This window comes from Mycobacterium sp. NTMscope_Eco_3, assembly GCF_976985685.1.
On record NZ_CDRJYZ010000001.1, the window covers coordinates 684453 to 741924 of the forward strand.

The following is a 57472-nucleotide window of genomic DNA, read 5'->3' on the forward strand; positions in this document are numbered from 1 at the left end:
GCTCAAGGGGCCGCTGCACGACGGCGTGATCATCCCCGGCGCCACGTTGGTGGTGATCACCGAGACCGATCTGACCGGCAGCCGCGTCGCCGCCGTCGAGGGCAAGCGGCTGGCGGCCAAGCGGCGCAACACTGTTGACCCGTTGGCGCTCACCGCCGGTGATCTGGTGGTGCACGATCAGCACGGCATCGGGCGGTTCGTGGAGATGGTCGAGCGCACCGTCGGCGGCGCCCGGCGCGAGTACCTGGTGCTCGAATACGCCTCGAGCAAGCGGGGCGGCGGATCCGACAAGCTGTATGTGCCGATGGATTCGCTGGATCAGCTGTCGCGCTACGTCGGCGGGCAGGCGCCCGCGCTGAGCAAGCTGGGCGGCAGCGACTGGACCAACACCAAGACCAAGGCCCGCCGCGCGGTGCGCGAGATCGCCGGCGAGCTGGTGTCCCTGTACGCCAAGCGGCAGGCCAGCCCCGGGCACGCGTTCGGGCCGGACACGCCCTGGCAGGCCGAGATGGAAGACGCGTTCGGGTACACCGAGACGGTCGACCAGCTGACCGCGATCACCGAGGTCAAAGGGGACATGGAAAAGCCGATCCCGATGGACCGGGTGATCTGCGGCGACGTGGGCTACGGCAAGACCGAGATCGCGGTGCGGGCGGCGTTCAAGGCGGTCCAGGACGGCAAGCAGGTCGCCGTGCTGGTGCCCACCACGCTGCTGGCCGACCAGCATCTGCAGACCTTCACCGACCGGATGACCGGGTTCCCGCTGACCGTCAAGGGCCTGTCCCGGTTCACCGACCCCGCGGAGTCCAAGGCCGTGATCGAGGGCCTGGCCGACGGATCGGTGGACGTGGTGATCGGCACGCACCGGCTGTTGCAGACCGGGGTGCGCTGGAAGGACCTCGGCCTGGTCGTGGTCGACGAGGAGCAGCGGTTCGGCGTCGAGCACAAGGAGCACATCAAGTCGCTGCGCACCCACGTCGACGTGCTGACCATGAGCGCCACCCCGATCCCGCGCACGCTGGAGATGAGCCTGGCCGGGATCCGCGAGATGTCGACGATCCTCACCCCGCCCGAGGAGCGCTATCCGGTGCTGACCTACGTCGGCCCGCACGACGACAAGCAGGTCGCGGCCGCCCTGCGGCGCGAGCTGCTACGCGACGGGCAGGTCTTCTACGTGCACAACCGGGTCAGCTCGATCGACCGGACGGCGGCGAAGATCCGGGAGCTGGTGCCCGAGGCGCGAGTGGTCGTCGCGCACGGGCAGATGCCCGAAGAACGGCTGGAACGCACGGTGCAGGGGTTCTGGAACCGCGAATACGACATCCTGGTGTGCACGACGATCGTGGAGACCGGGCTGGACATCTCCAACGCCAACACGCTGATCGTCGAGCGCGCCGACACCTTCGGCCTGTCGCAGCTGCACCAGCTGCGCGGCCGGGTCGGCCGCAGCCGGGAGCGCGGCTACGCCTACTTCCTGTACCCGCCGCATGCGCCGCTCACCGAGACCGCCTATGACCGGCTGGCCACCATCGCGCAGAACAACGAACTCGGCGCGGGCATGGCGGTCGCGATGAAGGACCTCGAGATCCGCGGCGCCGGCAACGTGCTGGGTGTCGAGCAGTCCGGGCACGTCGCCGGCGTCGGCTTCGACCTGTACGTCCGCTTGGTGGGCGAGGCCGTGGAGGCGTATCGCGCGGCCGCCGACGGCCACACCGTCACGACCGCCGAGGAACCCAAGGACGTGCGGATCGACCTGCCGGTCGACGCGCACCTGCCGCCGGACTACATCGCCAGCGACCGGCTGCGGCTGGAGGCGTACCGCCGGCTGGCCGCCGCGGCCTCCGACGGTGAGATCGACGCGGCCGTGGAGGAACTCGTCGACCGCTACGGGGCGCTGCCCGAGCCGGCCCTGCGGCTGGTGGCGGTGGCGCGGCTGCGGCTGCTGTGTCGCGCCGCGGGCATCACCGAGGTGTCGGCGCCGTCGGCGGCCACCGTGCGGCTTTCGCCGATGACGCTGCCGGATTCGGCCCAGGTGCGGCTCAAGCGGATGTATCCGGCGGCGAACTACCGCGCCACGACGTCCACGGTGCAGGTTCCCATCCCGCGCGACGGCGGGGTCGGCGCGCCGCGGTTGCGCGATGTCGAGCTGGTGCAGATGGTGGCGAATTTGGTGACCGCTCTGCAGGGTAAACCGCAGGCAGATATTGGTATAACGAGTCCAGCTGCAGCGATGGCAAGTGAGGGGCCACGGTGATCGTCGTCTTGTTCGACCCCCGCCGCCCGTCGCTGGTGCCCATCGAAGCCATCGAGCACCTCGCCGGCGAGGTGCAGTACACCGAAGAGATGCCCGTCGCGGTGCCCTGGTCGCTGTCGGCGGCGCGGCCGGTGCACTCCGGTGAGGACGCGCCGGTGCTGCTGTCGTCCGACCCCGACCACCCGGCCGTGACCGCCCGCCTGGCGGCCGGGGCCCGGCTGATCTCCGCGCCCGACACGCCGCGCGGCGAACGCCTGGTCGACGCCGTCGCCATGATGGACAAATTGCGCACCGCCGGGCCGTGGGAGAGTGAGCAAACCCACGATTCGCTGCGCCGGTTTCTGTTGGAGGAGACCTACGAGCTGCTGGACGCGGTGGGCAGCGGCAACGCCGACCAACTGCGCGATGAGCTCGGCGACGTGCTGCTGCAAGTCCTCTTCCACGCCCGCATCGCCGAGGATGCGCCGCAGTCCGCCTTCACCATCGATGACGTCGCCGCCGCCCTGATGCGGAAACTGGGCAACCGGGTCCCGGGAGTGCTTGCCGGGCAATCCATTTCGCTCGAAGAGCAGCTGGCCCAGTGGGAAGAGCGCAAGGCGGCCGAAAAGCCGCGCAAGTCGGTGATGGACGACGTGCACACGGGGCAGCCCGCATTGGCGCTCGCCCAGAAGGTGATCCAGCGCGCCGACAAAGCCGGTCTGCCCGCCGACCTGATCCCCGACGCGATCACCTCGATCCGCGTGTCGGCCGACGTGGACGCCGAAAGCGCCCTGCGCACAGCGGTTCTGGAGTTCGTCGACACGGTTCGCGGCGCGGAGCGGGCGATCGCGACGGCGCGCCGCGGGGGCGGCGTCCCCGACGAGTTCGACGTGGCCCCGCTCGGTGAAGTCTCCGAACAGGAGTGGCGTGAGCACTGGCCGACGGGTGAATCGGCGGCCGACCCGGCCGCCGAGGAAGTCACGGCCGACGGCGGGGCCGGCGACGGCTGAGCGACGCCTTGCAGCGGCCGCGCCGCGGATTATTACCCCCCGCCGTCATGGGCGCGAGCGATCGCGGCAATGTTTGCCGGATTTGCCCTCGGCCGGTCGGTAATATCGCGGATGAGGTTGCGAATCCCCGTGGTCGGCCGTGGTCTGACCGCGCTAGCCAAGGCGGCCGGCAGCTAATCGATGATTAGCTGCAACCGGCGAAACGTCGGTGCGCCGGGGCCCGACGCGACCGAGCAGTCCCCCGACGCATGGGACGATGGTGTGGCGGAAGTTGGTGCAGGCGAGTTTAGGGGAGCTCAGGAAAGCATGGTGTCGCCGAGGCGTTGGATGCGCGCGGCCGCCGTGATCGGCGCGACCGCGATCGTTCTGGCCTCGAGCTGCACGTGGCAGCTCAGCCTGTTCATTCCCGACGGCGTGCCGCCCCCGGCGGGAGACCCGGTGCCGCCGGTGGACACGCATGCCAGCGGTCGGCCCGCGGAACAGTTGCGCGACTGGGCGGCGCAACGGTCGGCGGCGTTGGAGATCCCGGTGATCGCGCTCGAGGCCTACGCGTACGCGGCCCGGGTCGCCGAGGTCGAGAACCCGAAGTGCCACATCGCCTGGACCACGCTCGCGGGCATTGGTCAGGTCGAGAGCCGCCACGGCACTTACCGCGGTGCGACGCTGGCCCCCAACGGGGACGTCAGCCCCCCGATCCGCGGTGTCCGACTGGACGGCAGCGGCGGGACGCTGCGCATCGTCGACACCGACGAAGACCTCACCGACGGCGACGGCGTGACGCGCGCGATGGGGCCGATGCAGTTCATCCCCGAGACGTGGCGGCTCTACGGTGTCGACGCTCACAATGACGGCCGCGTCAGCCCGGACAACATCGACGACGCCGCGCTCGCCGCCGCGGGCTACCTGTGTTGGCGCGGAAAGGATCTCGCAACACCGCGGGGCTGGATCACCGCGCTGCGGGCCTACAACAACTCGATGGTCTACGCGCGCGCGGTCCGGGATTGGGCGACCGCTTACGCGAAAGGTCACCCGTTATAGCAGGATGTATCGCTGACCCAGGCTTACGCGAACAAGGAGAACCCAGTGCCGATTATCGAGCAGGTCGGGGCCCGCGAGATCCTCGATTCCCGCGGTAACCCGACAGTCGAGGTCGAGATTGCCCTGATCGACGGGACGTTTGCCCGCGCGGCGGTGCCGTCGGGCGCGTCGACGGGCGAGCACGAGGCCGTCGAGTTGCGCGACGGCGGCGAGCGTTACGGCGGCAAGGGTGTGCAAAAGGCGGTGCAGGCCGTGCTGGACGAGATCGGCCCGGCGGTGATCGGCCTCAACGCCGACGATCAGCGGCTAGTCGACCAGGCGCTGCTGGATCTGGACGGCACGCCCGACAAGTCGAGGCTGGGCGGCAACGCGATCCTGGGCGTGTCGCTGGCCGTGGCCAAGGCGGCGGCCGATTCCGCCGAGTTGCCGCTGTTCCGCTACCTCGGCGGGCCCAACGCGCACATCCTGCCGGTGCCGATGATGAACATCCTCAACGGCGGCGCGCACGCCGACACCGCCGTCGACATCCAGGAGTTCATGGTGGCGCCGATCGGTGCGCCCAGCTTCGCCGAGGCGCTGCGCTGGGGCGCCGAGGTGTATCACTCGCTGAAGTCGGTGCTCAAGAAGGAGGGGCTGAGCACGGGGCTGGGCGATGAGGGCGGCTTCGCCCCCGACGTGGCGGGCACCACCGCGGCCCTGGACCTGATCAGCCGGGCCATCGACTCGGCCGGTTTCAAACTCGGCGCCGACGTAGCGCTGGCCCTCGACGCGGCGGCCACCGAGTTCTTCACCGACGGGACGGGCTACAAATTCGAGGGCAGCACCCGCACCGCGGAACAGATGGCGGAGTTCTACGCCGGGCTGCTCGGCTCTTATCCGCTGGTGTCCCTCGAAGACCCACTGTCCGAAGACGATTGGGATGGCTGGGCGACCCTGACCGCGGCGATCGGTGATCGGGTGCAGATCGTCGGCGACGACATCTTCGTCACGAATCCCGAGCGCCTGGAAGAGGGCATCGACAAGGGCGTGGCAAACGCGTTGCTGGTCAAGGTGAATCAGATCGGCACGCTGACCGAGACGCTGGACGCGGTCGCGCTCGCGCACCACAGTGGCTACCGCACGATGATGAGCCATCGCAGCGGCGAGACCGAGGACACCACGATCGCCGACCTGGCGGTGGCCGCCGGCTGCGGGCAGATCAAGACCGGTGCGCCCGCCCGCAGCGAGCGCGTCGCCAAATACAACCAGCTGCTGCGGATCGAGGAGGCGCTCGGCGACGCCGCCCGTTACGCCGGCGATCTCGCCTTCCCGCGGTATACACCGCCGGAGGCCAAATAGGTTGCCCGGCAAGCCGGATCCGAAGCGGCGTTCCCCGGCATCGCGCCCGGGGAAGGCCGGCGATCCGGTTCGGCGTCGGCGCTCGGCCAAGCCGCCGTCGAAGCCAAGTGCGAGGACGTCGCCCACGGCGAATCACGGCGGCCGCAACTCCACCCAGCAAGAGCATGTCGTCGAACCCATCACCCGGCAGGCCGCCGAATCGGTTGAGCAGCGCTCCGAGCAACGGCTGGGTTTCACCGCGCGGCGCGCGGCGGTGCTGGCCGCGGTGATCTGCGTGCTGACGCTGACCATCGCCGGACCCGTGCGCACCTATTTCGCGCAGCGCACCGAGATGAATCAGCTGGCCGCCAGCGAGGCCGCGCTGCGCCGTCAGATCGCGGATTTGGAGCAGCGAAAGACCAAACTCGGTGACCCGGCCTACATTGCGGCGCAGGCGCGCGAGCGGCTCGGCTTCGTGAAGCCCGGAGACATCCCGTTCCAGGTTCAGCTGCCGCCGTCGGCGGCCGAGCCCACCCAGCCGGGATCCCCGTCGGCGAAACCGGTCAACAACGACCCGTGGTACACGTCGCTGTGGCACACCATCGCCGACGCCCCGCACCTGCCGCCGGCCCCGCCGCCGGTCCCCGAAGCCCCGCCCCCGCCGGCCGAACCGGGTCCGCCCGCACCGAATCCCACGGGTCCCGGTGGTTGACCGTGCCGACCTGGAGGCGGTGGCTCGCCAGCTCGGGCGTGAGCCGCGCGGGGTGCTCGACATCGCCTACCGGTGCCCCAACGGCGAACCCGGCGTGGTGAAGACCGCGCCGAAATTGCCTGACGGCACGCCGTTTCCGACGCTGTACTACCTGACGCATCCGGCGCTGACGGCGGCCGCGAGCCGGCTCGAGACGACGGGATTGATGCGCGAGATGACCGAGCGGCTGGGACGCGACGCGGATCTGGCGGCCGCGTACCGGCGCGCGCACGAGTCGTACCTGGCCGAGCGCGACGCGATCGAATCGTTGGGGACCACGTTCACCGGCGGTGGGATGCCCGACCGGGTCAAGTGCCTGCACGTGCTGATCGCCCATTCGCTGGCCAAGGGGCCGGGCGTGAATCCGTTCGGCGACAAGGCGCTGGCGATCCTGGCCGGCGAGCCCGCGATGGCGGGCATTTTGGTGGAGGGCCAATGGTGAACGGCAGGCTCGCGGGAATCGACTGCGGTACCAACTCGATTCGCTTGTTGATCGCCGATGTTGAAGGGTCCGGGCGGCTGCGTGACGTGCATCGGGAGACGCGGATCGTGCGGCTCGGCCAGGGTGTCGACGCGACCGGCGAGTTCGCGGCGGAGGCGATAGAGCGCACCCGGGCCGCGTTGGCGGACTACGCCGCGCTGCTGGCAGAGCACGGGGCCGAGCGGGTGCGGATGGTGGCCACCTCGGCGGCCCGCGATGTCGCCAACCGCGACGACTTCTTCGCGATGACGGCCGACGTGTTGGGCGCGGTGCTGCCCGGCGCGGTGGCCGAGGTGATCAGCGGCGCCGAAGAGGCCGCGCTGTCGTTCCGCGGCGCGGTCGGCGAATTAGATAGCGCGGCAGGCCCTTTCGTCGTCGTCGACCTGGGCGGGGGCTCCACCGAAATCGTAGTTGGGGGCGGGGCGGTGGTGGCCAGCCACTCGGCCGACATCGGCTGTGTCCGGCTGACCGAGCGTTGCCTGCATTCGGACCCGCCGACGCCCGCGGAGGTGGCCGCCGCCCGGCAGGTGGTGCGCGAGCGGCTCGAGGTCGCGCTGGGCGTGGTGCCCGTGGAGGGGGCACGGACCTGGGTCGGCCTGGCCGGAACGATGACCACGCTGTCCGCGCTGGCGCACAATTTGCCGGCGTATGACTCTGCGGCCATTCATCTTTCGCACGTCGCCGGCGCGGATCTGTTGGCGGTATGCGAACGGCTGATCGGGATGACACGCGCCGAGCGCGCGGCGCTGCCGCCGATGCACGAGGGGCGGGCCGACGTGATCGGCGGGGGCGCGATCGTGGTGGAGGAGTTGGCGCGCGAGCTGCGCGCCCGTGCGGGCATCGAGGAGCTGACGGTGAGCGAGCACGACATCCTGGACGGCATCGTGCTGTCGATCGCCGAGTAGCTCGGCCGCCACCGGCCCTCACGCCTCGAATCGATAGCCCATGCCCGACTCGGTCAGCAGGTGTTTGGGATGCGACGGGTCGTCTTCGAGCTTGCGGCGCAGCTGCGCGAGATACACGCGCAGGTAATGGGTTTCGGTGGCATACGCCGGACCCCACACCTCCTTGAGCAGCTCCTCGCGTCCGACCAGCTTGCCGCGATTGCGGACGAGGACCTCGAGCATCCCCCACTCGGTGGGGGTGAGGTGGACTTCGCCGCCGTTCTTGCTGACCTTCTTGGCGGCCAAATCGACCGTGAACGCATCGGTTTCGATCACCGGCTGCTCGAGCTCGGAGGCCGCGGTGTTGCGGCGCACCGCCGCGCGCAGCCGGGCCAGGAACTCGTCCATCCCAAAGGGTTTGGTGACATAGTCGTCGGCGCCGGCGTCCAGCGCCTCGACTTTGTCCGACGAGTCGGTGCGCGCGGACAGCACGATCACCGGCGCGGTGAGCCATCCGCGCAGACCGGCCAGCACGTCGATGCCGGAGATGTCGGGCAGGCCGAGGTCGAGGATCACCACGTCGGGCTTGTGCTCGGCGGCGGCGCGCAGCGCGCCCGTGCCGCTCGACGCGGTGACCACCTCATAGCCCCGCACGGACAGGTTGATGCGCAGCGCCCGCAGGATCTGCGGCTCGTCGTCGATCACCAACACGCGCGTCATGTGGCATCCATAGCCTGCGGCGCAGCCATTTCCACGATCACGGTCAGTCCGCCTCCTGGGGTGTCGGTGGCCGTTATGCTCCCGCCCATCGCTTCGACGAAGCCCCGCGCCACCGACATCCCCAGCCCGACGCCGGTGGTGTTGTCGTGATCGCCGAGCCGCTGAAACGCTTCGAAGATCTGTTCCTCGGCACCGTGCGGTATTCCGGGACCCTCGTCGATGACGTTGATCAGCACCCGATCGCCCACCTGCCCGGCGTTGACCCGGACCAGGCAGTTGGGCGCATACCGCAGCGCGTTATCGATCAGGTTGGCCAGCACCCGCTCCAGCAGCCCGGCGTCGGCCATCACCACGGCGTCGCCCACATCCACCTTGACCCGGTCGATGGCGGACCGGAAAAAGCCGGTGGCGCCCTTGCCGATGCTGACCAGCGCGCGTTGCACGGTTTCCTCCAGGTACACCCGGCTCAGTTCCGGGTGGATCGCCCCGGCGGCCAGCCGTGAGGAATCGAGCAGGTTGCCGACCAGCGCGGTGAGTTGGTCGATGGACTCCTCGATGGTCGCCAACAACTCCGCGGTGTCGGCGGCGGAGAAGGCGACGTCCTCGGCGCGCAGGCTGGACACGGCGACCTTGGCCGCCGCCAGCGGCGTGCGCAGGTCATGGCTGACCGCCGACAGCAGGGAGCGCCGCAGTTCGTCGGCCCGCACGACCGCCTCGGTCCGGCTGGCCTCCTCGGCCAGCTCGCGCTGCCTGACCAAACCCGCGGCCTGCCTGGCCACCGCGCTGAGCACGCGCCGGTCCCGCGCCGAGAGCTTGCGGCCCGCCAGCAGCATCCAGAATTCGTCGTCGCCGACCTCGATCGCGGTGTCCGCGGAATCGACGGTGACACAAGGATCCCTGCCCACGCAGGCGACGACGTCGCTCGTGGTGTCCCCGGCGCCGGGCTCGCGCAACATGCTGACCGCGCGCTGGGCGTAGGTCTCTCGCACCCGTTCGAGCAGCGTTTCGAGGTCGGCACCGCGCAGCACCGAGCCCGCGAACAGGGTCAGCAGCTCGGCCTCCTGCGACGCGCGGCGGGCTTCCCGCGTGCGCTTGGCCGCGAAATCGACCAGCACCGCGACCGCGACCGCGATCAGCAGCAGCACCAATTCGGTGACGGCGCTGTTGGGTTCGGCGATGGTGAAGCTGTGCCGCGGGGCGATCAGGAAATAGTTCAGCAGCAGTCCGGACAGCATCGCCGAAAGTGCCGCGGGCGCAACACCTCCGAGCAATCCGACCAGCAGCACCCCCACGAAGAACAACGCGCTCTCGCCGCCGGTGTCCAGGTACGGGTCCAGCGTCGTGACGGTGATCGCGCAGATGATCGACGGCACGATGAGCGCCGCCAGCCACGACGTCACGCGCCGCTCGCGCGGGGCGAGCGAGGCCGTGCGAAACCCGCGCTTGGCCTCCTCGTGCGTGACCAGGTGCACGTCGATCTTCCCGGACAGCTCGACGATCCTCGGGCCGATGCCCTCCTCGAACAGGCGCGCCCAGCGGGAGCGGCGCGAGGTGCCGATCACCAGCTGCGTGGCGTTCATCTCGCGGGCGAACTCGAGTAGGGCCGTGGGCACCTCGTCGCCGACCACGGTGTGCAGCGAAGCGTCCAGGCTGGTCGCCAGTTCCCGGATCTTGGCCATCCGCGACTCCGACAGGCCGGCCAGGCCGTCGCCGCGGACGACGTGGACCACCATGAGCTCGGCGGTGGACTTCGACGCGATCCGGGACGCCCGTCGCACCAAGGTCTCGGATTCGGGTCCACCGGTGACCGCCACGACGACCCGCTCGCGGGCTTCCCACGTGTCGGTGATCTTGTTCTCAGCCCGGTAGTTGGCCAGCGCCATATCGACCTGGTCGGCGAGCCACAGCAGCGCCAGTTCCCTTAGCGCGGTGAGATTTCCGCGGCGGAAGTAGTTGGACAGCGCCGCATCGATGCGATCGGGCGCGTAGACGTTGCCATGAGACAACCTGCGCCGCAACGCCTCCGGCGTGATGTCGATGAGTTCGACCTGCGCGGCCTGCCGCACGATCAGGTCCGGGACGGTCTCTTTCTGCTCGATACCGGTGATCTGGGCGACGACGTCGTTGAGGCTTTCCAGGTGCTGCACGTTGACCGTGGAGATCACGGTGATTCCGGCGTCGAGCAATTCCTCGACATCCTGCCAGCGCTTGGGGTTTTTGCTCCCCGGCGCGTTGGTATGCGCGAGTTCGTCGACGAGGACGACCTGCGGGCGGCGCGCCAGCACGGCCGGCACGTCGAGCTCGGGGAAGCGCCCGCCACGGTATTCGACATAGCGCGGCGGAATGATCTCGATGCCCTCAAGCAGCTCAGCGGTTTTCGCACGCCCGTGGGTTTCCACCACGCCCGCCACCAGATCGGTACCCCGCTCCAGCCGCCGATGCGCCTCACCCAGCATCGAATACGTCTTACCCACGCCCGGAGCGGCACCGAGGTAGATGCGTAGCTCCCCCCGCCTGGGGTGGCGGCCGCGGAGGTTGACGTCAGTCACGTCAACCATCATCCCCCTTGGGACTAACTAGTGACCGGATACCGGTGGTCGAGTTGCAGGTTGAGTTGCAGCACGTTGACGCACGGTTCACCGAAGAACCCCAGCGCGCGGCCGCTGCGGTTCTGCGCCACCACCGCACGGATCTGATCCGGGCTGGCACGGCGGGCGTTGGCGACGCGCGCCACCTGGATGTCGGCGTAGGCCGGCGAGATGTTCGGGTCGAGGCCGCTGCCGCCGGCGGTGACCGCGTCGGGCGGCACGGCCGGGGAGGCGGGCGCGGCCCCGCGGACGGGCACGGTCTGTCCGATCGAGTAGTCGTCGCCGTACCGGGCGCATTCGACCCGCACACCCTGGTAGAGGCTGAGGAACGGCGCCGGTGTCGATCCGCACGGCTCGTTGACGCTGACCACCCGAGTCGGGTGGATGACGTTTCCGCGCGCGTCACGCGGGCCGATCACCGACAACACCGCACCCACCCCGCGGCCCGTGCAGAACGGCCGCGACCCATCGACACCCTCCAATGCGCCGACGGCGGCGCTGCGCGAACACACCGTCGTCAGCAGGCTCGGCTTGAAGCCGGCGTCCGCCGCGGACTTGCCCGCCGCCAGTTGCGCCGGGTCGGCGGGCGTGTCGACGATGCTTTCCGGCCCGAGGTTGCTGCCGCCCGACGAGGTCGGGTCGTAGCCGGCGCCGGCCGCCGAGGGCCGGCTCTGGAAATACTGCGGCAGCGGGTTGCCGTCCTTGTCGGTGAACGGCTGGCCGATCAGCCTGCTGCCCACCGGCTTACCGTCCGCGGTGAGAATCGAGCCCTCGGCGTGCTCCCGCAATCCCGGCAGCTGCGCGACCGCCCAGACGAAGAGGGGATAGGCCAGACCGGTGATCGCGGTCAGCACCAGCAGCGCACGCAACGCCGCCCAATGCAGGCGGAGGAAATTCGTCATATCAGGACATCCCTGGGATGAATTGGACGATCAGGTCGATCGCCTTGATTCCGGCGAAGGGGGCGACGATGCCGCCAAGACCGTAGACATACAGGTTGCGGCTCAACAGTTTTGACGCGCTGCTCGGTGTATACCGCACGCCGCGCAGCGATAGCGGGATCAGCAACACGATGATGATCGCGTTGAAGATGACCGCGGACAGGATCGCCGACTGCGGGCTGTGCAGCCGCATGATGTTGAGCAGATCCAGACCGGGGAACAGCGCGACGAACATCGCCGGGATGATCGCGAAGTACTTCGCGATGTCGTTGGCGATCGAAAAGGTCGTCAGCGCGCCGCGGGTGATCAGCAGTTGCTTGCCGATCTCCACGATCTCGATGAGCTTGGTGGGATCGGAGTCGAGATCGACCATGTTGCCGGCCTCTTTGGCCGCCGACGTGCCGGTGTTCATCGCCACCCCCACGTCGGCTTGCGCCAACGCCGGCGCGTCGTTGGTGCCGTCGCCGGTCATCGCGACCAGTTTGCCGCCCGCCTGCTCACGCTTGATCAACGCGAGCTTGTCCTCCGGCGTGGCCTCGGCCAGGAAGTCGTCGACCCCCGCCTCGTCGGCAATCGACTTGGCGGTCAACGGGTTATCGCCGGTGATCATCACCGTCCGGATGCCCATCCGCCGCATCTCGTCGAAACGGTCCCGCATGCCCTGCTTGACGACGTCCTTGAGGTGGATGACACCGAGCACTCTCGCTTGCCCCTCGGCGCTTTCCCCGACGACCAGGGGAGTGCCGCCGCCGGCGGAGACGCCGTCGACGATCTCGCCGAGCTGCGCGGGGACGTTGCCTCCTTGGCCGCGTACCCATTCCGCGACCGAGTTCGCCGCCCCCTTGCGCAGCAGGTGCCCATCGAGGTCGACGCCCGACATCCGCGTGGTGGCCGAGAAGGCCACCCAGCTCGCCTGCGACAGCTCGCCCGGTGTGCGGGCACGCAGGCCGAAGTGCTGCTTGGCGAACACGACAACCGAACGGCCCTCGGGTGTTTCGTCGGCGAGGCTGGACAATTGCGCGGCGTCGGCCAACTGTTCGGCGGAGACGCCGTCGAAGGGGATGAAGGCGGCGGCCTGCCGGTTGCCCAGCGTGATGGTGCCCGTCTTGTCCAGCAGCAGGGTGTTGACGTCACCGGCGGCTTCCACCGCCCGCCCGGACATGGCGAGCACGTTGCGCTGCACCAGCCGGTCCATGCCGGCGATGCCGATGGCCGACAGCAGCGCGCCGATGGTGGTCGGGATCAGGCACACCAACAACGACACCATCACGATGCCGGTGACGCCGCTTGCATCCAGCGCCTGCGTATTCGGGACGCCGGGATTGTTCGCCTTGGCGTAGATCGCCAACGGCTGCAAGGTCGCCACGGCGAAGACGAAGATGATCGTCAAGGCGGCGAGCAGGATATTCAGCGCGATCTCGTTCGGGGTTTTCTGCCGGTTGGCGCCCTCGACGAGCGCGATCATGCGGTCGATGAAGCTCTCACCGGGTTTCTGGGTGATCTTGACGACGATCCGGTCGCTCAGCACGGTGGTGCCGCCGGTGACCGCCGATCGGTCGCCGCCGGACTCGCGGATCACCGGCGCCGACTCGCCCGTGATGGCCGATTCGTCCACTGAGGCAATGCCTTCCACCACATCACCGTCACCGGGGATCACCTGGCCCGCCTCGACCACCACGACGTCGCCCCGTTGCAGTTGGGCTGCGGCGACCGCTTCCTCGACCGCGGCGGCCCCCGGTACCCAGTCCTTGAGTCGCCGGGCCACGGTGTGCGTTTTGGCCCGGCGCAGCGTTTCGGCCTGGGCCTTGCCCCGGCCCTCGGCGACCGCTTCGGCGAGATTGGCGAACAGCACGGTCAACCACAACCAGATCACGGACAGCCAGGCGAACCAGCTCGGCGCGGCGATCGCCAGGACGGTGCTCCAGGCGGCGCCGATTTCGACGATGAACATCACCGGGTTGCGGCATAGGCTGCGCGGGTTGAGTTTTCGCAGCGCGTCCGGCGTGGAGCGCCATAGCATCTTCGGGTCGAGCAGGCCGCCCTGCACCCGTTTTCTGCCGCTGGACGCCGCCGGATGCGTCTGCTCGGTCGGCTGGATCGCGGTCGCGGTCATCAGTGGATTCCTTCGGCGAGGGGCCCGAGCGCGAGCATGGGCAAGAACGTGAGGGCAACGACGATCAACGTGACGCCGGCGACCATGCCCACGAACTGCGGCCGGTGGGTGGGCAGGGTGCCCGCCGAGGCCGGTGTGCTGCCTTGCCGCGCCAGCGATCCGGCCAGTGCCAGCACGAGCACGATGGGCAGGAACCGGCCGAGCGCCATGGCCAGGCCGAGAGCCGTGTTGTACCAGTCGGTGTTGGCGCTGAGCCCGGCGAAGGCCGACCCGTTGTTGTTGGCCGCCGAGGTGAACGCGTAGAGGATTTCCGAGAGTCCGTGCGGTCCGCCGTTGAGCATGCCGGCGCGTTCGCCGGGCAGCGCCATCGCGATCGCGGTGCCGGTCAGCACGATCAAGGGAGTGACCAGGAAATAGCTTGCGGCGAGCTTGATTTCGCGTGGGTTGATCTTCTTGCCGAGGTACTCCGGGGTGCGCCCGACCATCAGCCCCGCGACGAACACGGTGATCACCGCCAGAACGAGAATGCCGTACAGGCCGGAGCCGGTGCCGCCGGGCGCGACCTCACCCAGCTGCATGTTGAACATCGTGATCATGCCGCCGAGGCTGGTCAGCGAGTCGTGGGCGGAGTCGACGGCGCCGGTGGAGGTGAGCGTCGTGGCGGCGGCGAACACCCCCGAGTCGGTGACGCCGAAGCGCTGCTCGACCCCCTCCATCGCAGCGCCTGTCGCCGTCGGCACCGTGCCGCGGTGCTGCGTCTGGAACCACAGCATGAAGGTGGTGCTGATCGTGTACAGCGTCGCCATCACGGCCGCAATCGCGTAGCCCTGCTTGGTGTTACCCACCATGCGCCCGAACGTGCGCGGCAGCGAGAACCCGATCACCAGGATGAGGAAGATCTCCAGCCAGTTGGTCCAGCCAGTCGGATTCTCGAACGGGTGCGCGGAATTCGCGTTGTAGAAGCCGCCGCCGTTGGTGCCGAGTTCTTTGATGACCTCCTGGCTGGCCACCGGCCCGCCGGTGATGGTCTGCCGGGGGCCGCTGACGGTGGTGACCACCTGGTCGTGCAGGTGGAAGTTCTGGATCGCCCCACCGGCGATCAGCAGGATCGCGCTGACGACGGCGACGGGTAACAGGATGCGCAGCGTCCCGCGCACCAGGTCGACCCAGAAGTTGCCCAGCTCGCCGGTGCGGGTGCGGGCGAACCCGCGCACCAGCGCGACGGCCACCGCCATCCCGACGGCGGCGGACACGAAGTTCTGCACCGCCAGGCCGGCCATCTGCACGAGATGGCCCTGTGTCGACTCGCCGGAGTAGGCCTGCCAATTGGTGTTCGTGACAAAGCTGACCGCGGTGTTCCACGCCAGCGAGGGCGTCAGCTGTGTGGCCGGATCATGCAGGTGCAGCGGCAATTTGCCCTGGACGAGCTGGAACGCGAACAGGACCAGGATGCTGATCGACGAGAACGCCAGCACGCTTCGGGCGTAGGAGCCCCACGTCTGTTCCGCGCGGGCATCGACGCCGATCAGTCGATAGATCATTCGCTCGGCGGACGAATCCTTCTCCGAGGCATACACGCGAAACATGTAGTCCCCGAAGGGCACGTGGGCAACCGCCACCGCCGCGACGAGAACAACGAGGAAGATGATCCCGGCCGTCGTCGTGCTCACTCAGAACCTCTCCGGGAACAGCAGGGCGCCCCCGAGATAGAGCGCGATGAGGACGGAAAGCACCAAGCCGACGGTGTTTTGGTAGTTCATAGCCGTTCGACCAGCTTCTGAGCCACGCCGAGCGCGGCGAACACCGCCACGGTCAGCCCGACGTATACCGCCACGCCCATCTCGTCTCCGTTCCGCACCAATCACGCGCATACGCAAGGGACCTCGCCGAGTCAGCCGCAGCGCCATCGAGCGACAGTCTCGGATGAAGTCAGCCTGAAATTAACCGGGCGGCGTTCGGGTAACGAGCGTGGTTGACGGTTTCCTAACGGGGCTACCGTGCACCTTTACGGTTTCTTAACGCCCCGTGGCGGACCGTCGATCAGGGGGAGCCGTACCCGGAAGACCGTCTCGTCCTCCGTGGATTCGACGGTGACCGAACCATGATGGGCCTTGACGATCGAACTGACGATCGGCAGGCCCAGCCCGTGACCCGAACCGTCGGATCTCGACTTGTCCGCCCGGACGAACCGCTCGAACAGCCTGGGCAGCAGCTCTTCGTCGATGCCCGGCCCGTCGTCGGTGACGGTCAATTCCACGAACGGCGGCTCGGGACCGTCACGGTAGCAGGTGATTCCGGTCGTCACCGTCACCCCGGGCGGCGTGTGCACGCGGGCGTTGCCGAGCAGGTTGCTGACCAGCTGATGCAGCCGGGCGTGGTCGCCTCGCACCCAGACCGGCTGGTCGGGCAGGTCTTTGACCCAGTGGTGGGTCAGCGCAGCCACGGTCGCGTCGTTCACCGCGTTGTTGGCCACCGCGGCCAGGTCGACGTCCTCGGACTGCAGATCCTGCCCTTCACCCAAACGCGAAAGCAGCAGCAACTCATCGACGAGCAACGCCATCCGCCGGGCCTCGGATTCGATGCGGGCCAGCGCGTATTCGGTGGTCGGCGGCAGCTCCGAACTGTCCTGGCGGGTGAGTTCGGCGTAGCCCTGAATCGCCGCCAGGGGCGTGCGCAGTTCGTGGCTGGCGTCACTGATGAATTGCCGCATCCGCAGGTCGGATTCGGCCCGATGCGCCAGCGCGCCGTCCACGTTGTCCAGCAAGCGGTTCAGCGTGCGGCCGACGATGCCGACCTCGTTCTGCGGGTCGGTGTCCTGCGGCTGGACCCGGAGGCTGATCCGGTGCTCGTCATCGGCGAGCGGCATCGCGGCGACGTCGGCCGCGATCGCGCCGAGCCGGCGCAGCGGACGAAGCGTATACCCGACGACCCATCCGGTGAGCGCTGCGGTAAGCGCCAAGGCCCCCGCGATCAGCGCGATGGTGGTGATCTGTTTGCGGGCGATGATCCGGTCGGCGAGGTTCTGCGACATCCCGACCACGAGCACGTCGGAGCCGTCCACCGTGCTGTCGAGGCGGTAAGACCCCAGGCTGCCCAGCATTTCGGTCCGTGGCGGCCCTCCGGACCACGACTGCCCTTCCAGCGCGCGGATGACGTCGGCGGGCGCGGGTTTCGGTTCTCCTTCGGAGAACACCGCCGACCCGATCACCACGCCGTTGCGCAGCACGGCGATGAGGTTTCCCGGCGTTTGTCCGGTGAATTCCAGCATCGCCTGTCCGATCGGCGGAGTGCCCGGACGCGTCGAAGTGTGTTCGCCGTTGCGGTATTTCGTGTACTGGTGGCTGAACGCGTCGAGCGACTCGGCGATGTCGGCGTCGCTCATGGCGTTGACGTAGCCGCGCAGACTGAGCACGGACACGATGCCGACGGTCACCAGCACCACGCTGACCACGGCCAGCACGCCCAACAGCAGCTGGCGGCGCAGCGACGAGGGAAACCACCGGGGAAAGATCCCGGATGCCGCGGCCTTGTCCTGGGTCATTCCGCCGGGCGCAGCATGTACCCCACGCCGCGGACCGTATGAATCATCGGCTCGCGACCGGAGTCGATCTTTTTCCTCAGGTACGAGATGTAGAGATCCACGATGCTGGTGCGCCCGGCGAAGTCGTAGTTCCAGACCCGGTCCAGGATCTCGCTGCGGCTCAGCGCGCGCCGCGGGTTGCGCATGAGGAAGCGCAGCAACTCGAACTCGGTGGAGGAAAGCGACACGGGGGTGTCACCGCGGGTGACTTCCCGGCTGGCGGTGTCGACCCGCAGGTCGCCGACGACGAGGGTTTCGGCGGTCGGCGTGGGTGGCGGGCCGGAGCGGCGGAGCAACCCGCGCAGCCGGGCGACCAATTCCTCCAGGCTGAACGGTTTGGTCATGTAGTCGTCGGCACCCGCGGTCAGGCCGGTCACCCGGTCCATGACCGAGTCACGCGCGGTCAGGAACAGCGTCGGGGTGTAGACGTCGGATTGGCGCACCCGTTCGAGGATCCGCAGGCCGTCCACGTCGGGAAGCATGATGTCGAGGACGAGCACGTCGGGGCTGACCCTCTCGAACTTCGCCATGGCCTCGCGCCCGTTGTGGGCGATGTCGACCACCCAGCCCTCGTAGTGCAGGGCCATCCTCACCAGATTGGTCAAGGCCGGCTCGTCGTCGACCAGCAAAACCCTGATGGGTGAGCCGTCGGCACGGTTGATCCGCGGCAGCTGCCCCAGGATGGCTTGGCGGGGGCGCTGCGAGCCCGAGTATCCGGCCGTTGCGGTCATGTTCTTCCAATTCTGACCGGCCACACACCGGATTGTCACGGAGTTCATAGAATTCTCAAATGTAGGCGTGTGAGCTGGCGCACTGTCGAAAGATGCTGTGCATTGAGCCATTACAGGCCTGGGCATTCCAAAATGGCTGCGCCCCAGCGGGTTTCATCGATTTAGCGTCAGACGCAAACGGGGCCGCGCACCGGTCGGTGCGCGGCCCCGTCCGGGGTCGAGGCGTCAGGCCCAGCTGGACCCGACGGCGCTGTCGGTGCTGGCCATGTTGCTGCCCGCAGACTGAACCTTCTGTCCGTGGGAGTTGGCCTGCTCGTAGATCACCTGGAAGTTGCGGCCCAACTGGGTGATGAACTCCTGGCACGCGACCGAACCTGCACCGCCCCAAAAGTCGCCGGCAGCAAGCACATCGCGAACGATGGCCTGGTGCTCGGCCTCCAAGGACGCGGCCTGGGCGCGGATCAGGGCACCGTGGGCGTCCACGTCGCCGAACTGGTAATTGATGCTCATTGCTTGGCTCCTTAAAAGTCTTGGGCAGCAGCGGTTCTGGCTAGCTGCTGAGGATCTGCTGCGAGGCCTGCTCTTGCTGCTCGTAGTTGTTCGCGTCGCGGATCAGCCCGTCGCGCACCCCGTGCAGCATGTTGACGATGTTGCGGAAGGCCTGGTTGACCTGGCCCATGGTGTCGTAGGACGTCGCCTGCGCCTGGCCGCTCCAGCCCGCGCCGGCGATGTTCATCGACGACGCCCACATCTTGCGGGCCTCGTCCTCAACGGTCTGGGCGTGCACCTCGAAACGCCCCGCCATCGCCCGCATCTCGTGCGGGTCGGTCATGAAACGTGTTGCCATGTCGGCTGTCTCCTATCGTGATAGCTTCAGTCGGCCGAAGTCTTAACAGTGGTAATTGATGCGGCGGTGGCCGCGGCTCCAATAGATTACGGCCTGCCGGTTAATTGTTCGCGTCAAACGGTCGACACGTACCCCCTTACCTCCCGTATCGGCGGTCCCTTCTCAGACGACAACCTGCTTGGGCATGACGATCGGTTTGAAGCCGTACCGGGGCCCGGTGCCGTACGCGCCGGCGCCCTTGGCGGCCGCAGCCATTCCCGGCATGCCGGGCATCGCGGTGACGCCTTCCGCTTCGGCCGCGGCCGTCCAGCCCGAGCCTTCGAGCGGGGCGGTGGCCGAAGCCAACGACGCCGGGGAGGCCGCATTCCAGCCGGCCGGCACCGAGAGGCGGCCGACCGCGGACGCCTCGCCCAGCGCGGCCGACGCGCCCGCGCCCGACACCGAGCCCACCGTCGTGCCGGGCGTGATGGCGGCCGCGCCGGCCGCCGGGGCGGCAGAGTCGGCCAGCGAGAACGGAATCGACGGCACGGTCCCGAGGGTGTGCCCCAGTGACACCACGTTCGGGATGGCGTTCATGGTGAACCAGGCCCCGGTGTTGATCCCGCCGTTGATGGCATTGAAGACGAATGGGGTGCCCATCAAATTGTCAACGGACTGCAGCAGGCCTCCACTGCCGGTTGGCGACGTGATGAGCGACGACAGGTCCAAACCGGTCGCCTGCGTCGTGCCATTCACCGCGTCGAAAGCGACCGCGCTGTTGTCCACGGCCGCGGCGGCCGCCGGGTCGGTGGTCGACGTCAGCGGCGTCACGGGGGTGAGGACGCCGGCCGCCGCCGAGGCGGCCTGATAGGTGGCCATCATCGTGGCGTCTTGAACCCACATCTCGGCGTACTGCGCTTCGGTCGCCGCGATCGCGGCCGAATTGACGCCCAGGACGTTCGTTGCGACGAGGGTGGCCAGCAACGTCCGATTGGCCGCGATCACCGGCGGGGGCACCGTCGCGGCGAATGCCGCCTCGTAGGCGGCCGCCGATGCGGTGGCCTGGGCGCTCGCCTGCTCGAGCGTCGTCGCCGTCTCGGTCAGATAGGTCACGATGGGCTGGGCGGCGGCGGCCGCCGCGGCGGACCCGCCACCGGTCCATTGCTCGGTGGTCAGCAACGAGATGATCGACTCCCACTGCGTGGCTGTGGTGCTCACCTCGGCGGCCAGGTTGGCGTACGCCGTCGCGGCGGCCATGAGCGGAGCGGAGCCCGCACCCGCATACATGAGCGACGAGGTGACCTCTGGGGGTATCGCTGAAAAGTCAAGCACCATTTGTGTATTCCGCTCCTTTTACTGTTCGGATTCCACGTCTATCGGGTGAGCGTGACTGCCTAGACGGCGGTCGGTTTCGGCATGACGATCGGTTTGACGCCGTAGCGCGGCGCGCCGAAGCCGGCGCTGTTGCGTCCCATTGCACCCACGCCGGGCATGCCCGGCACCACCGTTCCCGGACCGCCCTGCGGCGCGGCGGCTGTCCAGCCGACCGTCTGCAGCGGCGCGGCGCTTGAACCGGTCACCGGGGTGGAACCGGCCCAACTCGGCGGCACGGAGAGCTTGTTGACCATGGTTGCTTGGCCCATCGCGGCGGCTGGCATCGCGCCCATGCCGGCCACGCCGCTCACACCGGCGCCGGCCGGCGTGGTCGTGGTGGCCAGGTCCGCCGCGGCGGCCGCACCCGCGTCGGCGCCGGAGGTGTCCAGCAGCCCACCACCGGCGAGGCCGAGCAGGTCGGAACCGGCGGAGGCCCAGTTGCCGAAACCGATGTTTCCGATGTTGGCGCCGTTACTCGACAGCCCGAACATGCCACCCAGACCACCGCTGGACTGGCCGTTGAAGCCGAGGAGCCAGGCGAGGATGTCGATCGGGTTGGAACCCGTCGCGGCAGACGTGCCGGGATCCACGGCGTCCAACGCTTGGAGGGCGGCCTGGCTGGCGTTGACGGCCTCGGTGTCGCCGTAACTGTTGGAGCTGATGCCCAGGGTCTGCGAGTACTGCTCGAGAAGCGCTTGCGCCTCGGCGGCGATCGTCTGGTACTGGGTGCCGTACGCCGAGAAGATTGCCGCCTGCTGGGCCGATACCGGGTCGGCGGCGGCGGGAGCGATGACGGTGGTCGCCGACGCGGCGCCCGCGTTTTGCGCTGCCAGGTTGCTGTTGATTCCGGACAGCAACGTCTCCGCGGCTAGCATTTCTTCAGTCTGTGTGGTCAGAAACGACATTTGTTGCTCCTATGCTGAACGAGCCGACCCCCGGTGTGGATCGCTGTGTGTTCACGTAACGGCCGCTGTGCGTTGGCGTAACGCTAGCGAGCCACAACTCCACATTCCCCACCCAATGAGCTGGGGTTACAGTCGTTTACGGCTTCTTAACGACAAGGGCGGCAGTTTTAACAAGACCCTGTCGGACGACATCGGGACGTCATCTGATCGCGGGCGCGGAAAGGCAGAAGTCGCGCGCGGCGCGCGGATACTAATCGATGGGGACGGGCCCCGCATCTTGGACGTCTGGCAAATATCGGCCGCAATGCGATGCCGCGTGTTCGGGGTTCACGCGCTAGATTCGCCGCCGGGCCCCCATAGCCCAATTGGCAGAGGCAGCGGACTTAAAATCCGTCAAGTGTCGGTTCGAGTCCGACTGGGGGCACCGATTGTGTGCAGTTCGGCTGGCCCACGTGATCCGGTGGCCGTGTCGCGCCGAATACCTGGGGGACGCTGATGCACCCGACGATTTGTCCTGACTTGGCTCACGATTCGTGATTCGCGGTGATTGCTGCCGATAGACGTGTTGCTTGCCGGCGAGCGGGATCCGACGGCTCCGGTTTTGTCGGTGGTCGCTGCGATGATGGCGTCATGTCTTCGATCGCATCTGTTGACGCCGAGGTGGTGACTGCGAGCGACCGTCTTGAGGTGTTGTTTGAGGAGTTGGCGGAGTTGGCCGGTCAGCGCAATGCGATTGATGGGCGCATCGTGCAGATCGTCGCCGAGATCGATCGCGACCAATTGTGCGGTGTGACCGGTGCGCGCTCAGTGCCGGCGTTGGTGGCCTGGAAGTTGGGGTGTTCGTCGGCAAACGCGCACACGCTGGCCACCATCGCTGGCCGGTTGAGCGAGTTCCCGCGGTGTGCTCAGGGGATGCGCGAGGGCCGGTTCTCGGCCGATCAGGTGGGGGTGATCGCGGCGCGCGCGGGCAGGGTTCTGATGACCATTACGCCCAACTGGCCGCGGTCGCCACGGTCAATCAGCTGCGCACTGCGGTCAGGCTGGAGCCGCGTCCTGACCCCGAACCCCGGCCCGAATCGGCGTCTGAGCGGTCGTTTATCGCGACCGCCACCGAGCAGGGCGCGTGTTATCGGATCACCCTGGGTCACGTGGATGCCGCGAAGTTCGACGCCGCGTTGGCCTCGCATCGTGACGCGCTCATCGCCGAATGGAAGCGCGACCACGGCGAGGGCACGGGCGTGGGTGATCAGCGTCCGCCGATGCCGGGCACGGCCGAGGCGTTTATGCGTTTGGTGGAGGCGGGTTGGGACGCCGAGGCCACTCGCCGCCCGCAGGGGCAGCACACCACGGTGGTGGTGCACCTTGATGTCGCCCAGCGCGCTGCCGCGCTGCATCTGGGTCCGCTGCTGTCCGATGCCGAACGCCGCTACCTGACCTGTGATGCCACCTGTGAGGTGTGGTTCGAGCGCCACGGTGAGGTCATTGGCGCTGGCCGGTCGACGCGGGTGATCAATCGGCGGTTGCGCCGCGCGCTCGAGCACCGCGACCGCACGTGCGTGGTTCCCGGTTGTGGCGCTACCCGGGGTTTGCACGCCCATCACATCCGGCACTGGGAGGACGGCGGCCCCACCGAGTTGGCCAACTTGGTGCTGGTCTGCCCCTACCACCACCGGTTGCATCACCGTGGCGAGATCACCCTCACCGGACCCGCGGATGCCCTGGTGGTCACCGACGAGGACGGCCGAATCCTGAGCCCGGGATCACTGGCGCGCCCACCTACACAGGCCCCGCCCGCGGTGGCGCCATGCCCCGGGCCTATCGGCGAACGCGCCGACTGGTGGTGGTATGACCCCTTCCAACCCCAACCACCACCGACCAACAACTAGCCCCGGCTACCGGGACTGCATCGACGCTCAAACATGTTGGTGCATCAAATAATTCGTTTCACACCACGCGCCACTGACGTCGGGCTGCACAAACAATTGCGCCCACCGCCAACCCGCGATCCCTAGACCTGCGCGCCGCTCAGTCAATACCCGACTGCCGGTGGCGCTCAAGCAGAGCATGTTTGCGCCCGGATTCAGCGCTGCCGAAAGACGCCACGCGAAGTACGTTGGTCGGGACCGTTGTGCGAGCCGCCACCGCGAAGGAGCCAGCGCGAAGGTGTCCGAGGATCCGCGGGCTGACGGTGTCTCCCGCCAATACGATCGCTGGGAATATCCGCCCCCGGTAACCGATCTCGAGACGTGGACCAAGAACCACTGGGACTGGTTCGATCCCTACTGGGCGCACCGGATGCTCTGGCCCGACCGCGCATACCGGCCGGATCTCGACATCCTCATCGCGGGTTGCGGCACGTTCCAGGCGGCGGTTTTCGCCTTCATGAACCGCGCCGCCCGGGTCGTCGCGATTGACGTCAGCCGCTCGGCGTTGGATCACCAGCAGTACCTGAAGGACAAGCACCAGCTGGTGAACCTGGAACTGCATCTGCTGCCCATCGAAGAGGCCTCGGCGCTGTCCCGCGACTTCGACCTCATCGTCTCCACCGGCGTCTTGCATCACATGGCGGACCCGCTGGCCGGGCTCAAAACCCTCGGTGGATGCCTGCGGCGCGACGGGGCGCTGGGCGTCATGCTCTACGCCAAGTACGGCCGGATCGGCGTCGAGATGCTCGAATCGGCGTTCCGCGACCTCGGATTGTCGCAGGACGACGCGTCGGTTCAGCTGGTCAAGGAGGCGGTTGCGGCGCTGCCGGCCGACCATCCCGTCCGCCCGTACCTGCAGGGCGCGCGTGATCTGCTGACCGACGGGGCGCTGGTCGACACCTTCCTGCACGCCCGGCAGCGCAGCTACACCGTCGAGGAATGCCTGGGCCTGGTCGGCGCCGCCGGGCTGGCGTTCCAGGGCTGGCTGCGCAATTCGCCGTATTACCCGCACGACGCGCTCGTCGGACAGACGGGCCCGTTCCAGTCGCTCTTGAACCGGTTACCCGACACCACGCTCTGGTCGGTGATGGAACGTCTGCAGCCGGCCAATGCCACCCACTTCTTCCTCGCCTGCCGGCCCGAACGGCCGACGCAGGACTATGCGATCGACTTCTCGGCGGCGTCGTCCCTCGATTACGTCCCGCTGCCGCGGACGGCGTGCCTGCTGTCCGGTGACGAGATCCACCTGCCCGGCGCTCAGCTCAAGCTCACCCCCGCTCAGCTGCCCTTTGTCCAGCACGTCGACGGCCGGCGCACCATACGAGAGATCGTCGACTCCGTGGCCCAGGGCAACCGCCAAGACGGGACGCAGGTGCGGGAGTTCGGGCGCCAGCTCTTCGAGTCGCTGTGGCGCCTAGACTTTCTGGCGATGGCGCTGAACACGACGCCCGGTTAGCCGGGCGTCCGCCGACAGCTCCGCAAACCGCCACTCATACACTGACCCAGCATGGGCATGCTGTTCGGTCTCGCGCCGTGGATTGTGTATTGGGTCCTTGTCGGAAACGTTCCTTTTGCCGCTGCCGCGTTGGTCGCGCTGGCGGTCGCCGCCGTCAGCCTGGGCCTGGGCGCGGCGACGGGCAGGCGGTGGCAGTTCTTTGACTTCGCTTCCCTCACAGCGCTTTTGATTCTCGCGGTGCTGACTTTCACGCTCAGCCAGTCGTTCCTCGAACGGTGGATACTGACGCTGAGCAACGCCGGCATCTTTGTGGCAACGCTGGTCGGGATGCTGGCCGGCAAGCCGTTCGTGTCCGAGTTCGTCGCGGCGGAACACGCTGCCGACATCGTCAAGACCGGGCTGTTCGGCCGCGTCGTCCAAACCCTCGGCTGGGTCTGGGTCGCGACGTTCGCCGCCATGACGGTGTCCTCGGCGATCCCCTCGATCGCGCAACGACCCGCGGCGACGACCGCCGCCTCGATCCTGGACACCAAGACCCCGCTGTCGTTCCTCTGCTACTGGATCATCCCCTTCGGGCTGCTGGGCCTGGCCGCGGTCGCCTCGCGCCTGCTGCCCGACCGGATGCTGGCCGGGATCGACGACGTGGCGCGGGAAACCTCGTTCGTCGCCTACGACGAGGCCACCATCGACGAGTTGTACTTCCTCGCCCAGGAACACGCCAACCGTGAGGTGGGCCCCGGCAAGGAGGCCTACGCCGTCAAGGTCGGCGGGATGGGAACCCCATTGACCGGGGACGAGTCCCGCAAGTCGTGGCCGTCGACGTACAAAGTGCGCGACAAGCGGCACTGAACCCGAGCAGGAGTCGTGATGAACGCGCCCAGCCCCGACGAGGACACGTGTGGATTCACCACATACCGGGAGACGACCGACCATGACTGACTATCCGCAGATGGCCGCCGCCCGGGGCAGGATCGAACCCGCGCCCCGGCGGGTCCGTGGTTTTCTCGGCGACGCGCTGGTCTTCGACACCACCGCCGCCCGATACGTGTGGGAGGTTCCTTACTACCCGCAGTACTACATTCCGCTGGCCGATGTCCGTACCGAGTTCCTGCGCGACGAAAACCACGCCCAGACAGTGCAGTTCGGCCCGTCGCGGCTGCACTCCCTGGTGGCTGGCGGCCAGACGCATGAGTCCGCCGCGCGGGTATTCGACGCCGGCGGCGACGGCCCGCTGGCCGGCACCGTGCGGTTCGAATGGAATCCATTGCGCTGGTTCGAGGAAGACGAGCCGATCTACGGTCACCCGCGCAACCCCTATTCGCGTGTCGACGCCCTGCGCTCCCACCGCCACGTCCGGGTGGAGCTTGACGGAATCACCTTGGCGGACACCAAGTCTCCGGTTCTGTTGTTCGAAACGGGCCTGCCCACAAGGTATTACATCGATCCGACTGACGTCGACTTCGAGCACCTGCAACCCAGCACCACACAGACGTTGTGCCCGTACAAGGGAACGACGTCAGGCTATTGGTCGGTGCGTGTGGGTGACCTCGTGCATGAGGACCTGGCGTGGACCTACCACTATCCGCTGCCCGCGGTCGGTCAGATCGCCGGTCTGATCGCCTTCTACAACGAAAAGCTGGACATCGTCGTCGACGGGACCACGTTGGCGCGGCCGCAGACCCAGTTCAGCTAGCGATCCGTCATCTCGCGGCCGACGCGGGGGCGATGTGATATTCCCCTCGTCGGCGGCAAATCCTGAGAATTCCTTACTAAAGCATCGGTAGAGCGGAAACGCGAATCGTTAGCGGCGCAGGCAAAATCCGCCGGAAGGGGGTTTGCATGCGTTTCGCTACGGGTAAGCGATTGCGATACAGCGTGATTGGAAGTCTGAGCAGAACCTGAGTGCGGGAAGTGACGTAGCTAACGTCGAGCATTTTGAACTGCTTTGAGGCGAATTTTGGTCAGTAGACTACCGAAAACCAGTCTCGTCGGCGCCTTTGGGTGCTGAAAGCCGGTGGATCCGGAGGCCAATTCGTCGCGTGCGTGCGACATCGTCACTTTGGCCACCAGGCCGACGAACACAGCAAAGGCGGTACCAGCGTGAGTGATGCATACGACCCAACGACGACGGGGTTCGAGGTCGACGACACCGCGGTGGTGCGAGTCCCGGTGCGCCACGGCCCGATCAGCGACATGGACCTCAGCGGCGACGGGCGCCGGCTGCTCGTCACGAACTATGGCCGCGACGCGGTATCGGTCATCGACGCCCGCACCCTTCGGGTCTCGAGCACCATCGCCGGGCTCAGCGAACCGTCCGCCGTCGCCATGAGCAGCGCGGACGCCAACTACGCCTACGTCAGCACGGCCACCGCCGCCTATGACGCCATCGAAGTCGTCGACGTCGTCACCAACTGGCGGATCGCCACGCATCGGCTCGCGCACAGCGTGAGCGCCCTGACGGTCAGCGCCGACGGAAAATACCTCTACGCCAGCCGAAATGCCGTTCGCGGCGCCGACGTCACCGTCCTGGACACCACCACCGGCGAACTCGAGGTGATCGACCTGGCCACCGCGCCCGGCACCACCACCGCCTGCGTGCGGGCCAGCGCCGACGGGCGGCGCCTCTACGTCGGCGTCAACGGCCCCAACGGCGGCAGCCTCGCCGTCGTCGAAACCCGCACCCGAAACGACGGCGGCCGTGTCGGCGGCCGGTCGCGGGTCGTCGGCACCATCGAGCTCGGCCTGCCCGTCCGCGACGTGGCGCTGAGCAACGACGGCACCACGGCCTATGTGGCGAGCTGCGGCCCGGTGGTGGGCTCGGTGCTCGACGTCATCGACACCCGCACCAACAAACTCGTCAAGACGCACAAGATCAACGAGATCACCGGACCGCTGGCGCGGATGACCCTCAGCCGCGACGGCGAGCGGGCCTACCTGACCAGTGACGACCGCGTCACGGTGCTCGGCACCGGCACCCTGGACGTCCTCGGCGAGGTCACCGTGACCAACAACCCGTCCTGCGTGCTGGAAAGCCCCGACGGGAGCCACCTCTACGTCGCCGACTATTCCGGCGTCGTCACCGCGGCGCGGATCGTCACGGGCCCGGCGCCGCACAGCGGCGATGCGGATCACCCGGACGCGCCGCCCGCCGGCTGGCTGTTCGATGTGCCCCTGTGGGAGCCTGCGCTGGCCTAGCCGGCCTCGTCGCGGGGACGGCGCGAGGTCCAGGGTGTGAATCCTCGCCCTTGAGCGTGCATCCTCGGTGGGGATCGTCGGCGCGCGCCGCCCAGCGTTCACACTCAAATCCCAGGACGCACACTCAACCGAAGAGTCATCCGAAAGCCCTGCCGGCCGAACGGGATCCACGTCGTCGCCCATCCGCCGGGGTGATGTCTGCCACGATGGCCGAATTCGGGCTTAGGGTGGGAAGCGGTCGGCGGCCCCCCGCGTCGACCCGGAATGCGGGCACCGCATTTCGCGGATTGGCACGGACCGTGCCGCGCGGAGAGTGAGGCGGTACATCAATGGACGGCACGATGCAGGACTATCCGTTGACGATCACCGCGATCATGCGCCACGGCTGCCGGGTTCACGGGGATCGCACCGTCACCACCGCCACCGGCGACGGCTACCGCACGACGAACTATCGGGAACTGGGCTGCCGGGCCGCCCAGCTGGCGAACGGATTGCGCCGGCTCGGGGTGACCGGCGACCAGCGGGTGGCGACGTTCATGTGGAACAACGCCGACCACCTGACCGCCTACCTTGCGGTGCCCTCGATGGGCGCCGTCCTGCACACCCTCAACATCCGCCTGTTCCCCGAACAGATCGCCTACGTCGCCAACGAGGCCGAAGACCAGGTGGTGCTGGTCGACGCCTCGCTGATCAAACTGCTCGGGCCGGTGCTGCCCAGCCTCGAGACCGTGCACACCGTGATCGCCGTCGGCGAGGGCGACACCGAACTGCTGCGGGAATCGGGCAAGACCGTGCTGGACTACGCCGACGTCATCGCCGGCGAGTCGACCGAATTCGACTGGCCGCGCATCGACGAAAAGTCCGCGGCGGCGATGTGCTACACCAGCGGCACCACCGGCAACCCGAAAGGCGTGGTGTACAGCCACCGTTCGAGCTACCTGCACACCATGGGCGCGTGCACCACGAACGGCATCGGCGTCGGCGCCGTCGACAGCGTGCTGGCGATCGTGCCGATGTTTCACGCCAACGCCTGGGGACTGCCGTACGCGGCGCTGATGGCCGGCGCCGACCTGGTGCTGCCGGATCGCCACCTCGACCCAGCGTCGGTGGTCGGCATGGTCGAAGACCTGCGGCCCACCGTGACCGGCGCGGTGCCGACGATCTGGAACTCCGTCCTGCACCACCTCGAGGACGACCCCGACCACGACATGTCGTCGCTGCGGCTGGTGGTCTGCGGCGGCTCGGCCGTCCCGGTCTCGCTGATGCGCACCTTCGAGGAAAAGCACAACGTGCAGATCCGGCAGTTGTGGGGGATGACCGAGACCTCGCCGTTGGCGACCATGGCCTGGCCGCCCCCGGGCACGCCGGAGGACCAGCACTGGGCCTTCCGCGGCACCCAGGGCCAACCGGTCTGCGGGGTGGAGATGCGGATCGTCGACGACGACGGCCAGGTGCTGCCCAACGACGGCAGCGCCGTGGGGGAGGTCGAGGTCCGCGGCCCGTGGATCGCCGGCTCCTACTACCTGGGGCGCGACGAATCGAAGTTCGACTCCGGCTGGCTGCGCACCGGCGACGTGGGTCGCATCGACGGCCGCGGTTTCGTCACCCTGACCGACCGGGCCAAGGACGTCATCAAATCCGGCGGGGAATGGATCTCCTCGGTGGAGCTGGAGAACGCCCTGATCGGTCACCCCGAGGTGGTCGAGGCCGCGGTGGTCGGCGTTCCCGACGAGCGCTGGGACGAGCGCCCGCTCGCGGTGATCGTGGCCAAAGAGGGCGCGTCGGTCACCGCGGAGCAGCTGCGAACCTTCCTCGCGGACAAGGTCGTTCGATGGTGGCTGCCCGAGCGGTGGACGTTCGTCGACGAGATCCCGCGCACCAGCGTCGGCAAGTACGACAAGAAGATGATCCGGTCGCGATACGCCGACGACCGCTACCAGGTGATCGAGGCCCGCGACTGACGCAGCGCTCCGACCGGAAAGGCTTGGAACAGTGGCACATTCACTCGTCGTCGATCAATCCGTCGTCACACCGGTCGCGGTTCACGACGCATTCGGCCGGACGCTGCCGATGCCACTGCCCACGCTTTTCAACCGCTGGTACGGCCCCTTCCCGCCGATCCGCGACGTGCGCGAGCAGACCGGCGCCTGGGATGCGGCGGGTCAGACCCGCATCGTGCACCTGGCCGGTGGCGCCACCATGCGCGAGGAACTGACCAGTGTCGACCCGCCGCGGTCGTTCGGCTACCGGCTCTGCGAAGTCACCGGCCCGATGGCGGTGCTCGTCGATCACGTTGTGGGCGAATGGGTTTTCGCCCCGGCGGCCGCCGGAACCGAGATCACGTGGCGCTGGGACATCCACCCGAAATCGCCGCGAACGGCCTGGGCGCTTCCGCTGTTGGGCAGGATGTGGAAGGGCTACGCGCGCCGCGCGCTGGCCAACCTGTCGGCCTTGCTGACGACCTGAGGCCGTGGACCACTACGGTGTGAAGGCATGTGCCGACTCTTTGGCCTGCACGCCGGGACGCACGCGTGCACCGCAACCTTCTGGCTGCTGGACGCGCCGGACAGCCTGTCCGAACAGAGCCGGAGAAACCCCGACGGCACCGGCCTGGGCATCTTCGACGAACACGCGCGACCGCACCTCTTGAAGGAGCCGATAGCGGCCTGGCAGGACGCCGCATTCGCGACCGAGGCGCACCGGATGACCGGCACCACCGTCATCGCCCACGTCCGCTATGCGACCACCGGCTCGCTCGACATCCGCAACACCCACCCGTTTCTGCAGGACGGCCGGATCTTCGCGCACAACGGAGTCCTCGAAGGGCTGGACATCATCGACGAGCGGCTGCGTGAGATCGGCACCGACGACTTGGTGTTGGGCGACACCGACTCCGAGCGGGTGTTCGCGTTGATCACCGGCTCGATCCGCGCCCGCGACGGCGACATCACCGCGGGGCTCGTCGACGCCATGCGATGGCTCGCCGAGCACGTCCCGATCTACGCCGTCAACGTGCTGCTGAGCACGGCCACCGACATGTGGGCGCTGCGTTATCCGCAAACCCACGAGCTCTACGTCTTGGATCGATCCGACGGGGCGGCGTCGCAGGACCCCGAATTCGACTTGCACACCATACGAATTCACGCGCGATCGGAGCACCTGTGCACCCGCTCGTCGGTGGTGTTCGCCACCGAACGCATGGACGGCGACTCCCGCTGGCGCCTTCTCGAGCCGGGGGAGCTGATTCACGTCGACACCAGGCTGCGCGTCACCCGCAGCCTGGTGCTGCCCGACCCACCGAGGCAGCTGCTGCGCCGCGAGGAGCTGAGCACGCCAGTGGCGGACTCGCAGCACGCGCTGCCGAGCACCCGGCGGCTGGTCTGACGCCGTTTGGCAGAGTTGGTGAGCGTGACGAACAAACGCGCCCTGGTGCTGGCGGGCGGAGGGATAGCGGGAATCGCCTGGGAGACAGGTGTTCTGCGGGGCATCGCCGACGAGTCGCCGGCCGCGGCCCGCGTCTTGATCGACTCGGATGTGCTGGTGGGGACGTCGGCGGGCTCGGCCGTCGCCGCGCAGCTCGGCAGCGGCCACACGCTGGACGAGCTGTTCGACCGGCAAGTCGCCGAGTCGTCGGCCGAAATCGATTCCGGCGTCGACGTCGACACCATCACCGAACTGTTCTTGACCGCACTGGGTGCCCCGTACGACGAGCCGCTGGACAAGACCCGCCAACAAATGCAGCGGATCGGGGCCGTGGCGCTGGCGACCAAGACCGTCGCCGCGCCGGTGCGCCGCCAGGCGATCGCCCAGCGCCTGCCGTCGCACGACTGGCCCGACCGGACGTTGCGGCTCACCGCCATCGACGTCGCGACCGGAGAACTGGCCGTCTTCGACCGCGAGTCCGGCGTCGACCTCGTCGATGCCGTGGCGGCCAGCTGCGCGGTGCCCGGGGCGTGGCCGCCGGTGAGGATCGCGGGCCGCCACTACATGGACGGCGGGGTCGCCAGCTCGGTCAACCTCGTGGTGGCCGCCGACTGCGATGCCGCGGTGGTGCTGGTGCCCTCGGGCGTCGACGCGCCATCGCCGTTCGGTGCCGGGCCCGCCGCCGAGATCGCATCGTTTCCCGGCGCGGCGTTCGCGGTGTTCGCCGACGCCGATTCGCTGGCCGCCTTCGGGCCCAATCCCCTGGATCCGGGCTGCCGCATCCCCTCGGCCCTGGCCGGGCGCGCGCAGGGTCGCCGCGAAGCCGCGGCCATCGCCCGGTTCCTGGGTTTATGACGGGTTGGCCTGCCGCGCAATACCTTTAGCGTGCCTTAGCGGTCGAGCGCGGGCGGGACGGCCTCGTCGCCCCCGGCTTCCAGCGAGTCCAGGGCGTCGTCGGCAAGCGCCCGGCCGGCGGCGATCACCTCCACCGCCCGGTGAAACTCCAAAGCCCGGCACGTCGACCGCGGAACCTCGATGAGCAGGTCGGGCGGGTAGACCGCCAGGGTATGGCGCGACAGCGCGGCCTGGGCGATGTCGATCGTCCGGTTCATCACCTCGAAGCTGCCCAACTTCGGCACGTCGGACACCGCGGCGGCCAGTTCGCCGGCGTCAACGTCGGCCGCGGGCTGCTGCTCATCGGGATGGTCCGGCCAGTCCTCCGGCTCGCCGCCGGGCCCACCCAGCCTGCTCAGCACCGCCCGGGCGGTCGGCCGGTCGAGCAGCGAGCGGGCGGCGGCCGTGTCGAGCAGCGCGGAGGTACTGCGCACCATGCGGGTCAACCATTCGACGGTGGCCCCCGGCTCGGCTTCGCGGGTGGTGATCGCCTCGCTGCCGGACAGGCTCACCGCGATGGTCAGGTCGGCGTTGACGGCCGAGAGCGGTGCCATCGGCAGCGGATCCAGGATCCCGCCGTCGGCCAAAAGCCGCCCGTCGACCGCGTGCGGCGCGATCACCCCCGGGATGGCGATGGACGCCCGGATCGCCTCGTCGAGCGGACCGCGCTGAAACCACACCGACTTGCCCGCCAACAGGTCGGTCGCCACCGCGGTGAAGGGGATCCGCAGGTCTTCGATGGCGACCGGGCCCAGGATGTCGCGCACCGCGTCCAGGATCTTCCCGGCCCGCATCACGCCCGCCGCGCTGATGGACGGGTCCAGCAGCCGCAGAATGGTCCGCTGGGTCAGGGACTTCGCCCACTCGGAGAACTCGTCGAGCCGTCCGGCCGCGTGCAGGCCGCCGACCAGCGCGCCCATCGACGAGCCGGAGATGCCGACGATGTCGTAGCCGCGTGCTCGCAGCGCCTCGATCACCCCGACGTGGGCGTAGCCGCGGGCGCCACCGCTGCCGAGCGCCAGTGCTACCCGAGTCGGTGCCGAGCGACGCGGAAGTTCGTCAGGCACCCCACCATTTTGCGCGGCGCGGGCCCTCGGTGGGCCGCGCGGGGACTTTTTTCAGCCGTGATCGTAATTACGGCGCGGGAAGGTTCGTGCGCGGGGCGTTACCCGCATTCGTCGTTGGCGGCCGCCCGCGCGGCGACGATCACGGCGGCCTGCCGGGCCGGGGTCAACGTCGACCAGGGGGCGTTCCAGCTGCCCGGGGTGCCCGATGGCGACGCCTGCAGCATCGCCAAATAGGGCTCGAACAGCGATGCACCCGTCTTGGGCTGGCCGTCCATCCACACTTTTGCGGCGTGACAGGCCTGGTAGTACTCCTCCTCGGTCGAGTGCGCGGGGACATCGACCCTGGTCGTCACGCCGCCGGGGGACACGCCGATGGCGTCCGCCGGCGCCGAACCCGGGCCGCCGGCGACGTCCGATTGCCGCGCCGACGAGGCCGGCGCACCGTGATGGTCGCCGTGCGAGCAGCCCACGACCGCCACCAGGACGGCGACCACGGGGGCCGCGGCCACCACCGCGCCCAGCCGCCGGGGTCGACCACCGCGCCAGCGCACGGTCTCAATCTATGCAACACTGGCGGCCGTGATGGAGCGCTTCGGATTTTGCGAGTGTTGTCGGCCGTAACACGCCGCCGCCTGTCCGATCCTTTTTCGCTCTGGAGTTCTCCCCATGTCTGTGTCCCTCGCCGGGGCTGCGCCCGTCGCCGCCGCGGTCACGCACCCCCGAACCCACTCGTCGCCGTCGGCGGGCCCGACCCGGCTGCGCGTCCCCGACCTTCTGCACGCCACCGACCGCGCCGCCGACGCCGTGCTCAGCGGCCGCTGCGATCACCTGCTGCCCGAGGGCGGCATCCCCGAGTCGCAGCGCTGGTTCACCCGCATCCACGGCGACGAGGAACTCGACGTCTGGCTGATCAGCTGGGTGCCCGGCCATCCGACCGAGTTGCACGACCACGGCGGGTCGCTGGGCGCGTTGACCGTCGTGTCCGGCTCACTCAACGAATACCGTTGGGACGGAAGGGCTTTGCGCCGCCGTCGGCTGGATGCCGGAGATCAGGCCGGGTTCCCGCTGGGCTGGGTGCACGACGTGGTCTGGGCGCCGCGGCCCGTCACCGTGCCGGTCACGGGGCTGCCGGGCGCGAGCGCCGCGCCGGCGCAGCAGCCGACCCTGAGCGTGCACGCTTACTCGCCGCCCCTGTCCGCGATGTCCTACTACGACATCACCGATCGCAACACGTTGCGCCGGCAACGCACCGAACTGACCGACGAGCCGGAAGGATCTTCGTGAGCCGCATCGACGTCGTCCTGAGGTCCGCCCGGCGCCGGTATCGCCGCCTGCCCGCCGCCGAAGTGCCCGACGCGCTGCGGCGCGGCGCGGTGCTCGTCGACATCCGGCCCGAGGCGCAGCGCCTCCGCGAGGGCGAGGTACCCGGCGCGCTGGTGATCGAACGCAACGTCCTGGAGTGGCGCTGCGACCCCACCAGCGAGGCCAAACTGCCCGAGGCCGTCGGCGACGACGTCGAATGGGTGATCGTGTGCTCGGAGGGCTACACGTCGAGCCTGGCCGCGGCCGCGCTGCTGGACATCGGCCTGCACCGCGCCACCGACGTCATCGGCGGCTATCACGCGTTGGCCGGCGCCGGCGTGCTCACCCAACTGGCCGGCGGTGCGACCAACGCCGCGTTGGTGGACACGGGTGCCGGCGGCCGCCGCTGGATCTAGCCGCCGTGAGTCGTTGACTCGTTTGGCGGTAGTGGCGACGGATCCCGGCGTCAGGGAACGCGCGAAACTAGTTAACGGCAACCCCGACGGGTGATTCGACACCGGCCGCGGGAACGCATGCGGTCGCGGTTACAGCGGTGATGGCGAGGACCGTCGCGACAACGATTTTCGCGGCCAAGCGTGACATGAGGACTCCGTTCGTCGGCCCCCTGGCAGAACTGTAGAGGGACCGCTGGCAAATTTCAATAGTGATTGAATTAGCGGGATGGTTCGTGTGGCATGTCGGCGTGACCGCAGAGTTTCTCGGCGGGTTATCGCGACGCCAGGTGTAGCCCCAGCTCGTCGGCGGGCGCGGTGAGGAATCGATGCACTGCTGGCCCCACCAATCCGACCACCTCATCGACCGCGAGCTCTGACAGTGGCGGCACACGCATGACGTACCGCAGCATTCCAGTGCCGACGAGGTTGGTCGCCGCCAGCGTCGCCCGCAGACGCGCCTCATCTCCACCGCCCAGAGCGCCGGACACCGCGCTGAGCAGATAGTCGTGCAGGAACCCGCGAAACGCGTCGTTGGCGTCGCCGTTCGACGTCGCCGACTGCACCATCGACGCCATGCTCGCGGCCGTGTCGGGCTGCTCCCAGATGCCAAGGTAGGCCCGCACTACGCGGCAGCCCAGATCGTCGTCTTTCTGCGCGATCTCACTCGTCAGCAGGTCAGACGGCAGCACCAACTTCATCGACTCGCGAAACAACGCCGCCTTGGAGCCGAAGAGATAGAGCACCATCGAGGGATCTACCCGCGCATCGTCGGCGATCGCGCGCAGCGTCGTCTTGTCGTAACCATGCGCGGCGAACTGCCGCTTCGCCGCGCGAAGGACCGCGTCGCGCGATACCGGTTCGCCTTGGCGTCTACCGCGCCGCTTCTGCATTTCCCCAGGTGGCGACACGTGCGAACGATATCATTTCAACAGTTAGTGAAAAGGCTGGCCGACGCCTGAGCCGACGTCCCTGCCGGTTCCCGGCCCACCCGGCTAGTCGCCGGCGTGCAGCAGCGGCCGCAGCCGGGCCGTCTTCTCCGGCGTCCACCCGGGCGGCGACAGCACCGCCGCCCACCCGTCGGCGACGTCGGCGACGTAGCGGTGGCCGTGGCCGTCGGGGACGTCCACCGCGACGGCCATGTCGGCCGACACCTGTAGGAATGTGACGACCGGGATCCAGCGCGTCTGGGGCAGCACGTCATAGCCGCGCCGCTCGCGCAACCAGTCGGGCTTGCTGAACACCAGGTCCGGGGTCCACCAGGCGATCGGGTCCGAGGCGTGCTGCAGATAGACCACCCGCGGGTGGTCCCACGGTTCCTTGGGGCGCGCCAGGTTGCCCGCGCGGGCCACGAAGCGGACGTAGCGGCCGTCGTCGTAGATCGGCAGCCACTCGGGGGAGCCGGGGTCACGCGTCGAGGTCAGATCGGTCCAGATGGTGTTTTGGAACGTCGGCCCGCTGAACAGGGCGCCGTCGGTGCGGGCGAGCACGTTGTTCAGGCTCATGAAGGACGCCTCGCCGCCGAACGAGCCGAGGCTCTCACCGAACACCACCAGCTTGGGGCGTTGCCCTTCCGGCATCTGCCGGATCAGGCGGTCGACGGCCTCGAACAGCGCCTGGCCGGCGTGCCGGGCGTTCTCCTTGTCCACCAGAAACGACAGCCAGCTCGGCAGGAACGAATACTGCATGGTGACGATCGCGGTGTTGCCGTTGTACATGTACTCGAGCGCGCTGGCCTCCGCCTCGTTGATCCAGCCGGTGCCGGTGGTGGTCGCGACCGCGACGACGGCGCGCCGCAGCCCGCCGGTGCGCTGCAGCTCGCGCGCGGTGAGCTCGGCGGTCGCGGTGATGCCGTCGGCGGAGTTCAGCCCGGCGTAGGCGCGGATCGGTTCGGTCGCCGGGGCGCCGTTGAACTTGGTCAGGTCGTCGAGCTTGGGACCGCCCTCGATGAAGACGCGCCCTTGATGGCCAAGGGATTCCCATGACACCAGCGACTCGGGACCGCCGGAACGCAGCGGGGTCTTCGGCGGCGCGCTGTCCGGGTTCATCTCGTTGTTGGTCGCGGCGAAGGTGTTGTTCATGGTGCGCATCGCGAACTTGAGCACGACGCCGTTGAGCACGGTGATGGTCAGCACGACCAATACGACGACCACGATGGTTGCCGAGAGCCGAAACGGTACGAACCGGTCCACCTGATTGACCAGGAAGCGGACCAACCACCGGGTGAACTGACCTATCTCGACCGCCGTGAACAGCACGACCAGCGATAAGACTCCCGACAGCGGGTAGTCGTACCACTGCAGATGCGCTACGCCCATCAGGTCGCGCACGTCGTCCTGCCACACGTGGAACCAGATCGCCATGAGTACCTGGCCGACCACGCCGATCGGGATCAAGACCTTCCATGCCCAGCGCGGCGGCGGCGGGCTGTCATCCTTTTCCCGCATGAACCGCACCAACCAGACCGAAAAGACGCCCAGCCCATAGCCGATGGCGCCGGAGAGCCCGCTGACCAGCCCCTGGAACAACGGGCCGCGCGGCAGCAGCGAGGGGGTCAGCGAAAGCCAGATGAAGATCAGGCCGACCGTGGTGCCGGTGAACGTGTAATGTCGTACCCACCAAGGCTTTTCGGTCCACGGCAGGGTGGGCGCGGCGCGCCCGGCCCGCGGTGCGGGCGCCGGTACGGGTGCGGCTTCGGGGCCGGCGCTCGCCGACTCCTCGGCGTCGTCCGCCGGCAAGGCGGCGGCGTCGATGTTCGTCGCGGAGCCCGGTTCGCTCATGGAGGCGTCCTAGCGGTGGGTGAAGTTCGGCGCGCGCTTCTCGACGAAGGCCGCCATCCCCTCGGACTGGTCCTCGGTCGCGAAGGTCGAGTGGAACAGCCTGCGCTCGTAGAGAAGTCCCTCGGCCAGCGTGGATTCGAACGCACGGTTGACGGCCTCTTTGGCCATCCTGGCCGCCGACCGCGACATCCGCGAAATGGTGGTCGCGACGGCCTTGGCCTCGGTCAGCAGATCGTCGGCGGGCACCACGCGTGAAACCAGGCCGCTGCGTTCGGCTTCGGCCGCGTCGATGGTGCGCCCGGTCAGGATGAGGTCCATGGCCTTGGCCTTGCCGATGGCGCGGGTCAGGCGCTGCGAGCCGCCCATGCCGGGCAGCACACCGAGTTTGATCTCGGGCTGGCCGAATTTCGCTGTGTCGGCGGCGATCAGCACGTCGCACATCATGGCCAGTTCGCAGCCGCCGCCCAGCGCGTGCCCGGCCACGGCGGCGATCGTCGGGGTGCGGACGTCGGCGAGTTTGCCCCAGGGGGCGAAGAAGTCGGCGCCGAAGGCATCGGCGAACGTCAGGTCGGCCATCTCCTTGATGTCGGCGCCGGCGGCGAACGCCTTGGCCGAGCCGGTGATGATGATGGCCCCGATGCCGGGGTCGTCATCGAAATCCGCTGCCGCACTGGTGACCTCGTTCATCACCTGGGTATTCAGCGCGTTGAGGGCCTTCGGCCGGTTCAGGGTGATGATGCCGACACGCTCATCGCGCTCGACGAGGATGGTCTCGTAGTTCTTGGAGGGTGCGCCCGTCATTCCAAACCGCCTTTCTAGAAACTCAGGTCGTCGTCGACCGGGGCGAAGTACGCCTCGACGTCGGCTGCCGTGACGGCGGCCAGCTGCGCCGGCGACCACGTCGGATTGCGATCCTTGTCGATCAGCTGGGCGCGAATGCCCTCGACCAGGTCGTGTGAGCGCAACGACGCCGAGGACACCCGATAGTCCTGAACGAGAACGTCTTTGAGCGTTTGCAGCTTGGCCGCGCGGCGTACCGCCTCCAGCGTCACCGACAACGCGATGGGGGAGCGGGTGGCGATCAGGTTGGCGGCATCGTTCGCCGGGCCCGCGTCGTGGCCCCGAAGGGCCGCGACGATGTCCTCCACGGTGTCACGCGCGAAGCAGTCGTCGATCCAATCACGTTGTGCCGCAAGTTCGCTCGGTGGCGGTTCGACGGTGTATTTGGCGAGCGCGTTCTCGACGCCGTCGCTGACGATGGCCCGGCGGAACGCCTCGACGTCCCCGTGCGGCAGGTAGTGGTCGGCGAAGCCCATGGCGATGGCGTCGGCTCCGGAAAACGGCGCCCCGGTCAGCGCGGCGTGCAGGCCCAGCCCGCCGGGCGCGCGCGAGAGCAGGTAAACCCCGCCGACGTCCGGGATGAAGCCGATGCCGACCTCCGGCATGGCGATCTTGGAGGTGTCGGTCACCACCCGGGTGTTCGCGTGCGCGCTGACGCCCACGCCGCCACCCATCACGATGCCGTCCATCACCGCGACGTACGGCTTGGGGAACTCCGCGATGCGGGCGTTGAGCAGATATTCGTCGCGCCAGAAGCGTCGCGCCTCGACGCCGTCCTTGCGTGCGCTGTGGTAGATCGACACCACGTCGCCGCCCGCGCACAGTCCGCGTTCACCGGCGCCGGACAGCACCACCGCGCGCACCGCGTCGTCGTCCGCCCAGCCGGTGAGGATGGCGGTTAGATCGTCCACCATCTGCTGGTTCAGCGAGTTGATCGCCTTGGGGCGGTTGAGCGTGATCAAGCCGACGCTCCCGTCAACCTCGGTGAGAACCTCATCGGATCCGTCGGTCACGCAGCCTCCCTCGAGCCGGTCCAGCCTCGAGGAAGAAATCTAGATCGTCGCGACCGGCCCGGTATGCGCGGGTAAGGGTTATCTTTAACGCGACGGCAACGGCGTAGGCCTTCCTAGGCGCTAGACCTCCACAAAATGCCCAGCTCGGCTGGGAACCAGCGTGGGCCGCTGATCGTTGAGAGTGTGTTCGCACAGCTCGAAGCCAATAAGAGAGGATCCGACGGTGCGGGAGACAAGCAACCCGGTATTTCGTTCGCTGCCTAAGCAGAGGGGCGGATACGCGCAATTCGGCACTGGCGCGGCCCCCATGCAGGGCTACCAGGCCGACCCCTATGCGGCTCCCTACCAGGCTCCGTACCAGGAGACCAGGGCTTCGCGTCCGCTGACCATCGACGACGTCGTCACCAAGACCGGCATCACGCTGGCCGTGCTGGCGGCCACGGCCGTGGTCTCCTACTTCTTGGTGGTGTCGAACCTCGCGCTCGCGATGCCGCTGACCATGATCGGCGCGCTGGGCGGGCTGGGCCTGGTGCTGGTCGCGACCTTCGGTCGCAAGCAGGACAGCCCGGCGATCGTGCTCAGCTACGCCGTCCTCGAGGGCCTGTTCCTGGGCGCGATTTCGTTCGTGTTCGCCCACTTCTCGGTGTCGAACGCCAACGCCGGCGTCCTGATCGGGGAGGCCGTGATGGGCACCTTCGGGGTGTTCTTCGGCATGTTGGTGGTCTACAAGACCGGTGCCATTCGGGTCACGCCCAAGTTCACCCGCATGGTGGTCGCCGCGCTGTTCGGCGTGCTGGCCCTGATGCTGGGCAACTTCGTGCTGGCCCTGTTCGGTGTCGGCGGCGGCGCCGGCCTGGGCCTGCGCAGCGGCGGCCCGCTGGCGATCATCTTCTCGCTGGTGTTAATCGGCATCGCGGCGTTCAGCTTCCTGATCGACTTCGACGCGGCCGACCAGATGGTCCGCGCCGGTGCACCGGACAAGGCGGCGTGGGGCATCGCGCTGGGCCTGACCGTCACGCTGGTCTGGCTGTACCTCGAGATCCTGCGTCTGCTCAGCTATCTACAAAACGATTAGCTCTGCCACACAAAAAACCGGCACGCCGATGGGCGTGCCGGTTTTTTGTGCGCGAGAGTGCAACTGTCGACGCCTGCACTCGGTCGGAAAACGAGTCGCTAGTTGCACTCTCGCGAGTGTGAACGGCTCAGCTCAGTCGCTCGATCACCATCGCCATGCCTTGGCCGCCGCCGACGCACATGGTCTCCAGACCGAACGTCTTGTCGTGCGTCTGCAGGTTGTTGAGCAGCGTGGTGGCAATGCGGGCGCCGGTCATGCCGAACGGGTGGCCCAGCGCGATCGCTCCACCGGACACGTTCAGCTTGTCCTCGTCGATGCCCAGCTCGCGGGCCGAACCCAGCACCTGGACGGCGAACGCCTCGTTGATCTCGAACAGGTCGATGTCGCCGACGGACAGCTTGGCCCGCGCCAGCGCCTTCTTGGTCGCCTCGATCGGGCCCAGGCCCATGATCTCCGGCGAAAGGCCGCTGACCCCGGTGGACACGATCCGCGCCAGCGGCGTGAGGCCGAGCTCCTTGGCCTTGGTGTCGCTGGTGATCACCACCGCGGCCGCGCCGTCGTTGAGCGGGCAGGCGTTGCCGGCCGTCACGGTGCCGTTGGGCCGGAACACCGGCTTGAGCTGGCTGATCTTCTCGTACGTGGTGCCGGGGCGGGGGCCGTCATCGGTGCTCACCGTGGTGCCGTCGGGCAGGGTCACCGGGGCGATCTCCCGCTCGAAGAACCCGCTCTTGATCGCTTCCTCGGCGCGGTTCTGGCTGCGCACTCCCCAGTGGTCCTGGTCTTCGCGGCTGATGCCGGTCAGCAGGGCGACGTTTTCGGCGGTCTGCCCCATGGCGATGTAGACGTCGGGCAGGTTGTTGTCGGCGCGGGGGTCGTGCCACTCGTCGGCGCCTTCGGCCGCGGCGGCGGAGCGCTCCTGGGCCTCACCGAACAGCGAGTTCTTGGTGTCCGGCCACGAGTCGGCGCTGCCCTTGGCGAAGCGGGACACGGTTTCCACGCCGGCCGAGATGAACGCGTCGCCCTCACCGGCCTTGATCGCGTGGAACGCCATCCGGGAGGTCTGCAGCGACGACGAGCAGTACCGGTTGACGGTGGTGCCCGGCAGGAAGTCGAAGCCGAGCTCCACGGCGATGACCCGCGCCAGGTTGTAGCCGGATTCGCCGGCGGGCTGCCCGCAGCCCAGGATCAGGTCGTCGATCTGGTGCGGGTTCAGGGCGGGCACCTTGTCCAGCGCGGCCCGCACGATCTGAACGGTCAGGTCGTCGGGGCGCATGTTGACCAGCGACCCCTTCATCGCGCGGCCGATCGGCGAGCGAGCAGTGGAGACAATGACGGCTTCAGGCATGGTGGTTCCCTTCAGATCCCTGCAGATCCCACAGATGGGGCTGGCTCGCTTCACCATCGGGCGGCGGGTCCACCCCGACGGGCGAAGACAAATCTAGTCGCTGCCGACCTCGGGGCACGAAGACGGGGCAGGTCCGGGTGCCGGACGCCGCCACAGCCGCGACATCACGCTGGCCCGCGTGTGGCGCTGCCCGAGGACCGGCGCCGCCGCGGGCACCGGCGGGCCCAGCGGCGGGCGTTCCACCTTCTCGCCCAGCGCGTCGCACAGGGCGAGCAGCAGCGCGTCGGCGGCCAGCGCATAGGCCGGCGCCGACGGGTGGTAGCCGTCGGCGGAGAACATCGCGTCGGGCGTGGCCCGGAACTGCGGCGCCATCAGCTGCGCCAGCGGTACCGGCACGCCGCCGGCCGAGCGGACCGCCGCGGTCTGCGCGCGGGCGAGTTGCAGGCACCGCTCGTGCGCGAGCGAACGCAGCGGTTGCGGAATCGCGCTGATGAACCCCAGATCCGGGCAGGTGCCGACGATCACCACGGCGCCCCGGGCGCGCAGCTTGCGCACGACCAACGCCAGCCGTTGCGCCGACTGGCTCACCCCGTTCAGCGCGGTCACGTCGTTGGCGCCGACCATGATCACCGCCACGTCCGGCGGCGGGCCGGCCACGAACATCGCGTCGACTTGGCCGCACACGCCCTTCGAGGTGGCGCCGACGATGGCCTTGGTGCTCAACCGGATTCGCTTGCCGGTCTGCTCGGCGAGGCCCCGCGCGATCCGCACCCCCGGAACCTCGTCGGCGCTCATGCAGCCGTAACCGGCGGCGGTCGAATCGCCGAAGATCATCAGGTGCAGGTCGGCCGCCATGCCGCGGCGCCACCGTTCCACGGGCCCGCCGCCCCGCGCGTACACGCCGTCGGCGCGGGGTGGGATGTCCCACGCCTTGGGGATGATGGTGCGCGCGTGCGACGCCTGGCCGACCAACAGACTGCGCGCCCCCAGGTAGGCGGTTCCTGTCGAGGCCAGCGCGCCTGCAGTGGCCAGGGCGATCGCCGAACGGCGTGGCACCCGAATGGTCACGCACTCAAGTTTAGGGCCGCTGCCGAGTTTGCGCGGCCGGTGCGAAAAAACGAACTGGTCACGGTGCGAAGCAAAACTGGTATCAAATCAGCAATTTCATACGTTGCACTAAGCAACGGCTGTCAAGCTGAGAACAAGGGGATGGCTGAGCGCCTTGGCAAACGGCTGAACCAGACGCTCAGCAGCCTCGTCACATGCTGTATCGCACTACAACGGCGTAGGAAGTGTTGAGCATGACCGCACCTAGCAAGGTATCGGGGTCGCGTGAGAGCACCGTTCGTGCCCATGATGTCCTCAAGGCCCGTCGCGCCCAGACGCGCAAATTCGCGATCAGCGACGGCGCGCCCGTCGAGGTCCTCGAATCCGGCCCCAGCGTTGCTGCGCGATTGGCCAACCTGACGTCACGGCTGACGATCCGGCCGATCCTGACCGTCGGCAGCCACGTCCCCAACCTGCCGTGGCCGTGGGGTCTCATCGACCTCAGCGCCCGGGTGCTGATCCCGGCGTCGGCCACCGTCCGCGAGACGGTGCAGCTGCCGCACGCCTCGGCGCAGCTGGTGCGCGCGCCCGGGGTGTTGCCCGCCGACGGCAGCCGCCGGGTCGTCGTGTACCTCCACGGCGGCGCGTTTTTGACCTGCGGGGCGAACTCCCACGGCAGGCTCGTCGAAACCCTCTCGAAGTTCGCCGACTCACCCGTGTTGGTGGTCAATTACCGTCTGCTACCCAAGAATTCGGTCGGCATGGCGATCGAGGATTGCCGCGATGCCTACCGATGGCTGCGGCGGCGCGGCTACCAGCCCGACCAGATCGTGCTGGCCGGCGACTCCGCGGGCGGCTACCTGGCCCTCACGCTGGCGCAGCGCCTGCAGGAGGAGGGTGAGGAGCCTGCGGCGCTGGTGGCGATCTCGCCGCTGCTGCAGCTGGCGAAGGAACCCAAGCAGGCCCACCCCAACATCGACACCGACGCGATGTTCTCCGCCGGGGCGTTCGACGCCCTCGCCGAGCTGGTTGCCGCCGCGGCCGGGAAGAACAAAGTCGACGGCAAACCCGAAGAGATCTACGAACCGCTGGAACACATCAAGCCCGGCCTGCCGCGCACGCTGATTCACGTGTCGGGCTCCGAGGTGTTGCTGCACGATGCGCGGTTGGCGGCGAGCAGGCTGGCCGCGGTCGGCGTGCCGGCCGAGGTGCGGGTGTGGCCGGGGCAGATCCACGACTTCCAGCTGGCCGCGCCGATGGTGCCGGAGGCCGTGCGCTCGCTGGGTCAGATCGGCGACTACATCCGCGAGGCCACCGAGTAGCCGGGCGCGTTCGCGCAGCGCAGTTGTGCGCCGTGCGAAACCGCCTGAGACGATGTGACGCATGCGGATCGCGCAGCACATCAGTGACCTCATCGGCGGCACGCCGCTGGTGCGCCTGAACTCCGTCGTACCCGACGGTGCCGGCATCGTGGCGGCCAAGGTCGAATACCTCAACCCCGGCGGCAGCTCGAAGGACCGGATCGCGGTGAAGATGATCGACGCCGCCGAGGCCAGCGGACAGCTGCGGCCCGGCGGCACCATCGTCGAACCCACCTCGGGCAACACCGGCGTCGGGCTGGCCCTGGTCGCCCAGCACCGCGGCTACAAATGTGTGTTCGTCTGCCCGGACAAGGTCAGCGAGGACAAGCGCAACGTGCTGATCGCGTACGGCGCCGAGGTCGTGGTGTGCCCGACGGCCGTGCCCCCCGACCACCCGGACAGCTACTACAGCGTCTCCGACCGGCTGGTCACCGAAATCGATGGCGCGTGGAAGCCGGACCAGTACGCCAACCCGGAGGGCCCGGCCAGCCACTACGCCACCACCGGCCCGGAGATCTGGGCCGACACCGACGGCAAGGTCACCCATTTCGTCGCCGGCATCGGCACCGGCGGCACGATCACCGGCGCGGGCCGCTACCTCAAGGAGATATCGAACGGGGCCGTGCGCATCATCGGCGCCGACCCCGAGGGGTCGGTCTATTCGGGCGGAACCGGCCGGCCCTATCTGGTGGAGGGCGTCGGCGAGGACTTCTGGCCGCAGGCCTACGACCGCACGGTGCCCGACGAGATCATCGCCGTGTCCGACTCCGACTCGTTCGACATGACCCGGCGCCTGGCCCGCGAGGAAGCGATGCTGGTCGGCGGGTCGTGCGGGATGGCGGTCGTCGCCGCGCTGCGCGTCGCCGAGCAAGCCGGACCCGACTCGCTCGTCGTGGTGCTGCTGCCCGACGGCGGGCGGGGCTACATGTCGAAGATCTTCAACGACGCCTGGATGTCGTCGTACGGGTTCCTGCGCAGTCGGCTCGACGGGTCGACGGAGCAGTCCAGGGTCGGCGACGTGTTGCGCCGCAAGTCCGGTGCGCTGCCCGACCTGGTGCACACCCACCCGTCCGAGACGGTGCGCGACGCCATCGGCATCCTGCGCGAGTACGGGGTGTCCCAGATGCCGGTGGTCGGCGCCGAGCCTCCCGTGATGGCGGGGGAGGTCGCCGGCAGCGTCTCCGAACGCGAACTGCTCTCGGCCGTCTTCGAGGGCCGGGCGAAACTGGCCGACGCGGTCGCGCAGCACATGAGCCCCCCGTTGCCGATGATCGGCGCGGGCGAGTTGATCAGCGCGGCGGGCACGGCGTTGCGCGACTGGGACGCGTTGATGGTGGTCGAGGAGGGCAAACCGGTGGGCGTGATCACCCGCTATGACCTGCTGGGCTTCCTTTCCGACGGGCCCCGCGGACTGAGCGGGCGCCGGTAGCGCGCGGTGCTGGGCGGGTGATGCGCGTCTCGCCCGGGCGTGAAACGCTCAGGTACGGTAATTCGGCCCAATCGAGCCAAAGATGTCCAGCTGTTCCGCAGTGGAAGGTTGCCCATGACCGATCAACCGCCGCCCGGCGGCGCTTACCCGCCGCCTCCCTCGTCGCCCGGTCCCTCCGGTGGGCAGCAGCCGCCGTCCGGCGCCCAGCCGTTCCCGCCCCCTCCTTCGGCGCCCGCCGGCGGGTCCTACCCGCCGCCGCCACCGCCGCCCGGTGGGTCCTACCCGCCGCCACCGCCGTCGTCTGGTGGCTACGCGCCGCCGCCGCCGGGACCGGCGATCCGCACCCTGCCGACGCAGGAGTACACGCCGTGGCTCACCCGCGCGCTGGCGTTCGTCATCGACATCCTCCCGTACGTCGTCGTGCACGGCATCGGCACCGCGATCCTGCTCGCCACGCAGCAGACGGCCTGCATCACCGACGTCACCCAGTACGCCGTCAACCAGTACTGCGCCACCCAGAACTCGACCCTCGGCATGGTCGCCCAGTGGTTGGCGTCGATCGTCGGGCTGTTCTACCTGATCTGGAATTACGGCTACCAGCAGGGCACGACCGGGTCCAGCGTCGGCAAATCGGTGATGAAGTTCAAGGTGGTCAGCGAGGTCACCGGCCAACCCCTCGGCTTCGGCATGTCCGTGGTGCGCGCGCTGGCGCACTTCATCGACGCGATCATCTGCTTCATCGGTTTCCTTTTCCCGCTGTGGGATTCGAAGCGCCAGACGTTGGCGGACAAGATCATGACGACCGTGTGCCTGCCGATCGACGGCGCCGAAAGGCCGCCCGTCACCTAGGCTGATCGTCGATGAGCGACGACCGCAACCCACACCCCGAGTTCACCGGACTGGCCACCAAGGCGATTCACTCCGGCTATCGGCCGGATCCGGCGACGGGAGCGGTCAACGCCCCGATCTACGCCAGCAGCACCTTCGCCCAGGATGGCGTCGGCGCACTGCGGGGCGGATTCGAATACGCCCGCACCGGCAACCCGACCCGCGCCGCGCTGGAGGCCGCGCTGGCCGCCGTCGAGGAGGGCGCCCACGGGCGGGCCTTCGCGTCGGGTATGGCCGCCACCGACTGCGCCCTGCGGGCAGTGCTGAGGCCGGGCGACCACGTGGTGATCCCGAATGACGCCTACGGCGGCACGTTCCGGCTGATCGACAAGGTCTTCACCCACTGGAACGTCGAATACACGCCCGTCGCGCTGCACGAGCTGGACGCCGTCGCCGCCGCGATCACGCCGCGAACCCGGATGATCTGGGTGGAAACCCCGACCAACCCGTTGCTGTCCATCGCCGATATCGCCGCCATCGCGGATCTGGGCGCGCGGCATTCGGCGAAAGTGTTGGTGGACAACACGTTTGCTTCCCCCGCGCTGCAGCAGCCGCTGACGCTGGGGGCGGACATCGTGCTGCACTCCACCACCAAATACATTGGCGGACATTCCGACGTGGTGGGCGGCGCGCTGGTCACCAACGACCGGGAGCTGGACGACGCGTTTGGTTTTCTGCAGAACGGGGCCGGCGCGGTGCCCGGCCCGTTCGACGCCTACCTGACGATGCGCGGCCTGAAGACCCTTGTGCTGCGCATGCAGCGGCACAGCGAAAACGCCACGGCCGTAGCGGAATTCCTCGCCGGCCATCCCGCGGTGAGCGCGGTGCTGTATCCCGGTCTGCCCTCGCACCCCGGGCACGAGGTCGCCGCGCGGCAGATGCGCGGGTTCGGCGGCATGGTGTCGGTGCGCATGCGGGGCGGCCGGGCAGCGGCCCGGGATCTGTGCGCCAACACCAAGGTGTTCATCCTGGCCGAATCGCTGGGTGGGGTCGAGTCGCTGATCGAGCACCCCAGCGCGATGACGCATGCGTCGACGGCGGGGTCGCAATTGGAAGTGCCCGACGACCTGGTGCGGCTGTCGGTCGGCATCGAGGACGCCGCCGACCTGCTGGCCGACCTCGAGCAGGCGCTGGCCTAGCACGCCGAGCAGAGCCAGAATCGCACGCGCTGCGCGCGTTTAGTGCGATTCTGCGTCTGCTCGCGAGAAAGCGATCAGGAGTGGTACGGCTCCGCGCTGACGAGGGTGACCTCGACGGTGTTGCCGTTGGGCACCACGTAGCTGCGGGTCTCGCCGACCTTGGCGTCGATCAGGGCGCCGCCCAGCGGTGAGTTCGGCGAGTACACCTCGAGCTTGCCGTCGTTGACGCCTTCTTGGCGGGTTGCGATGAGGAACGTCTCGGTGTCGGACTTGTCGCCGTTGTAGTAGACCTTCACCACCGATCCGGGCAGCGCCACCCCGGACTGCTTGGGCGCCTCGCCGACCTTGGCGTTGTTGAGCAGATCCTGCAGCTGGCGAATCCGGGCCTCCTGCTGGCCCTGCTCTTCGCGGGCGGCGTGGTAGCCGCCGTTTTCGCGCAGGTCGCCCTCCTCGCGGCGGTCGTTGATCTCCGCGGCGATGACCGGACGATTCGCGATCAGCTGGTCGAGCTCGGCCTTGAGTCGGTCATGTGACTCTTGGGTCAGCCAGGTCACCGAAGTGTCCGTCATCTCGTCGTGCTCCTCGTATGTTGTTCCGCGAGTTCGCGTAAGTCCTGTTGACTCCGCCGTCGAAAGCGTGCGGGTCCATCCCCGTGTGCTGCGGCGCCGATCTGCTGACGGCCGCTAATGCAGCAACACGGTCCCAACCGGAACCGTGCATTCACCCATGTTACCACCGCGCAAACAGTTGATGACTCCATATTCGCTGTTCGGGGTCGATGGCAGGGTCAGGACGGGCGCAGGTAGGCGGGCACATCGGTGCCGCAGCCATAGATGTCGGCGACCGCCGGCGGCTCGGAGGATTTGACCGTCGTCGTCACTTGCACCGTGGCCGCGTCGGACGGCGGGACCAGCAGCTCGCGCCGTCCCGTCTCGCTGCCGTCGGCGGCGCGGACCCGCACGATGCAGTCCACCGGCCGCGACGGATCCGATCGGGTCACGCTGATCGTGATCGACGCCGTCTGGTCGTCGACCACCCGGTAACCGGCCAGCGTCCCCTTGACGTCACTGGTGCCGAACCGGTGGTAACCGATCGCGGCCACGGCCAGTCCGGCCGCAACGACCAGCACACCCAGCGCGACGATCACCCATCGCCGGGGGATGCGCGACAGCCGGGAACGCCCGTAGCGGGCCTCCGGACGCGGAGCGGGGGTATCGGTCATGCGTGGTTATACCTGGTTGTCGGCTGCCTGGCACCGGCCGACAGCATGCAACGATGTGGAACTGGAATTATAGGGTCAGACCGGGCGACCACCAGAGGTGACAAGGGAGCACGTGAGCGAATTGCGGTTGATGGCGGTGCACGCCCACCCCGACGACGAATCCAGCAAGGGCGCGGCCACTCTGGCCCGCTACGCGGATGAGGGCCATCGGGTGCTGGTGGTGACGTTGACCGGCGGTGAGCGCGGCGACATCCTCAACCCGGCGATGGATCTGCCCGAGGTGCACGGGCACATCGCCGAAATCCGCCGCGACGAGATGGCCAAGGCCGCTGAGATCCTCGGCGTGGAGCACACCTGGCTCGGCTTCGTCGACTCCGGATTGCCCAAGGGCGACCCGCCGCCGCCGCTGCCCGAGGGGTGTTTCGCGCTGGTGCCGCTGGAGGAGTCGGTCGAGGCGCTGGTGCGCGTCGTACGCGAGTTCCGCCCGCACGTGATGACCACGTACGACGAAAACGGCGGCTACCCGCATCCCGATCACATTCGCTGCCACCAGGTTTCGGTCGGCGCCTTCGAGGCGGCCGGCGACTATCGGCGTTTCCCGGACGCCGGTGAGCCGTGGACGGTGTCGAAGCTCTACTACAACCACGGCTTCCTGCGGGCCCGGATGCAGTTGCTGCACGACGAGGCCCTCAAGCACGGTCACGAACCGCCGTTCAAGAAGTGGCTCGAGCACTGGGACGCCGCGCACGACCCGTTCGAGTCCCGGGTCACCACGCGCGTCGAGTGCTCGGCCTATTTCAGCCAGCGCGACGACGCGCTGCGGGCGCACACCACGCAGATCGACCCCGACCACGACTTCTTCGCGGCTCCCATCGAATGGCAGCAACGTCTTTGGCCCACCGAGGAATTCGAGTTGGCCCGCTCGCGGGTCCCGGTCCGGCTGCCCGAGGACGACCTGTTCGCCGGGATCGAGACGGACGCGTGAACCACGTCGTTCTCCTCGCGAGCGCCGCCGGCTGGCAGGCCGACAACGCGCCGCAGCACGGGCCCGACTTCGGCAAGGCCAGCCCGGTCGGGCTGCTCATCGTCGTATTGCTGGTGATCGCCACGCTGTTCCTCATCCGGTCGATGAACCGGCAGCTGAAGAAGGTGCCGGAGTCGTTCGATCCCAAGCATCCCGAGCCGGACCAGGCCGCGGACGAGGGCACCGACGCCGTCGACCCGGGCTTTGGGCAGACCCCGGATCAGGCGGACGGATCGCCGCGACCCCCGGGATCCGGCGATGAGCCAGGCTGACCCGCCCGCCACGAACACCCTGGGGCTGGCCACCAGTCCGTATCTGCGCCAGCACGCCGACAACCCGGTGCACTGGCAGCAGTGGACACCGCAGGCGCAGGCCGACGCCGCCGCCCGCGACGTGCCGATCCTGCTGTCGGTCGGGTACGCCGCCTGTCACTGGTGCCACGTCATGGCGCACGAGTCGTTCGAAGACCCCGACGTCGCCGCCGCGATGAACGCGGGATTCGTCTGCATCAAAGTCGACCGCGAGGAACGGCCCGACATCGACGCGGTGTACATGAACGCCACGGTCGCCCTCACCGGGCAGGGCGGGTGGCCGATGACGTGTTTCCTCACGCCCGATGGGCGGCCCTTCTTCTGCGGCACCTACTATCCGAAAGATGGCTTCCTGCAACTTCTTTCGGCCGTCTCCGCCACCTGGCGGGAGCGTCGCGGTGAGGTGGAGGAGGCGTCCGACCATATCGCCGGCGAGCTGCGCAAGATGGCTCCTGGTGTTCCGGGGGAGGGCCCTGCCGTGGCGCCCGACCTGTGTGACCACGCCGTCGCCTCCCTGCTCGAGGATGAGGACACCGTGCATGGCGGGTTCGGGGGTGCACCCAAGTTCCCGCCCTCGGCGCTGCTCGAGGCGCTGCTGCGCCACCACGAACGCACCGGATCGCCGGCGGCGCTGGACGCGGTGTCGCTTGCGGGCAACGCGATGGCGCGCGGCGGCATCTACGACCAGCTCGGCGGCGGCTTCGCCCGCTACAGCGTCGACAACGCTTGGGTGGTACCGCATTTCGAGAAGATGCTGTACGACAACGCGCTGCTGCTGCGCGCCTACGCGCACTGGGCCCGGCGTACCGGCGACCCGCTGGCGCGCCGAATCACCGACCAGACCGCTCGGTTCCTGCTCGCCGACCTCGCCGACGGTCCCATGTTCACCTCGTCGCTGGACGCCGACGCCGACGGCCGCGAGGGCTCGACCTATGTGTGGACACCGGAACAGCTGAACGACGCGCTCGGTCACGACGACAGCCGTTGGGCCGCAGAGGTTTTCGCGGTCACCCCGGCCGGCACGTTCGAGCACGGTGCCTCGGTGCTGCAGCTGCCCGCCGATCCGGAGGACCCGCAGCGGGCTGAACGTGTGCGGACGGAGTTGTTGATCGCCCGGCGCGGCCGGGTCCAGCCCGGCCGCGACGACAAGGTGGTCACCTCCTGGAACGGCCTGGCGATCACCGCGTTGGCCGAGGCCAGCGTGGCGTTGGACGAACCCGAATTCGCCCACGCCGCAAGCCGTTGCGCGCGCGCGTTGGTCGACCTGCACGTCGTCGATGGGCGGTTGCGGCGCGCCAGCCTGGGCGGCGTGGTCGGCGACAGCGTCGCCATCCTCGAGGACCACGCGATGCTGTCCACCGGGCTGCTGGCGCTCTACCAGCTGACCGGCGAGGCGGCCTGGTTGACAAGGGCGACCGATCTGCTGGACACCGCGTTGGCGCACTTCGCCGATAGGGAGCGGCCCGGCCGCTGGTTCGACACCGCCGACGACGCCGAGCAGCTGATGCTCCGGCCGGCCGACCCGCTGGACGGGGCGACCCCGTCGGGCGCGTCGTCGATCACCGAGGCGCTGCTGACAGCGGCGCATCTGGTCGACGGGGAGCGCGCCGAGCGGTACCTGCGGGCGGCCGACGACGCGCTGCGCGCGCACTCGGTCCTGCTGGAGCGCGCGCCGCGCTCGGCCGGGCATTGGCTGGCCGTCGCGGAGGCCGCGGTCCGCGGACCCCTGCAGATCGCGGTGGCCTGCGACCCGTCGCGCTCACCGCTGCTCGTCGAGGCGCGGCGGCTGGCGCCCGGCGGGGCGATCGTGGTGGGCGGGGAGGTGGATTCGTCGGCGCTGCTGGCCGGGCGCGACCGGGTGGCCGGCGCCGACGCCGCTTACGTGTGTCGTGGCCGGGTCTGCGACCTGCCGGTGACCCGCGCACCCGAACTGGCCGCCGCCCTGGGTGTTTTCGACGACTGAAGCCGATGGTGGTGACCCGCTGCGCCCGGCTGCGCCGCGCTGGCGCTCACCACTGGGCCGGGTTACCCTGCCTCCCATGCCGAATGCCGCCAAGACCGAAGCGATCAGAAGCACGGTCCACCGCTACATCGAACTGGTCGCCAAGGGCAGCGCCGATGACTTGGTCGAGTTGTACGCCGACGACGCCACGGTCGAAGACCCGGTCGGCGGCGAGGTGCACATCGGGCGCCAGGCGATCCACGGCTTCTACTCCGCGGTCGACAATCTGCAGCGCGAATGCGAACTGAAGACGCTGCGCGTGTGCGGCAACGAGGCGGCCTTCCAGTTCCGGCTGACCGTGACCGCCGGCGAGCACCGGATGGTGATCGAGCCGATCGATGTCATGGTCTTCGACGGCAGCGGGAAGATCGCCGCGATGAAGGCGTACTGGTCGCCCGACGACGACGTCGCCCAAAGCTAGGCGGCGGTCAAGCTCCCAGCAGCCAAGCGTGGTCTTGCGTGTAGAAGACGGCGAACCACATGGCGATGTAGTGCAGGATCGCCGCGACCGCGGTGAAGGCGTGGAAGAACTCGTGATAGCCGAACGTCCGCGGCCACGGGTCGGGCCAGCGTAAGCCGTAGAAAATCCCGCCGACGCTGTAGAACACACCGCCCACGGCCAGCAGCACCATCGCGGCCACCCCGGCCTGGTGCAGGATCGTCGGGGCGTACCAGATCGCCACCCAGCCCAGCAGCAGGTAAAGCGGTACGCCCAGCCAGCGTGGCGCCGTCGGCCAGCACACCTTCAGCGCGATGCCCGCCAGCGCGCCGCCCCACACGATGCACAGCACCACCACTCCGGTCTCCTGCGGCATGACCAACCGCGCGAACGGCGTGTAGCTGCCGGCGATGAAGATGAAGATCATCGAGTGGTCGAGCCGCTTCATCCGGATCCGGGCCAGGTCTGACTTCCAGTGCACCCGGTGATAGGTCGCGCTGACCGCGAACAGCGCCACGGTGCACGCGGCGTAGATCAGCGTCGAATGACCGGCGCGGGGCGAGGAGGCCGCCCACGACACCGACACCAGCGTGGCGCCGGCGATGATCGCCAACCACGCCGAGTAGAAGTGGATCCAGCCGCGCAGCCGGGGTTTGCCCAAAACATTGGCGGCACCTTCTGCGAGTCGCTCGACGGTGTTGCCTGGTGCGATGGGCTCGGGTTCGCGTTCCGGATGCGGGACGGTGCGGGTCTGGCTGCTCATGTCTCCTGTGTTGTGTCTCTGCAACTGGGGACGCCGATGGCCACGGTGCCATGGGCGGGTGTAACAGCCAGAGTAGCCAGGGATGGTTACGGCGCAGTGTCGACTTCTCGGCCGGCTGCTCATATGACCGGCCGAAATTGCAAGCCGGAATCCATTGCGCCTGGCAGTAGGGTGTGTGTTCGTGGAAATCATCCCGCGGCGACTCAAAGAACCGCTGTATCGGATCTACGAGATGCGGCTGCGGCAGGGGTTGACCGCTTCCAAGTCGGAACTGCCCCGCCACATCGCGGTGCTGTGCGACGGAAACCGGCGCTGGGCGCGCGACGCGGGATACGACGACGTGAGCTACGGCTACCGGATGGGTGCCCTCAAGATCGCCGAGATGCTGCGCTGGTGCCAGGAGGCCGGCATCGAGATGACCACCGTGTACCTGCTTTCCACCGAGAACCTGCAGCGGGATCCCGAGGAGCTGGCCGGGCTCATCGAAATCATCACCGACGTCGTCGAGGAGATCTGCGCGCCGGCCAATCGCTGGAGCGTGCGCACCGTCGGCGACCTCGAGCTGCTCGGCGAGCAACCGGCCCGCCGACTGCGCGAGGCGGTGGAATCCACGCCGGTCGTGGCGCCCTTCCACGTCAACGTCGCCGTCGGCTACGGCGGCCGTCGCGAGATCGTCGACGCGGTGCGGTCCCTGCTGAGCAAGGAACTCGCCAACGGCGCGACCGCCGAGGAGCTGATCGACACGGTCACCGTCGATGCGATCTCGGAAAACCTCTACACCTCCGGTCAGCCGGATCCCGACCTGGTGATCCGCACCTCCGGCGAGCAACGGCTCTCCGGTTTCCTGCTGTGGCAAAGCGCGTACTCGGAGATGTGGTTCACCGAGGCGCACTGGCCCGCCTTCCGCCGGGTCGACTTCCTGCGCGCGCTGCGCGACTACAGCCAGCGGCATCGCCGCTACGGCAAATAGGGCCTCGCCGCCGCTGCGCCTTGTGACTCGTGGGGCGGCTGATCCCGCCGGACTGGCGCGTGTCAAATATTTACCCGATAACGGGAATAGCCGGGTGAACCACCTCGTCGTTGTATCCGTGGCAATAGCCAACACCGCCATCGCGAGGAGTAATCACATGATGTCTGTCTCTGGTGTATCGGGCCTCACCACACGGCCCCTCTATGACGCGACCGACTCGCTGTTGCGTTTTGCCGTGCGCGCCGACGCGACCCTGACCGGGTTGTTCGGCTTGGCCGTCGCTTTCCTCGCCGACCCGCTCTCGTCGCTGACCGGCCTGACGTCCTTCGAGGATTACGCCGTGGGGGCCTCCTTCGTGATCTACGGCCTCGTGGTGTTCAGCCTCGGGGCGTTGCCGGACCTGCGCAGCGTCGGTATCGGCGTCATCGTGGCCAACGTCTTCTTCACGCTGGCCTCGATCGTGGCGGCCGAGGCATTGCCGCTGACCGTCACCGGGGCCGCGCTAACGCTGGCCGGCGGCGCGTACACGGCGGCGTTCGCCGCGTTGCAATACCTGGGAGTGCGTCGGCTCGAGACTGCCTAGTCGCGCCTAAAGTTTGCGCAGCCGCAGCCGGTTGATGGAGTGGTCGGCGTCCTTGCGCAGCACCAGCGTGGCGCGCGGCCGGGTGGGCAGAATGTTCTCGACCAGGTTGGGGCGGTTGATGGAGCGCCAGATCTCGCGCGCGGCGGCGACGGCCTTGGTGTCGTTGAGCGCGGCGTAGTGGTGGAAGTGCGACTCGGGATCGGCGAAGGCGGTGCTGCGCATGGCCAGGAACCGCGAGATGTACCACTGCTCAATGTCTTCGATCCGCGCGTCCACGTACACGCCGAAGTCGAACAGGTCCGACACCATCAGGGTCGGACCGGTCTGCAAAACGTTGAGGCCCTCCAGGATCAAGATGTCCGGATGGCGCACCACGTGCTTGGCCCCGGGGATGACGTCGTATTTCAAATGCGAATACACCGGCGCGCACGCGTAGTCGGAGCCCGACTTGACCGACGTCACGAACCGCATCAGCGCCCGACGGTTATAGCTTTCCGGAAAACCTTTGCGGTGCATCAGGTTTCGCCGGTCCAACTCTGCGTTCGAGTACAGGAACCCGTCGGTGGTCACCAGGTCCACCCGGGGGTGATGGTCCCAGCGCGCCAACAGCGCCTGCAGCACACGGGCGGTCGTCGACTTGCCGACCGCCACGCTGCCGGCGACCCCGATGATGAACGGCACGGGCCGGTCCGGATTTTGCTGAGGCTCGCCCAGGAACTCCGCGGTGGCGGCGAACAACCGCTGGCGGGCCGCGACCTGAAGGTGAATCAGCCGGGCGAGGGGCAGATAGACCTCTTCGACCTCGAGCAAGTCGATTTGTTCGCCCAGACCGCGCAGGCCGACCAGTTCCTCCTCGGTGAGGGCCAGCGGCGTCGACATACGAAGCGCACGCCATTGCTTTCGGTCGAACTCCACATAAGGGCTCGGCTCGCTAAGCCGCGGCATAGTGCAAGTGTTGCAGGAGCGCCGAAAAGCCCGACGGCTGGGCTGGCCAAAAGTCGCCGCTGGATAGACTGGCGCCGTGACTGCTGCACCTGACGCCCGCGCCGCGACCTCTGTGATGTCCGCCCCCCTCGCCGAGGTCGACCCCGACATCGCCGCGCTGCTGGGCCAGGAGTTGGGCCGCCAGCGCGACATGCTGGAAATGATCGCGTCGGAGAACTTTGTTCCGCGCTCGGTGTTGCAAGCCCAGGGCAGCGTGCTGACCAACAAGTACGCCGAGGGCCTGCCCGGGCGCCGCTACTACGGCGGCTGCGAGTACGTCGACGTCGTGGAGAACATCGCCCGCGATCGGGCCAAGGCGCTCTTCGGCGCCGACTTCGCCAACGTGCAGCCGCATTCGGGCGCCCAGGCCAACGCCGCCGTGCTGCACGCGCTGATGTCACCGGGGGAGCGGCTGCTGGGGCTGGACCTGGCCAACGGCGGCCACCTGACGCACGGCATGAAGCTGAACTTCTCCGGCAAGCTCTACGAGAACGGGTTCTACGGGGTCGACCCGACGACGCATCTCGTCGACATGGACGCGGTGCGCGCCAAGGCGCTGGAATTTCGCCCCAAGGTGATCATCGCCGGCTGGTCGGCCTACCCGCGGATCCTCGACTTCGCGGCGTTCGCCGCGATCGCCGACGAGGTCGACGCCAAGCTCTGGGTGGACATGGCGCACTTCGCGGGCCTGGTCGCGGCCGGCTTGCACCCCTCGCCGGTGCCGCACGCCGATATCGTGTCGACCACCATCCACAAGACGCTCGGCGGCGGCCGCTCGGGCATGATCCTGGGCAAGCAGCAATACGCCAAGGCGATCAACTCGGCCGTGTTCCCCGGCCAGCAGGGCGGTCCGCTCATGCACGTGATCGCGGGCAAGGCCGTCGCGCTGAAGATCGCGAGCACCCCCGAATTCGTCGAGCGACAGCAGCGGACGCTGTCGGGCGCCCGCATCCTCGCCGAGCGGCTGCTGGCCGCCGATGTCGCGAAGGCCGGTGTGTCGGTGGTCAGCGGCGGCACCGACGTGCACCTGGTGCTGGTGGATCTGCGCAAC

General features: G+C 68.4%; 54 protein-coding genes, 1 tRNA gene and 1 pseudogene (2 of these 56 only partly in view). 31 read left to right on the plus strand and 25 right to left on the minus strand.

What is annotated here, in order from left to right:
• The 7 genes from mfd to AC0KTM_RS03375 all read left to right on the plus strand — a co-directional run.
• On the plus strand, positions 1 to 2254 hold the 3' portion of the coding sequence (gene mfd / locus AC0KTM_RS03345; RefSeq protein WP_472414958.1) for a transcription-repair coupling factor. Its footprint begins 1394 nt before the window's first position; only the last 2254 of its 3648 coding nucleotides appear in the window; its start codon lies beyond the left edge, outside the window; its stop codon occupies positions 2252 to 2254.
• Complete coding sequence (locus AC0KTM_RS03350; protein WP_225329593.1) at positions 2251 to 3243, plus strand: nucleoside triphosphate pyrophosphohydrolase; 993 nt, start codon at positions 2251 to 2253, stop codon at positions 3241 to 3243. The genes mfd and AC0KTM_RS03350 overlap by 4 nt, the downstream gene beginning before the upstream one ends.
• Positions 3244 to 3552: 309 nt before the next feature.
• Positions 3553 to 4281, plus strand: a complete 729-nt coding sequence (locus AC0KTM_RS03355) for a lytic transglycosylase domain-containing protein (RefSeq protein ID WP_225329620.1) — start codon at positions 3553 to 3555, stop codon at positions 4279 to 4281.
• A 45-nt stretch (positions 4282 to 4326) separates the two neighbouring features.
• A complete protein-coding gene (gene eno / locus AC0KTM_RS03360) occupies positions 4327 to 5619 on the plus strand; it encodes a phosphopyruvate hydratase (protein ID WP_151834805.1) in 1293 nt (430 codons plus the stop codon).
• 1 nt (position 5620) lies between these two features.
• Positions 5621 to 6310, plus strand: a complete 690-nt coding sequence (locus tag AC0KTM_RS03365; protein WP_151834806.1) for an FtsB family cell division protein — start codon at positions 5621 to 5623, stop codon at positions 6308 to 6310.
• Positions 6303 to 6791, plus strand: coding sequence for a DUF501 domain-containing protein (locus tag AC0KTM_RS03370; protein WP_472414960.1), 489 nt, complete (start codon positions 6303 to 6305; stop codon positions 6789 to 6791). Before AC0KTM_RS03365 ends, AC0KTM_RS03370 begins: the two co-directional genes overlap by 8 nt.
• The gene (locus AC0KTM_RS03375) at positions 6785 to 7735 is read left to right on the plus strand and encodes a Ppx/GppA phosphatase family protein (RefSeq protein ID WP_238958219.1); all 951 of its coding nucleotides are present in this window, start codon (positions 6785 to 6787) and stop codon (positions 7733 to 7735) included. The genes AC0KTM_RS03370 and AC0KTM_RS03375 overlap by 7 nt, the downstream gene beginning before the upstream one ends.
• Before the next feature lie 18 nt (positions 7736 to 7753).
• Here AC0KTM_RS03375 and AC0KTM_RS03380 read toward each other — a convergent pair whose 3' ends face one another.
• From AC0KTM_RS03380 to AC0KTM_RS03440, 13 genes are all read right to left on the minus strand, one after another.
• The gene (locus AC0KTM_RS03380; RefSeq protein ID WP_225329595.1) at positions 7754 to 8434 is read right to left on the minus strand and encodes a response regulator; all 681 of its coding nucleotides are present in this window, start codon (positions 8432 to 8434) and stop codon (positions 7754 to 7756) included.
• A complete protein-coding gene (locus AC0KTM_RS03385; RefSeq protein WP_472414962.1) occupies positions 8431 to 10995 on the minus strand; it encodes an ATP-binding protein in 2565 nt (854 codons plus the stop codon). The genes AC0KTM_RS03380 and AC0KTM_RS03385 overlap by 4 nt, the downstream gene beginning before the upstream one ends.
• An 11-nt stretch (positions 10996 to 11006) precedes the next feature.
• Positions 11007 to 11924, minus strand: coding sequence for a potassium-transporting ATPase subunit C (locus AC0KTM_RS03390; protein WP_225329597.1), 918 nt, complete (start codon positions 11922 to 11924; stop codon positions 11007 to 11009).
• A gap of 1 nt (position 11925) precedes the next feature.
• Entirely contained in the window at positions 11926 to 14076 is a 2151-nt protein-coding gene (kdpB, locus tag AC0KTM_RS03395) for a potassium-transporting ATPase subunit KdpB (RefSeq protein WP_225329598.1), read from the minus strand.
• Positions 14076 to 15746 (minus strand): potassium-transporting ATPase subunit KdpA, encoded by a 1671-nt coding sequence (gene kdpA / locus AC0KTM_RS03400; protein ID WP_225329599.1) that lies wholly within the window; start codon positions 15744 to 15746, stop codon positions 14076 to 14078. Before kdpA ends, kdpB begins: the two co-directional genes overlap by 1 nt.
• Positions 15747 to 15836 (minus strand): potassium-transporting ATPase subunit F, encoded by a 90-nt coding sequence (locus AC0KTM_RS03405; protein ID WP_083018684.1) that lies wholly within the window; start codon positions 15834 to 15836, stop codon positions 15747 to 15749.
• A complete protein-coding gene (locus AC0KTM_RS03410) occupies positions 15833 to 15916 on the minus strand; it encodes a potassium ABC transporter ATPase (RefSeq protein ID WP_225329621.1) in 84 nt (27 codons plus the stop codon). Before AC0KTM_RS03410 ends, AC0KTM_RS03405 begins: the two co-directional genes overlap by 4 nt.
• 165 nt (positions 15917 to 16081) lie before the next feature.
• A complete protein-coding gene (locus tag AC0KTM_RS03415; protein WP_225329600.1) occupies positions 16082 to 17617 on the minus strand; it encodes a sensor histidine kinase in 1536 nt (511 codons plus the stop codon).
• Positions 17614 to 18387 carry a response regulator transcription factor gene (locus AC0KTM_RS03420; protein WP_151834937.1) on the minus strand — a complete coding sequence of 258 codons (774 nt, stop codon included), beginning with the start codon at positions 18385 to 18387 and terminating at the stop codon, positions 17614 to 17616. Before AC0KTM_RS03420 ends, AC0KTM_RS03415 begins: the two co-directional genes overlap by 4 nt.
• A gap of 225 nt (positions 18388 to 18612) precedes the next feature.
• Positions 18613 to 18897 carry a WXG100 family type VII secretion target gene (locus AC0KTM_RS03425; RefSeq protein ID WP_007771417.1) on the minus strand — a complete coding sequence of 95 codons (285 nt, stop codon included), beginning with the start codon at positions 18895 to 18897 and terminating at the stop codon, positions 18613 to 18615.
• Positions 18898 to 18937: 40 nt separating this feature from the next.
• Entirely contained in the window at positions 18938 to 19234 is a 297-nt protein-coding gene (locus AC0KTM_RS03430) for a WXG100 family type VII secretion target (protein WP_003874404.1), read from the minus strand.
• 162 nt (positions 19235 to 19396) lie between these two features.
• Positions 19397 to 20548, minus strand: a complete 1152-nt coding sequence (locus tag AC0KTM_RS03435) for a PPE family protein (protein ID WP_225329601.1) — start codon at positions 20546 to 20548, stop codon at positions 19397 to 19399.
• 59 nt (positions 20549 to 20607) lie between these two features.
• Positions 20608 to 21492 carry a PPE family protein, SVP subgroup gene (locus tag AC0KTM_RS03440; protein WP_225329602.1) on the minus strand — a complete coding sequence of 295 codons (885 nt, stop codon included), beginning with the start codon at positions 21490 to 21492 and terminating at the stop codon, positions 20608 to 20610.
• A 350-nt stretch (positions 21493 to 21842) separates the two neighbouring features.
• Between AC0KTM_RS03440 and AC0KTM_RS03445 the strand changes: the two genes are divergently transcribed.
• From AC0KTM_RS03445 to AC0KTM_RS03490, 10 genes and pseudogenes are all read left to right on the plus strand, one after another.
• A tRNA-Leu gene (locus AC0KTM_RS03445) sits at positions 21843 to 21916 on the plus strand.
• Positions 21917 to 22122: 206 nt separating this feature from the next.
• Positions 22123 to 23378: pseudogene (locus AC0KTM_RS03450) on the plus strand (HNH endonuclease signature motif containing protein).
• A 277-nt stretch (positions 23379 to 23655) separates the two neighbouring features.
• Positions 23656 to 24873 carry a class I SAM-dependent methyltransferase gene (locus AC0KTM_RS03455; protein ID WP_472414965.1) on the plus strand — a complete coding sequence of 406 codons (1218 nt, stop codon included), beginning with the start codon at positions 23656 to 23658 and terminating at the stop codon, positions 24871 to 24873.
• 51 nt (positions 24874 to 24924) lie between these two features.
• The gene (locus AC0KTM_RS03460; RefSeq protein WP_238958208.1) at positions 24925 to 25722 is read left to right on the plus strand and encodes a hypothetical protein; all 798 of its coding nucleotides are present in this window, start codon (positions 24925 to 24927) and stop codon (positions 25720 to 25722) included.
• Between the two features lie 82 nt (positions 25723 to 25804).
• Positions 25805 to 26566, plus strand: coding sequence for a DUF427 domain-containing protein (locus AC0KTM_RS03465; protein WP_225329606.1), 762 nt, complete (start codon positions 25805 to 25807; stop codon positions 26564 to 26566).
• 407 nt (positions 26567 to 26973) lie between these two features.
• Positions 26974 to 28068 (plus strand): YncE family protein, encoded by a 1095-nt coding sequence (locus tag AC0KTM_RS03470; protein ID WP_225329607.1) that lies wholly within the window; start codon positions 26974 to 26976, stop codon positions 28066 to 28068.
• 329 nt (positions 28069 to 28397) lie between these two features.
• Positions 28398 to 30029 (plus strand): long-chain fatty acid--CoA ligase, encoded by a 1632-nt coding sequence (locus AC0KTM_RS03475; RefSeq protein WP_225329608.1) that lies wholly within the window; start codon positions 28398 to 28400, stop codon positions 30027 to 30029.
• 31 nt (positions 30030 to 30060) lie between these two features.
• Positions 30061 to 30534 carry an SRPBCC family protein gene (locus AC0KTM_RS03480; protein ID WP_225329609.1) on the plus strand — a complete coding sequence of 158 codons (474 nt, stop codon included), beginning with the start codon at positions 30061 to 30063 and terminating at the stop codon, positions 30532 to 30534.
• Positions 30535 to 30561: 27 nt separating this feature from the next.
• Positions 30562 to 31452: a class II glutamine amidotransferase gene (locus AC0KTM_RS03485; protein WP_225329610.1), complete on the plus strand. Its 891-nt coding sequence runs from the start codon at positions 30562 to 30564 to the stop codon at positions 31450 to 31452.
• A 24-nt stretch (positions 31453 to 31476) separates the two neighbouring features.
• A complete protein-coding gene (locus AC0KTM_RS03490; RefSeq protein WP_238958204.1) occupies positions 31477 to 32346 on the plus strand; it encodes a patatin-like phospholipase family protein in 870 nt (289 codons plus the stop codon).
• Positions 32347 to 32381: 35 nt separating this feature from the next.
• Here the strand turns inward: AC0KTM_RS03490 and AC0KTM_RS03495 are convergent, their stop codons facing one another.
• Positions 32382 to 33452 carry a patatin-like phospholipase family protein gene (locus AC0KTM_RS03495; RefSeq protein ID WP_225329612.1) on the minus strand — a complete coding sequence of 357 codons (1071 nt, stop codon included), beginning with the start codon at positions 33450 to 33452 and terminating at the stop codon, positions 32382 to 32384.
• Between the two features lie 98 nt (positions 33453 to 33550).
• The gene (locus AC0KTM_RS03500; protein WP_472414967.1) at positions 33551 to 34003 is read right to left on the minus strand and encodes a lipoprotein LpqV; all 453 of its coding nucleotides are present in this window, start codon (positions 34001 to 34003) and stop codon (positions 33551 to 33553) included.
• 115 nt (positions 34004 to 34118) lie between these two features.
• Between AC0KTM_RS03500 and AC0KTM_RS03505 the strand changes: the two genes are divergently transcribed.
• Positions 34119 to 34736, plus strand: a complete 618-nt coding sequence (locus AC0KTM_RS03505; RefSeq protein ID WP_225329614.1) for a cupin domain-containing protein — start codon at positions 34119 to 34121, stop codon at positions 34734 to 34736.
• Positions 34733 to 35170, plus strand: a complete 438-nt coding sequence (locus AC0KTM_RS03510) for a rhodanese-like domain-containing protein (protein ID WP_238958203.1) — start codon at positions 34733 to 34735, stop codon at positions 35168 to 35170. Before AC0KTM_RS03505 ends, AC0KTM_RS03510 begins: the two co-directional genes overlap by 4 nt.
• Positions 35171 to 35481: 311 nt before the next feature.
• Here the strand turns inward: AC0KTM_RS03510 and AC0KTM_RS03515 are convergent, their stop codons facing one another.
• The 4 genes from AC0KTM_RS03515 to AC0KTM_RS03530 all read right to left on the minus strand — a co-directional run bounded on the left by AC0KTM_RS03515 (position 35482) and on the right by AC0KTM_RS03530 (position 39839).
• The gene (locus tag AC0KTM_RS03515; RefSeq protein WP_225329622.1) at positions 35482 to 36099 is read right to left on the minus strand and encodes a TetR/AcrR family transcriptional regulator; all 618 of its coding nucleotides are present in this window, start codon (positions 36097 to 36099) and stop codon (positions 35482 to 35484) included.
• A gap of 102 nt (positions 36100 to 36201) precedes the next feature.
• Positions 36202 to 37986: an alpha/beta hydrolase gene (locus tag AC0KTM_RS03520; RefSeq protein WP_225329616.1), complete on the minus strand. Its 1785-nt coding sequence runs from the start codon at positions 37984 to 37986 to the stop codon at positions 36202 to 36204.
• Positions 37987 to 37995: 9 nt separating this feature from the next.
• Entirely contained in the window at positions 37996 to 38787 is a 792-nt protein-coding gene (locus AC0KTM_RS03525) for an enoyl-CoA hydratase (protein WP_225329617.1), read from the minus strand.
• A 14-nt stretch (positions 38788 to 38801) separates the two neighbouring features.
• Positions 38802 to 39839, minus strand: a complete 1038-nt coding sequence (locus AC0KTM_RS03530) for an enoyl-CoA hydratase/isomerase family protein (protein WP_225329618.1) — start codon at positions 39837 to 39839, stop codon at positions 38802 to 38804.
• A gap of 223 nt (positions 39840 to 40062) precedes the next feature.
• Here AC0KTM_RS03530 and AC0KTM_RS03535 point away from each other — a divergent pair, with 223 nt between their 5' ends.
• On the plus strand, positions 40063 to 40914 hold the full coding sequence (locus AC0KTM_RS03535) for a Bax inhibitor-1/YccA family protein (RefSeq protein WP_225329619.1): 852 nt from the start codon (positions 40063 to 40065) through the stop codon (positions 40912 to 40914).
• Positions 40915 to 41041: 127 nt separating this feature from the next.
• Here the strand turns inward: AC0KTM_RS03535 and AC0KTM_RS03540 are convergent, their stop codons facing one another.
• Entirely contained in the window at positions 41042 to 42259 is a 1218-nt protein-coding gene (locus AC0KTM_RS03540) for an acetyl-CoA C-acetyltransferase (RefSeq protein ID WP_225330498.1), read from the minus strand.
• A 93-nt stretch (positions 42260 to 42352) separates the two neighbouring features.
• Positions 42353 to 43315: an SGNH/GDSL hydrolase family protein gene (locus AC0KTM_RS03545; protein WP_472417369.1), complete on the minus strand. Its 963-nt coding sequence runs from the start codon at positions 43313 to 43315 to the stop codon at positions 42353 to 42355.
• Between the two features lie 245 nt (positions 43316 to 43560).
• On the opposite strand from AC0KTM_RS03545, the gene AC0KTM_RS03550 reads away from it, so the two are divergent.
• The 4 genes from AC0KTM_RS03550 (at position 43561) to AC0KTM_RS03565 (ending at position 48123) form a co-directional block, all read left to right on the plus strand.
• On the plus strand, positions 43561 to 44628 hold the full coding sequence (locus tag AC0KTM_RS03550; protein WP_472414968.1) for an alpha/beta hydrolase: 1068 nt from the start codon (positions 43561 to 43563) through the stop codon (positions 44626 to 44628).
• A gap of 61 nt (positions 44629 to 44689) precedes the next feature.
• Positions 44690 to 46096: a cystathionine beta-synthase gene (locus AC0KTM_RS03555; RefSeq protein ID WP_225330496.1), complete on the plus strand. Its 1407-nt coding sequence runs from the start codon at positions 44690 to 44692 to the stop codon at positions 46094 to 46096.
• Positions 46097 to 46210: 114 nt separating this feature from the next.
• Entirely contained in the window at positions 46211 to 46945 is a 735-nt protein-coding gene (locus AC0KTM_RS03560; protein WP_225330495.1) for an RDD family protein, read from the plus strand.
• Positions 46946 to 46956: 11 nt separating this feature from the next.
• Entirely contained in the window at positions 46957 to 48123 is a 1167-nt protein-coding gene (locus tag AC0KTM_RS03565) for a cystathionine gamma-synthase (protein ID WP_225330494.1), read from the plus strand.
• Positions 48124 to 48197: 74 nt separating this feature from the next.
• Here the strand turns inward: AC0KTM_RS03565 and greA are convergent, their stop codons facing one another.
• Together greA and AC0KTM_RS03575 are read right to left on the minus strand one after the other, a co-directional pair.
• The gene (gene greA, locus AC0KTM_RS03570) at positions 48198 to 48692 is read right to left on the minus strand and encodes a transcription elongation factor GreA (RefSeq protein WP_007168983.1); all 495 of its coding nucleotides are present in this window, start codon (positions 48690 to 48692) and stop codon (positions 48198 to 48200) included.
• 218 nt (positions 48693 to 48910) lie between these two features.
• Entirely contained in the window at positions 48911 to 49345 is a 435-nt protein-coding gene (locus tag AC0KTM_RS03575) for a DUF4307 domain-containing protein (RefSeq protein WP_225330493.1), read from the minus strand.
• Between the two features lie 112 nt (positions 49346 to 49457).
• Here AC0KTM_RS03575 and mca point away from each other — a divergent pair, with 112 nt between their 5' ends.
• The 4 genes from mca (at position 49458) to AC0KTM_RS03595 (ending at position 53103) form a co-directional block, all read left to right on the plus strand.
• Positions 49458 to 50330, plus strand: a complete 873-nt coding sequence (gene mca / locus AC0KTM_RS03580) for a mycothiol conjugate amidase Mca (protein ID WP_225330492.1) — start codon at positions 49458 to 49460, stop codon at positions 50328 to 50330.
• Positions 50327 to 50641, plus strand: a complete 315-nt coding sequence (locus AC0KTM_RS03585; protein ID WP_225330491.1) for a hypothetical protein — start codon at positions 50327 to 50329, stop codon at positions 50639 to 50641. Before mca ends, AC0KTM_RS03585 begins: the two co-directional genes overlap by 4 nt.
• Complete coding sequence (locus tag AC0KTM_RS03590; protein WP_238958197.1) at positions 50628 to 52643, plus strand: thioredoxin domain-containing protein; 2016 nt, start codon at positions 50628 to 50630, stop codon at positions 52641 to 52643. Before AC0KTM_RS03585 ends, AC0KTM_RS03590 begins: the two co-directional genes overlap by 14 nt.
• A 76-nt stretch (positions 52644 to 52719) precedes the next feature.
• Entirely contained in the window at positions 52720 to 53103 is a 384-nt protein-coding gene (locus AC0KTM_RS03595) for a nuclear transport factor 2 family protein (protein WP_225328074.1), read from the plus strand.
• A 7-nt stretch (positions 53104 to 53110) separates the two neighbouring features.
• Here AC0KTM_RS03595 and trhA read toward each other — a convergent pair whose 3' ends face one another.
• Positions 53111 to 53884 (minus strand): PAQR family membrane homeostasis protein TrhA, encoded by a 774-nt coding sequence (gene trhA / locus AC0KTM_RS03600; protein ID WP_225328075.1) that lies wholly within the window; start codon positions 53882 to 53884, stop codon positions 53111 to 53113.
• 181 nt (positions 53885 to 54065) lie between these two features.
• Between trhA and AC0KTM_RS03605 the strand changes: the two genes are divergently transcribed.
• The gene (locus tag AC0KTM_RS03605) at positions 54066 to 54854 is read left to right on the plus strand and encodes a (2Z,6E)-farnesyl diphosphate synthase (RefSeq protein ID WP_225328076.1); all 789 of its coding nucleotides are present in this window, start codon (positions 54066 to 54068) and stop codon (positions 54852 to 54854) included.
• A 157-nt stretch (positions 54855 to 55011) separates the two neighbouring features.
• Positions 55012 to 55437 carry a hypothetical protein gene (locus AC0KTM_RS03610; protein WP_238958196.1) on the plus strand — a complete coding sequence of 142 codons (426 nt, stop codon included), beginning with the start codon at positions 55012 to 55014 and terminating at the stop codon, positions 55435 to 55437.
• 6 nt (positions 55438 to 55443) lie between these two features.
• On the opposite strand, the gene coaA is transcribed toward AC0KTM_RS03610, so the two are convergent.
• On the minus strand, positions 55444 to 56382 hold the full coding sequence (coaA, locus tag AC0KTM_RS03615; protein ID WP_225328078.1) for a type I pantothenate kinase: 939 nt from the start codon (positions 56380 to 56382) through the stop codon (positions 55444 to 55446).
• A gap of 115 nt (positions 56383 to 56497) precedes the next feature.
• Here coaA and glyA point away from each other — a divergent pair, with 115 nt between their 5' ends.
• Positions 56498 to 57472, plus strand: partial view of a serine hydroxymethyltransferase gene (gene glyA / locus AC0KTM_RS03620; RefSeq protein WP_238958388.1) — the 5' portion only. Its footprint extends 306 nt past the window's final position; 975 of the gene's 1281 nt are visible here — the first part of the coding sequence; its start codon is at positions 56498 to 56500; its stop codon lies off the right edge, out of view.

Excerpts from the sequence above, each read along its gene's own strand:
- AC0KTM_RS03375 (WP_238958219.1), top strand. The coding sequence starts at position 6,785 with ATGGTGAACGGCAGGCTCGCGGGAATCGACTGCGGTACCAACTCGATT.
- AC0KTM_RS03380 (WP_225329595.1), bottom strand. The coding sequence starts at position 8,434 with ATGACGCGCGTGTTGGTGATCGACGACGAGCCGCAGATCCTGCGGGCG.
- AC0KTM_RS03385 (WP_472414962.1), bottom strand. The coding sequence starts at position 10,995 with ATGATGGTTGACGTGACTGACGTCAACCTCCGCGGCCGCCACCCCAGG.
- AC0KTM_RS03390 (WP_225329597.1), bottom strand. The coding sequence starts at position 11,924 with ATGACGAATTTCCTCCGCCTGCATTGGGCGGCGTTGCGTGCGCTGCTG.
- kdpB (WP_225329598.1), bottom strand. The coding sequence starts at position 14,076 with ATGACCGCGACCGCGATCCAGCCGACCGAGCAGACGCATCCGGCGGCG.
- AC0KTM_RS03405 (WP_083018684.1), bottom strand. The coding sequence starts at position 15,836 with ATGAACTACCAAAACACCGTCGGCTTGGTGCTTTCCGTCCTCATCGCG.
- AC0KTM_RS03410 (WP_225329621.1), bottom strand. The coding sequence starts at position 15,916 with ATGGGCGTGGCGGTATACGTCGGGCTGACCGTGGCGGTGTTCGCCGCG.
- AC0KTM_RS03415 (WP_225329600.1), bottom strand. The coding sequence starts at position 17,617 with ATGACCCAGGACAAGGCCGCGGCATCCGGGATCTTTCCCCGGTGGTTT.
- AC0KTM_RS03420 (WP_151834937.1), bottom strand. The coding sequence starts at position 18,387 with ATGACCGCAACGGCCGGATACTCGGGCTCGCAGCGCCCCCGCCAAGCC.
- AC0KTM_RS03425 (WP_007771417.1), bottom strand. The coding sequence starts at position 18,897 with ATGAGCATCAATTACCAGTTCGGCGACGTGGACGCCCACGGTGCCCTG.
- AC0KTM_RS03430 (WP_003874404.1), bottom strand. The coding sequence starts at position 19,234 with ATGGCAACACGTTTCATGACCGACCCGCACGAGATGCGGGCGATGGCG.
- AC0KTM_RS03435 (WP_225329601.1), bottom strand. The coding sequence starts at position 20,548 with ATGGTGCTTGACTTTTCAGCGATACCCCCAGAGGTCACCTCGTCGCTC.
- AC0KTM_RS03440 (WP_225329602.1), bottom strand. The coding sequence starts at position 21,492 with ATGTCGTTTCTGACCACACAGACTGAAGAAATGCTAGCCGCGGAGACG.
- AC0KTM_RS03460 (WP_238958208.1), top strand. The coding sequence starts at position 24,925 with ATGGGCATGCTGTTCGGTCTCGCGCCGTGGATTGTGTATTGGGTCCTT.
- AC0KTM_RS03465 (WP_225329606.1), top strand. The coding sequence starts at position 25,805 with ATGACTGACTATCCGCAGATGGCCGCCGCCCGGGGCAGGATCGAACCC.
- AC0KTM_RS03475 (WP_225329608.1), top strand. The coding sequence starts at position 28,398 with ATGGACGGCACGATGCAGGACTATCCGTTGACGATCACCGCGATCATG.
- AC0KTM_RS03485 (WP_225329610.1), top strand. The coding sequence starts at position 30,562 with ATGTGCCGACTCTTTGGCCTGCACGCCGGGACGCACGCGTGCACCGCA.
- AC0KTM_RS03505 (WP_225329614.1), top strand. The coding sequence starts at position 34,119 with ATGTCTGTGTCCCTCGCCGGGGCTGCGCCCGTCGCCGCCGCGGTCACG.
- AC0KTM_RS03515 (WP_225329622.1), bottom strand. The coding sequence starts at position 36,099 with ATGCAGAAGCGGCGCGGTAGACGCCAAGGCGAACCGGTATCGCGCGAC.
- AC0KTM_RS03520 (WP_225329616.1), bottom strand. The coding sequence starts at position 37,986 with ATGAGCGAACCGGGCTCCGCGACGAACATCGACGCCGCCGCCTTGCCG.
- AC0KTM_RS03525 (WP_225329617.1), bottom strand. The coding sequence starts at position 38,787 with ATGACGGGCGCACCCTCCAAGAACTACGAGACCATCCTCGTCGAGCGC.
- AC0KTM_RS03540 (WP_225330498.1), bottom strand. The coding sequence starts at position 42,259 with ATGCCTGAAGCCGTCATTGTCTCCACTGCTCGCTCGCCGATCGGCCGC.
- AC0KTM_RS03550 (WP_472414968.1), top strand. The coding sequence starts at position 43,561 with ATGACCGCACCTAGCAAGGTATCGGGGTCGCGTGAGAGCACCGTTCGT.
- AC0KTM_RS03555 (WP_225330496.1), top strand. The coding sequence starts at position 44,690 with ATGCGGATCGCGCAGCACATCAGTGACCTCATCGGCGGCACGCCGCTG.
- AC0KTM_RS03560 (WP_225330495.1), top strand. The coding sequence starts at position 46,211 with ATGACCGATCAACCGCCGCCCGGCGGCGCTTACCCGCCGCCTCCCTCG.
- AC0KTM_RS03565 (WP_225330494.1), top strand. The coding sequence starts at position 46,957 with ATGAGCGACGACCGCAACCCACACCCCGAGTTCACCGGACTGGCCACC.
- greA (WP_007168983.1), bottom strand. The coding sequence starts at position 48,692 with ATGACGGACACTTCGGTGACCTGGCTGACCCAAGAGTCACATGACCGA.
- AC0KTM_RS03575 (WP_225330493.1), bottom strand. The coding sequence starts at position 49,345 with ATGACCGATACCCCCGCTCCGCGTCCGGAGGCCCGCTACGGGCGTTCC.
- AC0KTM_RS03590 (WP_238958197.1), top strand. The coding sequence starts at position 50,628 with ATGAGCCAGGCTGACCCGCCCGCCACGAACACCCTGGGGCTGGCCACC.
- AC0KTM_RS03595 (WP_225328074.1), top strand. The coding sequence starts at position 52,720 with ATGCCGAATGCCGCCAAGACCGAAGCGATCAGAAGCACGGTCCACCGC.
- trhA (WP_225328075.1), bottom strand. The coding sequence starts at position 53,884 with ATGAGCAGCCAGACCCGCACCGTCCCGCATCCGGAACGCGAACCCGAG.
- AC0KTM_RS03610 (WP_238958196.1), top strand. The coding sequence starts at position 55,012 with ATGATGTCTGTCTCTGGTGTATCGGGCCTCACCACACGGCCCCTCTAT.
- coaA (WP_225328078.1), bottom strand. The coding sequence starts at position 56,382 with ATGCCGCGGCTTAGCGAGCCGAGCCCTTATGTGGAGTTCGACCGAAAG.